We start from the raw sequence: 55,166 nt of genomic DNA on the forward strand, positions 1-55,166 counted from the left end.
CGGGTGATTGCACACCGAAGCCGAGGAAGCTCAGGGAGGTCTCGAGCAGGATCGCACCAGCCATCAGCAGTGTCGCGTTGACGATGATGACTCCCACCGCGTTCGGGAGGATGTGGCGGAAGATGATCCGGCTGTCCTTCGCCCCCGATACGCGAGCTGCGTCGACGAACTCCCGCTCACGCAGTGTGAGGAACTCACCGCGAACGAGCCGCGCGAGACCGGTCCACGCGAAGGCACCGATAACGACACCGAGAACACCCACGCCGAGGCTGCCGTAGGTACGACCGAGCACGGCGCCGATGACGATCAGCGGGATCGTGATGATGACATCCGTGAAGCGCATGAGCACCGAGTCGACCCACTTGCGGTAGTACCCGGAGACCGCACCGACGACGACACCGATGATGGTGGCGACGAGTCCGGCGATCACCATGATGGTCAGCGACTGCTGCGCACCGCGCATGACGACCGCGAAGATGTCGCGGCCGACCTCATCCTGGCCGAACGGGTGATTGCCGAGCTGGAAGCCGTTTCCGCCGAGGAACTCCGGCAGGATGCTCAGCGTCGGCACTCCGCGGTTCTCCATGTCGGGCAGCTGGGTCCAGCTGTACGGCCACCATCCGGGGATTCGGATGCCGAACAGGCTGATGCCGACCGAGGTAAAGGACAGCAGCACGATGAACGCGAGCACGATAATGGCGACCATCGCAGCCCGGTGACGGAAGAACCGCCTGCGAACGATCTGCCCCTGGCTGAGACCCTCGGTCTCCTTCTGCTCGATCGAGGCTTCGCTCTGGACGACACCCGGGTCGTGCTGACCCGGCTCTTGCATTGTGATGTTGCTCATTAGGAAACCTTGATCCTCGGGTCGAGGGCAGCGTAGAGGAGGTCGGCGATCAGGTTGAAGACCACCGCGAACGTTCCGGTGACAAGGAAGAACGCCATGACCGGGTTCGGGTCGACTCTGTTGAGCCCCTCCACGAACAATCGGCCCATCCCTGTCCAGCCGAACACTGTCTCGGTGATGACGGCTCCACCGACGATCGCGCCGACATCGAATGCGATGATCGTCGTGATCGGGATGAGCGCGTTACGGAAGGCATGCCGCACGATGACGGTGCGCTCGGTGAGGCCCTTGGCGCGAGCCGTTCGGATGTAGTCCTGGTTCATGACCTCGAGCAGGCTCGCACGCGAGTACCTCGTGTAGCCGGCGAAGGAGATCAGCACGATCGCGATCGTCGGCAGCAGCAGGTGCGTGAACGTGTCGATGCCCTGGATCCAGAAGTTGCCGCCCAGGTTCGGTGTCGCGGCGCCCACTGTTGCGATCGGTCGCCCGTTGATGCGCGACGAGTTCGAGTACGCCGCCCAGTACGACATGTACTTGTCGAGCGCCACGACGCTGGCGACCATGAAGCCCACGATGGCCGCAGTGCGCACCGACTGCCAACGGTCCGGTCCACCCATGAGCCAGCCGACCGCGCCACTCAGGAAGATCGTGGCGACGATCAGCGTGAGGAAGAGCGGCATGGTCATGAAATTGAAGACGCCGTTCATCATCGGGAAGTACAGCGCGACGCCGATGCCCACCACGATGAGCGACGAGTACAGGGCCTTCTTGTTCCTGAGCCCGGTCGAGATGGCGGTGACGCCGAACGCGACCGCGACCCCAGTGATGGCAACACCGACGATGCCGATGCTCGGGGTGTTGAACCAGCCGGTGAGGCTGAAGTAGAGCAGCAGCCCGGCTGTCGCCAGAGCGGACACACCGAAGGTGATGAGCTTCTTGAGCGCTCTGCCCCCGACTATGGACATCCAGAGCAAACCTGCGATGAGGGCGACGATGATGATCGTCGCTGTCGCGATCACCGGATCACGTAGCCAGTTGTTGATCTGGATTGCCATGTACTGCTTGAGCAACACCGCGACCCAGAAGATCGGCAGCGAGAAGAAGAGGAACGAGATGAACGTCACGCTGTAGTCGAATCCGCTGTACTGACGGAGGGCGGATGCGATGCCGACGATGATGCCCAGGACGATTGCGACAACCGTCGCGATGGTGACCAGCTGCAGGGTTGCGCCGATCGCGTTGCCGAGCATTACGTTCACGGACTGGTTCTGCACGCTGATGCCGAAGTCGCCCCGGAAGATACCGCCAAGCCAGAGGAAGTAGCGGAAGAACGGCGGAACGTCGAGGTTCAGAAGCTTGGTGCGAGCTTCCATGAGCTCGGCCTTGTTGGGTGCATTGCTTTCGCGCAGTTCCTGTAGTGGGTCGCCCGACAGCGCTGTCAGGAGGTACATGAGGAACGTGGCGGCGAAGAGCACGAAGATCGATGCGATCAATCGCCTGATGATGAATGAAGCCATTGTGCGGCTGCCTACCTGTTCAATCCAGCCGCCTAACGATAGACGCGTGCGCTGAGAACGCACACAGTTCACACGGCAGACGGCGAGTTTTAGGCGGGGCACAGGCTGTGTGGCCTGTGCCCCGCCTCCGTGTCAGATGCCCTTATTGGGGCGCTCCGACTCGATTGTTACTCGGAGACCTTCCAGTCCCACACGTTCCAGAAGATGGTCGGTGCGAGGATCGAGGCGTCAACGCCCTCGATGCGGTCACTGTAGGCCGTGACCTCAGGGAACTGGAAGACGGTGACTCCGTAGCCGTCCTCCCAGAGGAGCTTGTCGATCTCCTGCTGGATCTCGATCTGGCGGTCGGCGTCGAACTCGGTGTTGAGCTCCACGATCAGCTTGTCAACCTCAGGGTTGCTGTAGAAGTTGAGGTTGTTGATGCCACCGGTCTGGAAGGTCGGGCCGGAGCTCGTGACACCGAGGCTCGTCGACTGCCATCCGAAGAGGGATGCGTCGTACGCGCCCGGCGTACCGAGGAGGCCACCCCACTGCTCGCTACCACAGTCGGTCACATTGAAGCCGGCCTCGGCCGCGGAGGCCTGGATCAGCTGGAACTCGTTGACACGACGGGGGTTGTTCGATGCGTAGAGGATGCAGACCTCGGGGTTGGTGACGCCAGCCTCGGCGAGCAGCGCCTTCGCGCCCTCGATGTCGGTCTCTTCGTAAGCGGCCGAACCGTTGTTCGCGATCGAGTCATCGTAGCCAGCTGCGCCAGGCACAAAGAGCTGCGAGTTACGCACGAGCGCGTCGTCACCGATGATCGGCTTGATCAGCTTGTCGACGATCTCCGCACGCGGGATCACCTTCATGAAGGCCTCACGAACCAGCGGGTTCTCGAACGTGCCGCTCTTCGAGTTGGTGAACTGAAGGTCGACGTGCTCGTAGGTGCCACCGAGGCCGGTCGAGACCGTGATGCCATCGATCGCGTCGAGCGCGGTCTTGATGTCAGCGGTTGCCTGCGGCTGGATCACGTCGACCTCGCCGTTCTCGAGCGCCTGCACTGCTGCCAGCGGGTCCGGGATGAAGCGGACGGTGACCTCTTCGATGGCCGGCTTGTTGTCGCCGACGTACTCCGGGTTCGCCTTCAGCGTGATGAACTGGTCCGCCTGGAAGTCAGTGATGACGTACGGGCCACTGGAGAGGTAGACCTCCGGGTCGTCGGGCAGCGACGTGAAGTTGAAGCCCGAGTTCCAGAAAGCGGACAGGCCGGCAAGCGCCGCGTCGTCCTCGCTCTGGATGGCCTCGATGGCTGCCTGCTTCGCCTCTTCGTTGTCCTCGATGCCGAGAGCGTTCTTTGCCATGACGTGAGCCGGCAGCGGCGCCGAGAAAGCAAGCTCCCAGTCGACGTACGGTGCCTCGTAGACCATGGTGATCGAACGGCCGTCGTCACCGATCTCCGGGGTCTCCTGGACGAGGCCAAGGCCAGCGTCCGGGGTCGCGCCGGAGTCGAAGTACACGACGTCGGTCGGGAAGGCGTCGGTGAACTCACCGGTGTCAGGGTCGGTGAACTCGGCCGGGTCGAAGTCCGGGGTGTCGAGCGCACGCGAGAGCGCGGCCCAGTGCACCAGAAGGTCGGCTGCGTCGATCGGCGTGCCGTCGGACCACTTCACGTCCTCGTTGACCGTGTACTTCACTGTGAGCGGGTCCTCGGAGAGCATCTCGTAGGTTCCGAACGACTCGTCCTGCACGAGCTCAGGCACGTTGTTGTAGTAGTTGAACCCGCTGAGTGCCATGTAGTTGATGTTGTTGTTCGCTGTGGCGTTGCCGAACGAGGTGTTGCCGTTGTACGAGTAGAACGCCTGGTTCCACGCGATCGTGACCTTCGTTCCCTCGTCGAGGCCGGATTCCGCCTGCGGGGTGCAGCCTGCTACCGCAAGAGCGGCAACGGCAGCGACCGCAATCGGCGCTCCTATGCGACTGATTTTCAATTTTCCTCCTGTGCAAGATGGATCGCAGGCAGGCCTTCCTAGCACCAACCCACGCTTGTTATAGAGAACCCTAGGTGGGGTCGACTCCGCTGGCAAAACTGTATGGCCAAACGTTACCCACTGGTAACGGTTGCGCCGGATACCTGCGTTAATACGAACTGTGTTGCGTGAAAACCGCTCCGTCCGCAGCATCCCGACGCTAATGTGCGAAAAATTGAGCGGAAACGACGCGCCGTGAGGCCGCGTACCATCATGGGAATGTCCGTCTCATCAGCACAGCCCGCGACCGGCGAATATGGTCAAGCCAACCGTGCCAGGCTGCGCGCGGAAGTGCTCATCGTCCTCGGGTTGTCGCTTGGCGCATCCGCCGTCTACTCGGTGGTCGCGATCGCGAATCGCCTGACGCGCGAGGAGGCGCTGCGCGACCAGACGGCAACACTGAATGCGCCGCTCAGCGAGCGCGAGGTGTTCGACCTCATCTACCAGCTGCTCGGCATTTTCTTCGACCTGGTGCCCGTCGCGCTCGTCGCGTTCCTGCTCTGGCGCTCCAGCCGGCCGCACCTCGGCAGGCTCGGCATCGACTTCACCCGTCCGGGGCGCGACTCGCTCGCCGGACTCGGCCTGGCCCTGGTGATCGGCATCCCGGGAATCCTGCTCTACCTCGCGGGCCGCGAACTGGGGGTCACGGTGCAGGTTGTCCCGACGGCGCTCGACGAGTACTGGTGGACGGTGCCGGTGCTGCTGCTGTCGGCCGCACGCGCGGGCATCACCGAGGAAGTGATCGCTGTCGGCTACCTGTTCGCGCGGCTGCGTGACCTGGGTTGGAGCACCTGGTCGATCATCATCGGCAGCGCACTGCTGCGCGGGACGTACCACGTGTACCAGGGCTTCGGCGCGTTCATCGGGAACATCGCCATGGGCATCCTGTTCGGCTGGCTGTTTTCGCGGTTCGGGCGGGTGCTGCCGCTCGTGATCGCGCACGTCGTCATCGACGCGGCCATCTTCGTCGGCTACCCGTGGGCGGCCGCGACCTTCGCCTGGCTCTAGTCCCTCCCCTGAGACGACTTAACCCGTCTCAAGGAGACTTGCTGATCCAGGCATCCGGATGCCTATCAGCAGCTTCCGGATGCCCGGATTTCCTTGAGACGGGTTAAGAAAACGAGCTAGGACAGTTCGGCGAACGCCTCGGGCGGCGGGCACGCGCAGAACAGGTTGCGGTCACCGTAGGCCTGGTCGACGCGACGCACCGGGGGCCAGTACTTGTTCCGCAGCAGCGACCGCACCGGGTAGGCGGCGGTCTCGCGCGAGTACGCGTGATCCCACTCCCCCTCGATGAGGGCGCGTGCGGTGTGTGGCGCGTGCTTCAGCGGGTTGTCGTCGGCGGGCCACTCGCCCGCTCCGACCGCGTCCGCTTCGGCCTTGATCGCGACCATCGCCTCGATGAAGCGTTCGATCTCGCCGAGGTCCTCGCTCTCGGTCGGCTCGACCATGAGGGTGCCCGGCACCGGGAATGACATGGTAGGCGCGTGGAATCCGTAGTCCACCAGTCGCTTCGCCACGTCGTCGACGGTCACGCCGGTGCGATCGGTGAGCGGACGGAGGTCCAGGATGCACTCGTGAGCGACCAGCCCGTTCTCGCCCGAGTAGAGCACCGGGAAGTGCTCCCGCAGCCGCACCGCGATGTAGTTGGCGGCGAGCACCGCCGCGCCGGTCGCATCGCGCAGGCCGTCTGCACCCATCATCCGGATGTACGCCCACGAGATGGGCAGGATGAGCGGGCTGCCGTACGGTGCGGCCGAGACCTGGGCTCCGGCGTGCTCCACAGTGCCGCCGGCGCGTGAGAAGTGCTCTGCACGCTGCGCGAACGGATGCGACGGCAGGAACGGCGCGAGGTGCGCCTTTGCGGCGACCGGGCCGACGCCGGGACCGCCGCCACCGTGCGGGATGCAGAAGGTTTTGTGCAGGTTCAGATGCGAGACGTCGCCACCGAACTCGCCGAACCGCGCGTAGCCGAGCAGTGCGTTGAGGTTCGCGCCGTCGATGTAGACCTGGCCGCCGGCATCGTGCACCGCGTCGCAGATCTCGCGCACATCATGCTCGTACACGCCATGCGTGGACGGGTAGGTGATCATCAGGGCACCGAGGGACTCGCCGTGCTCGGCGATCTTCGCGCGCAGGTCGCCCAGGTCGACGTTGCCGAGCTCGTCACACGCGACAACCACGACGCGCATGCCCGCGAGCACAGCGCTGGCGGCGTTGGTGCCGTGCGCGCTCTCCGGGATGAGGCAGATGGTGCGCTCGTTGTCGCCGCGTGAGCGGTGGTATCCCCGGATGGCGAGCAGTCCGGCCAGTTCGCCCTGGCTGCCCGCGTTCGGCTGCAGCGAGACGGTGTCGTACCCGGTGACGGCGGCGAGCCAACGCTCGAGCTGGTCGATCAGCGAGAGCGAGCCGGTGACATCCGATTCCGGAGCGAAGGGGTGGAGGTCGCCGAACTCGGGCCAGCTGATGGCCTCCATCTCGGTCGCCGCGTTGAGCTTCATGGTGCACGAGCCGAGCGGGATCATGCCGCGGTCGAGCGCGTAGTCCTTGTCGGCGAGGTACTTGAGGTACCGCATCATGCTCGTCTCGGAGCGGTGGGTGTTGAAGACCGCGTGGGTGAGGTATTCACTCGTCCGCCACAGGTCACGTGGGATCCAGCCGTCGATGTCGTTGCGCGTCGGCGCGTCGCCGTCGGCCAGCCTGCCGCCGAGCACCGCCGCGAGACCGGTGAGGTCCAGGGCCGTGGTGGTCTCGTCGACCGAGATGCTCACGTGGTCGTCGTCCACCTTGTGCAGCAGGAAGCCTGCCTCGTGGGCGTCGCGCACCAGCGCGTCCGCGCCGCGCGCTGTTGTCAGCGTGATCGTGTCGAAGTAGTTGCCGTGCACAACCGTGTGGCCCCCGTCGGCCGCCGCGTCGGCGAGCATCCGGGTCTTCAGGGTGACCTGCTGGGCGATCGTCTTGAGCCCACCCGGGCCGTGGTAGACCGCGTACATCGACGCCATGACGGCGAGAAGCACCTGCGCGGTGCAGATGTTGCTGGTGGCCTTCTCACGACGGATGTGCTGCTCGCGCGCCTGCAGGGTGAGGCGGTAGGCGGGCCGTCCGTCGGCATCCTTGGACACCCCGACGAGCCGGCCGGGCAGCTGGCGCTCCAGCCCGGCGCGCACCGCGAGGTAGCCGGCGTGCGGGCCGCCGAAGCCCATCGGCACGCCGAAGCGCTGGGTGGTGCCAACCGCGACGTCCGCGCCCAGATCGCCGGGGCTCGCGATGAGCGTCATGGCGAGCAGGTCGGCGGCGACGACGGTGAGTGCACCGGCAGCCTTCGCGGTGGCGATGACCGCTGACGGGTCCCAGATCCGGCCGGATGCGCCGGGGTACTGGACGAAGATGCCGAAGTAGTCATCGGGCAGCTCGCCCGCACCGTCGGCGAAGGCAACCTCGACGAGTTCGATGCCGACCGCATCCGCACGCCCCGCGAGCAGTGACTTGGTCTGCGGGAGCGTGTCGGCGTCGACTAGGAACACGTTGGAGGTGGACTTCGAGCCGCGACGGGCGAGGAGCATCCCCTCGACGACCGCGGTGCCCTCGTCGAGCATCGAGGCGTTCGCGGTGGCCATGCCGGTGAGCTCGGAGGCCATGGTCTGGAAGTTGATGAGCGCCTCGAGCCGGCCCTGCGAGATCTCCGGCTGGTACGGCGTGTAGGCGGTGTACCAGCTCGGGTTCTCGAGCACGTTGCGCTTGATCACCGCGGGAGTGATGGTGCCGTAGTAGCCCAACCCGAGAAACGAGCGGTTGACTCGGTTGCGTGCGGCCAGGGCGCGCAGTTCCGCGAGCGCCTCACGCTCGGTGGCGGGGGCAGGCAGCGCCGTGTCGGTGTGGTCGGTGCGGATCGAGCCGGGGACCGCCGCGTCGACCAGCTCCTCGACCGAGCCGTAGCCGATGGCCTCGAGCATCGTGGCCTGGGCGTCCTCGCCGGTGCCGATGTGCCGTGAGGCGAAAGCGTCGAAGTCTGTGCGCATTACTCTGCGACCAGCGCGCGGTACTCGTCCTCGGTGAGTGTGCCGCTGAGCGTGCTCGGGTCGATGGTGACCTTGATCATCCAGCCCTCGCCGAACGGGTCGTCGTTGACGAGCTGCGGGTTGTCGATGACGGCCTGGTTGGACTCCACGACCGTGCCATCGACCGGCGCGAACAGTTCACCCACCGACTTGGTCGACTCGATCTCGCCGACGACCTTGCCGCCCTCGATGGCGCTGCCAGCTGCGGGCAGGTCGACGTAGACGACATCGCCGAGCTGGTCGGCGGCGTAATCGGTGATGCCGATGGTGACGGTCTCGCCGTCAAGCGCGATCCACTCGTGGTCGCGCGTGTACTTGAGGTCGGCGGTGTTGGCCATCAGTTCTTCTCTCTCTTATAGAACGGCAGTGCGGTGACGGTCGCGGGAATCCTGGTTCCGCGCACGTCGATGGTCAGTTCGGTTCCGATTTCGGTGAGTGCTGGGTCGACCATTGCCATGGCGATCGGATGCCCGAGCGTCGGCGACAGGGCGCCGCTCGTGATCACGCCCACGTCGGTGTCGCCGTCGAACACGGCGTAGCCCGCTCGACCCGCGCGGCGGCCCTCGGTGACGAGCCCGACGAGCACACGGGCGCCATCCGGAAGTCCCGCCTCGATCGCCCCCCGGCCAACGAAGTCGCCCTCTTTGGTGAGTGCCACGACACGCCCGAGGCCGGCCTGCGCGGGCCGGATGTCGCGGCCGAGCTCGTGCCCGTAGAGCGGCATGCCGGCTTCCAACCGAAGGGTGTCACGGCTGGCGAGTCCGGCGGGGGTGAGCCCGAGCGGCTCGCCCGCGACCAGCAGTGCTTGCCAGAGCCCTACGGCATCCGCCTCGTCGACGTAGAGCTCGAAGCCGTCCTCGCCGGTGTAGCCGGTGCGGGCGATGAGCACCGAACCGTCACCGAACCATCCGGCGGTGGACCAGTAGTTCTTGACGTCGCGCAGGGCGGGCTGCCCTTCCATGATGCGCAAGCCCTCTGTGGTCTCGAGCACCTCGAGCGCCCGCGGCCCCTGAATGGCGAGGATCGCGACGTCATCGCTGATGTCACGGACGGTGAGGTTCTTGAAACCCGCAGCGCGTTCGCTGAACGCGGCGAACGCAGCGTCACGGTTGCCGGCGTTCACGACTACCGCGTACTCGTTGGCGGCGTTGTGGTAGACGATGAGGTCGTCGATGATGCCGCCGTTGGAATCGAGCAGCAGGCTGTATTTGGCCTGCATGAGCCCCGTCGTCGACAGCTTGCCTGCCAGCGCGTAGTCAAGGAAGGCCGCGGCGTCCTCGCCCGTGACGCTGATGTTGCCCATGTGCGACACATCGAAGATGCCCGCGGCGTTGCGGACGGCGTGATGCTCGGTGAGATCTGAGCCGTAGCTGACCGGCATCTGCCAGCCGCCGAAATCGGTGAAGCTGGCGCCGGCAGCGACGTGCAGCTCGTGGAGCGGTGACTGCTTGCTGTCTACGGACGGGGTATCGGACACGAGTTCTCCTGGCACTTATTCGGCGACGAGCCTGTGCGGCTACAAGAACTCCCCCTCTGTCATGGGCCTGAGAGTTTCACCGGCTGTAGCCAGTTTTCACCGTGGGCGGGATGCGCATAGCGAATCCACTTTCCAGAGTGGCCGTGCCGATGCGGTACATGAGACCTGAGAGATTGGCGGGGAGGCTTGCTCCTTCGGTGTTCGTCGCCTGCGACGAACTCTCCCGCATCGATTGCTGGCCCGATATTCGATTGTCTTCGCACAGCCTAGCAACTGAACGCGGGCATCCCACGCACTCAGCGCGACGAGCACACCAGTCATCGGTACACTGGCGCTCGGCGCACGTTCGGTCGCGACCCGGCCAGCGTTGTGCCCGCGCATCGGCGACAAGGCCACCGGCGACAATGCAAAGGAGCAAGCGAGTGAGGATAATCGCGCTGATCAAGCAGGTTCCGGATACGGGCGGTGAGCGACGTCTCGACCTGACGACCGGCCTCCTGGACCGGGATGCAAGCGACAAGATCATCGACGAGATCAACGAGCGCGCGCTCGAGGTCGCACTCGCCTACAAGGACGCGAACAAAGGCACCGAGGTCGTCGTCATGACGATGGGCCCGGAGGATGCCACCGGCACCATCCGCAAGGCCCTCTCAATGGGCGCCGATTCTGGCATCCACATCGCGGATGCGTCGCTGGTCGGCTCGGATTCGGCGTGGAGCGCGGAGGTTCTGGCCGCAGCGCTGCAGCGCGAGCAGTTCGACCTTGTGGTCGCCGGCAACGAGTCGACCGACGGGCGCGGCGGGGTCGTGCCGATCATGATCGCCGAGCGCCTCGGGCTGCCGGCTATCGGCTCCCTGGATTCGGTCGAGTTGTCGGACGGGTCGGTGCGCGGTGAGCGTGCGACCGAGTCCGGTTCGATGACGGTCAGCTCCGCGCTTCCCGCGGTGATCTCGGTGACCGAGCGGGCGGCCGAGCCGCGCTTCCCCAACTTCAAGGGCATCATGACCGCCAAGAAGAAGCCGATCGGAGTGCTGTCGCTGTCCGAATTGGGCCTTTCTGAGGCATCCGGTGGCCGCTCGGTGGTCCTGTCCACCCAGGAGCGACCGGCACGTACCGCCGGCAAAAAGATCGTCGATGACGGAAGCGCCGCCGCACAGCTGGCCGACTTCCTCGCCGCAGAGCGACTGATCTAGAGAGGGACCGAACAATGTCGAACGTACTTGTACTCGCCGAGGTCACCCCGACGGGCGAGCTCAGCGCCACTGTTCCCTCCCTGCTCGCCGCTGCCGCGAAGCTCGGCACCCCGGTCGCAGTCGTCGCCACCGCGCCCGGTGTCGGCAGCGCGCTGACCGAGCAGCTCGGCTCGCTGGGAGCGCAGAAGGTCTACCTGGCAGAGACGGATGCCGCCGGGTCCGTGCTCTCCGGCGTCGCCGCCGACGCCCTAACCTCCGCGGTCGAGGCGCTGCAGCCATCCGCTGTGCTGCTGGCCGGCTCGATCGACGGTCGGGAGGCGGCTGCCCGGCTGGCCGTTCGCACCAACGGCGGACTGGTGCACGACGCGGTCGACGTGCGCGCCGACGGCGACAAGGTGGTTGCCACCCACTCGGTGTTCGGCGGGGCGTACACCGTCGAATCCACCGTCGAGGGCGGGCTCGCGATCGTCACGGTGCGGCACGGCGCGGTCGAAGGGACGGCGGATGCCGCCACCCCGGAGGTCGTGAACGCCGACGTGAGCGTCGACGCGAGCAAGTACGCCGCCATCGACTCGTTCAACAACGTCAAGGCCGAGACCACGCGGCCGGAACTGCTCGGCGCCTCCAAGGTGGTCTCCGGCGGTCGCGGGCTCGGCTCGAAGGAGGCCTTCGACCTGGTGGAGAAGCTGGCCGACTCGCTCGGCGCCGCCGTCGGCGCATCCCGCGCGGCAGTCGACGCGGGCTATGTGCCGCAGAGCTACCAGGTGGGCCAGACCGGCGTCTCGGTGTCGCCGCAGCTGTACATCGCGCTGGGCATCTCCGGCGCGATCCAGCACCGCGCAGGCATGCAGACCGCGAAGACCATCGTCGCGATCAACAAGGACGGGGACGCACCGATCTTCGAGATCGCCGACTTCGGGATCGTCGGCGACATCTTCACGATCGTCCCGCAACTCGTCGAAGCCATCGAGGCGCGCGCCAAGTAGGCGCGGAAAGGGTCTGACTGCATGTCGCCGAAGGTCAAGGACGCTCTTCGCCAGTACTGGCCGCTGGTCTGGCTGGCCCCGTTCGGCATCATCATGGTCGCAGCGGTCGTGCTGATCGCCATCACCATCCGCGAGACGCCGCTGGTGCAGGACTTCATGACCACCTACCCCGGCCACACCGAGCTGCCGGAGTCGGCGCCGGTCGGGTTCCCTGCCTGGCTGGGCTGGGCCCACTTCCTGAACGCGCTCATGCTGCTGCTGATCATCCGTTCCGGATGGATGGTTCGCACCGTGCAGCGGCCGGATGCGTACTGGACTCGCAACCCGGCGATCCCATTCCGCACCAGGAACTCGCCGAAGAAGATCAGCCTTGACCTGTGGTTCCACCTCTCGATCGACGTGCTGTGGGTGATCAATGGCGTGGTGTTCTTCGTGCTGCTGTTCCTCACCGGCCAGTGGATGCGGATCGTGCCCACGAGCTGGGAGGTGTTTCCGAATGCGCTGTCGACGGCGATTCAGTACGCCTCACTGTCGTGGCCGACGGACAACGGCTGGGTGAACTACAACAGCCTGCAGGTGCTGGCCTATTTCGTGACGGTGTTCATCGCGACGCCGCTCGCGGTCATTACCGGGCTGCGGATGTCGCCGCTGTGGCCGCGTGACGCCGACCGGTTGAACAAGGCGTACCCGATCGAGTGGGCGCGAGCCATCCACTTCCCGGTGATGCTCTACTTCGTGCTGTTCATCATCGTGCACGTCGCGCTGGTGTTCGCGACCGGCATCCTGCGGAACCTGAACCACATGTACGCCATGCGCGACGACGAGTCGTGGTGGGGGCTGTGGATCTTCGCCGCGAGCGTCGTGGTGATGATCGGTGCGTGGCTCGCCGCGAGGCCCATCATCCTGCGGCCGATCGCGCAGCTCACCGGCAAGGTGACGAAGAACTAGCCGCTGGTCGGGGGTACGCCCCCATTCGGTGCTCGAGCTTGTCGAGACCCTCGCGCGCGGGTGTCTTGTGCTCGCGCGGGTGCATCTTCCTCACGCGGGTCGAATTCGACCCGCGTGAGGAAGTTTGACCCGCGCGAGCGACCCCGCGGTGCGTCAGTTGGCTTCGGAGCGTTCCTTCTCTGCGCGCACCCGCCACTCGTCCAGGGTGCCGTCCTCGATGGCGGCTCGCGCGGCATCCACCTCGGCCGGGGTCACCAGACCCTCGGCCACTGCCGCAGTGATGTCCGCCGTCGACAGCAGCACCGCCGCGAGGACTACACCTTCGGCGGTGAGCGCATCCGGAGCTTTGACGACTGCCTCCGACTCCGGTTCAGCGGGCGCGGTCGTGCAGCCGGCAAGCAGACCGGCAACGACGAAACCGGTCAGGACGGCGCTGAACAGTCCTGACCGGTTGCGCCGACGGGTCACTTGTTGGGGCCGCCCTTGCCGTTGTTGCCCTTGTTGCCGTTGTTGCCCTTGCCGTTATTGCCGTTGTTGCCCTTGGCGGGCTTGTCCGACTTGGCAGGCTTGCCGGGCTTGTCCGACTTGTCGTTGCCCTTGCCGTTGTTGCCGCGCGGCTCCACCGACGAGGTCTCCTGGATGGTGACGAGCGCCTCTTCGGTGGCTCCCTCGACGTCACCCTCGACGACGTCGTCCTCGATCACGATGCCGGTCTTCTTCTCGAGATGAGCCTTGGCGCGGTCGAGGCGCGCCTTGGCGACCGACTCGTGGTGCGCGAGCTTGGCCTGAGCCTTCGCCAGCTCCTCCTCAGTCATGTTCTCGGCGTCGGCAAGGAGTCGCGCCTCGTGTCGGGCCTGGAACGCGGCGATGTTGTTGACCTGCATCGCGTAACGGAACTCGTGGGCGCACAGGTTCGCGCCACCCTCGGTTGCGTCACGGCACTCGGTGAATGCAGCGTGAGCTTCGTCGTGGCCGGTGCGCCACGCTTCCTTGATCTCGTCCCAGACGTTCTTCTGCTCTTCGAGCTCTTCATCGAGCACGCCGTCAACTTCGTCTTCGGGAAGCGTTCCCGGCTCATCGACTTCCCCCTCGGCGATGTCCTCGACCGCGACAGAGATGAGGCCGGCATCCAATGCCTGCTGGACTGCCGCGGCGATCGCGGCCGCGAACGACGGGTCCTCGATGGTGAGGCCGAGGTTCTCCAATGCTGCCTCGGCGATCCAGCTGGAGACCTCTTCAGGAGTCGCCGCCTGTGCTGTGGATGCGATGCCGAACGAGCTAGCGACGAGCGAGCCGATTGCGGCAAGGCCGATGAGTTTGCGCTTCAAGTTTTCCCCCCAGAGTTGAACGCTTCAGGTGGACTGTAGCACCTGAGAATCGCCTGTGTACACCATGTTGGTCTACCCCCGGGTTGGGGCCCCGACCGCCGCATCCGCCCCTCGCGCTGGTGCACCTTCCACGCGCTGGTCGAATTCGACCCGCGCGCGGAGGTTCGACCCGCGCGCGCGGTCAGTGCTCGTATTCAGCCAGCCACTTGATGAGGAGCGTCTGCAGTTGCTCACGCTCTGCCGCACTGAGTGGTTCAATCAGCCTCTGCTCGTTGTCCACGTGTGCGGTGAAGGCGCGATCGATCAGCTCGCGCCCGGCATCCGTCAGCGCCACAACCCGCGCGCGCCCGTCGGCCTCACTGCGCCGCCGAGTGACCAGCCCGGCTTCGACGAGCCGGTCGATGCGCTTCGTCATCGCGCCGGTCGTCACCATGGTGTGGTCAGCGAGCTCCCCCGGCGCCAGCTCGAACGGCGGGCCCGAGCGCCGCAGCGTTGCCAGCACATCGAAATCGCCTTCGCCGAGCCCGAAATCCCGATACAACGCAACAAGCTCCTCGGTGAGGAAGTTGCCGAGCCGGTGCAACCGCCCGATGACGCCTTGCGGACTCACGTCCAGGTCGGGCCGCTCCACCGCCCAGGCCTGTTGAATCCGGGCGACGTGATCGGTCATTTCAGCCATGACTGGATTATATCTTCCAAGGAAGTTATTATATCTTCCATGGAAGGTAATGCGCGCTGGCTCCTCATCACCGCGATCGCTCCCATCGCGTGGGGCGCAAGCTACTGGGTGACGGCGGCGTTCCTCCCGCCCGACTACCCGCTGTGGGCCGCGGTCATCCGGGCGCTTCCCGGCGGGATCGTCGTCTGGCTGCTCTCGCGGAAGCTGCCGACCGGGTCCTGGTGGTGGAAGTCGGCGGTGCTCGGCATCCTCAACGTCGGCGCGTTCTTCGTGCTCGTCTACGTCGCGGCGCAACTGCTGCCGTCCAGTATCGCCACCACGCTGATGGCGACCTCCCCGGCCGTGATGATGTTCCTCGCCTGGCCGCTGCTCGCCGAACGCCCCAAGCTGCTGCCCCTCGTCGGCGCAATCCTCGGCTTCGTCGGCGTCTGCGCCACGCTGCTCACCGGCACCGAGCAGGTGAACCTTCTCGGCGCGGCGGCAGCACTGACCGCAATGCTGATGTCGTCTGTCGGCTACATCCTCACCAAGAAGTGGGGAACGGATGTTGACGTGTACTCCCAGTCGTCGTGGCAGTTGATCGCGGGTGGGCTCTTCGTGATTCCCTTCGCGTTCGCGCTCGAGGGCGCCCCGCCTGCCCTCGGCGGCACCGAGTTGCTCGCGTTCGGCTTCCTGTCATTCATTGCGACCGGGCTGGCTTACGTGGCGTGGTTCACCGGACTGAAGCACCTCAGCGCCGGCGCGGTCGGACTGGTCGGACTGCTCAACCCGGTCGCGGGAGTCCTCCTGGGCGTCCTCGTCGCGTCGGAGTCGCTCAGCCTGCTGCAGGGTGCCGGGATCGCGATCGTGCTCGCCGGGATTCTCATCGGGCAGCCGATCGTCACCCGGGCGCTGCAGCGTCGGAGGACGGCGTCCCGCGAGCTCGAATTGACGACGTCGAACGCAGGTTAGGCGACCGCCGACGACGAGTCAGCGGAGCGCCCGGACGACCGTTCTCCCGAGCGCAAACACGAGCCCGCCGGCCATCAGCCAGGGCCCGACGACCAGAACCGGATCCAGCCACACGTGCTTCACGTCCGCCCGCCCCCGCCCGAAGCGCGACCGAAGCCCGTCGTGCGAGAGCTCGCTGACCACCCCCGACTGTGTGATCGGCTCATCCGGTCGGCGGGTTGCCAGCGACGCCACGTGACTCTCCACGGCATCCACTCGGTCTCCGAGAATCAGCAGCAGCCAATGCGCGGCGCGACCCTCGCTGTAGCGCGCATAGGCCAGCCTCCGGATGCCTCCCGACAGGCCCTTGAGCGGGACGGTGGTGCCGAACACCGGAGTTAGGAAGCGGTGCTCGACCGAGCGCTCCCGCCTGCCCTTCTCCGGTTGCCGGTCGGGGAACTCCCAGTGCGCGCCGGTGGTCAGCGACTGCTCCCTCGGCACGGCCGGGCGGTCTTTCCGGTCGAGGTCGGCGCCCCATCCGGGGATGCGCGCACGCAGCTCCTCCTCCGACGCGATCTGCTGCGGTGCTTCTTTCGTGTACGGAATCATGGGAGCTCCTAGGCGGCTTCCGGGACGATGACCGGCTTGATGCAGTCATCGAGTTTCGACGAGAAGATGTGGTAACCCTCCGAGATGTGCTCGAGCGGGATGCGATGGGTGACGAGGTCGCTCGGCTTCAGGTGCCCGTTCTGGACGTGCTCGAGCAGCCGCGGCCACTGACGTTTGACCGGGGTCTGGTTCATCCGGAGCGTCAACCCCTTGTTCATCGCGTCGCCGAACTTCACCGCGCTGAACATGGGTCCGTACGCGCCGACGACCGACACCGTCCCGCCCTTCCGCACGGAGTCGATGGCCCAGTTGAGAGCGACCGGAGAGCCGCCCTGCAGCTTGAGCTTGGCCGACGTGATGTGCTGCAGCAGGTTGCCGTCAGCCTCGGCGCCCACCGCGTCGATCGCGACGTCGGCCCCGAGGTAGTCGGTGATCTTCTTGAGGTGCACGACCACGTCGTCGTGCTCATTGAAGTTGTAGGTCTCGGCGAAGGCGAAGTCGCGCGCCTTCTGCAGCCGGTAGTCGAGGTGGTCGATGACGATCACCCGGCCGGCGCCCATGAACCAGGCGCTGCGAGCCGCGAACAGCCCGACGGGACCGGCTCCGAAGACGACCACGGTGTCGCCCTGTTCGATGTCCCCGAGCTGGGCGCCGAAGTATCCGGTGGGCAGCGCGTCGGTCATCATCAGCGCGTCTTCGTCGCTCAGCCACTCCGGGATGACCATCGGCCCGACATCCGCGAACGGGACCCGGACGAACTGAGACTGCCCGCCGTCATATCCGCCACAGGTGTGCGAGTAGCCGTAGATGCCCCCGACGGCGGTCGCGTTCGGGTTCACGTTGTGGCAGTTGGAGTACAGGCCGCGGGAGCAGAAGTAGCACGAGCCGCAGTAGACATTGAACGGCACCATCACCCGGTCGCCGACCTTGAGATTCTGCACCGAGCCGCCGACCTCCTCGACGACGCCGATGAACTCGTGCCCGAACGTGGAGCCGACCCGCGTATCCGGCATCATGCCGTGGTACAGGTGAAGGTCAGAGCCGCAGATCGCCGCGAGGGCGACCCTCACGATCGCGTCGTTCGGATGCTCGATCGCCGGTACCTCTTTGTCTTCGACTCGCACCTTGTACGGTCCGCGGTACACCATTGCGCGCATGAGAGCCTCCGGGTTGGCCGATCCCGGCCAGCGTCACACGGCGCCCACGCGCACGGTCGGAATCTCGTGAAGCTCCCCCGTACTTCTCAGCCTGCGCTCACGGCCGGTTGCCCACGGGATGACCGAGAATGCGCGGACCTGATGCCCAGCACTCACGCGAAGGGACAACACCATGACCATCACGCACATCAACCCCGCGGCACTGCACTCCAACCCGGCGTTCTCGAACGGCATCCTCGTCAGCGGCGGCGGCAACCTCCTCTTCGTCGGCGGCCAAAATGGAACGGATGCGTCCGGCGCGATCACCGGGGACGTCGCCGAGCAATCGGCTCAAGCGACCCGAAATGTGCTCCAAGTGGTGAGCGAGGCAGGCGGCACGGTCGAGAACATCGTGAAGCTCACCATCTATCTCGTCACCGGGTCGGACCTGCAGGCGGCGTACACTGCGGCGATCGAGGTGTGGGGTTCCCACCCGACCACGTTGAGCATGCTGCAGGTCGCCGGCCTCGGGCGGCCGGAGGCCCTCATCGAACTCGACGCGGTGGCTGTGATCAGCTGACAAACAGACGGGTCAGCGCGCCTGTGCCCACTCCAGCAGGCGCTCGCGCGGCCAGGTGGTGATGATGCGCTCCGGCGGGATGCCCCGCGCCGCCGCGCGCTCCGCACCATAGTCGAGGAAGGCCAGCTGCCCGGGCGCGTGCGCATCGCTGTCGATGCTGAACAGGCATCCGGCTTCCAGCGCCAGGTCGATCAGCTCATCCGGCGGGTCCTGCCGCTCCGGCCGGGAGTTGATCTCGACCGCGACGTTGTTCTCCGCGCACGCCGCGAACACACGCTCGGCGTCGAACTCCGACTGCGGCCGGGTGCCGCGCGAACCCATCACCAGGCGCCCTGTGCAGTGCCCGAGTACGTTGGTGTGCGGATCCCGGATGCCGCCGAGCATGCGTTTCGTCATCGTCGCCTTGTCCGCACGCAGCTTGGAGTGCACGCTCGCCACGACGATGTCGAGCCGGTCGAGCATGTCCGGGGTCTGGTCGAGCTCTCCGCTCTCCAGGATGTCGACCTCTATCCCCTTCAGCAGCGTGAAGCCGTCATCGCCGGCGTTGATACCGTCGACGATGCCGAGCTGTTCAGTCAGTCGCTCCGCGCTCAGCCCGTTCGCGATAGTCAGGTTCGGGGAGTGGTCGGTGAGCGCGATGTACTCCCGGCCGAGCGCCTTCGCCGCGGCGACCATGAGCTCGATCGCGGCGTACCCGTCTGACCACTCGCTGTGCGTGTGCAGGTCCCCCCGAAGCGCTGCACGGAGCTCGCCGCCGCCCTCGGTGAGCGGCCGCGCTCGTTGACGCAGGTCCTCGAGATAATCCGGCACCTGCCCCTCGAGCGCCTGCCCGATCACCTCGAACGTGCGGTCGCCGATGCCCTTCATTCGCTTGAGCCGACCATCGTGCAGGCGGTCAGTGAGCTCGTCAGTGTCGAACTCGCCGATCGCCTTCGCCGCACGCCGAAACGCCTGGATCTTGAACGACGGCGCGAGGTCGCGCTCCAGCCAGAAGGCGATCTCATCGAGCGCGGCAACCGGATCCATGTGTCCATCATGCGACGGATGCCCGACGAGCGTACGAGAAATGCTCCCGTCAACCGGCGAAAGGCCTCCCGTATAGTTGCGAGGTCAGCACTAGAACGACGGTGTTCCTCAGCGGCGAGACAGCGAGAGGGGCACAGCGTGGAGAGCGGCAACCAGAGACTTTGGAGCGGCCGCTTCCTGCTCGCAATCGCAACCAACTTCTTCGTCGCGATGGTCTTCTACCTGCCGATGACGACCATGGCGCTCTATGCGGTCGAGCGTTTCAACGCATCCGACAGCCTCGCCGGCCTTGCCTCGAGCGCGTTCATCATCGGCGCTGTCATCGCTCGAGTCTTCGCAGGGAAGCTGCTCAATCTTGTCGGTCGGCGCCGGATGCTCCTGGCGGCGCTCCTCGTGTACTCGGTGGTGGCGCTCTTCTACGCGCCGACAGGCGATCTCACAGTGCTGATCGTCATTCGCGTCGTCCACGGCATTGCATTCGGCACCGCTGCGACTGTGCTCGCGGCATCCGTGATCAGCCTGATCCCGTTCACGCGCCGCGGAGAAGGCGTGGGCTACTTCGGCTTGTCGGCGACCCTGGGGACAGCGATCGGCCCGTTCGCCGCGGTGGTGCTCGTGAACGCGTTCGGCTACGAGTGGCTGTTCGCATTCACCACCGGATGCGCGGTCGTTGCGCTGCTGCTTGGGCTGTTCCTGCGTCTGCCGGAGCGCATCCCATCCGACGACGAGCGCGCCAACCGCTGGCGAATGCGCTGGAGCGACGTGCTCGACCCGTGGGCGTTGCCTATCTCCTTGGTGATGCTGCTCGGCGGAATCGCGATCTCGGGTGTTCTGGCGTTCCTGAACTCTTACGCGCACGCGAAGGACTTGGTCGAAGCGGCGAGCCTGTTCTTCCTGGTCTACGCGGGAGGCGTCGTCGTGTCCCGCCTCATTGTCGGGCGGATGCAGGACCGGTACGGCGACAACGTCGTGATCTACCCGACGCTCGCGCTGTTCGCCGCCGGGCTGGTAGTGATCGGGATGGCGCCGGACGGCATCGTGCTGATGCTCGGTGGCGTGCTGCTCGGACTCGGGTTCGGCGGGCTGCTGCCCTCCGGGCAGGTGATCGCAGTCAGTCTTGCCCCTGACCATCGGGTCGGCACCGCAACGGCGACCTATTTCCTGATGCTCGATCTAGGCAGCGGATTCGGCCCGATAGTTCTCGGTCTGCTCATTCCGCAGACCGGATATCACGGCATGTACGGACTGCTTGCCGGCGTCGTGGTCGTGGCGATGGCCCTGTATCACTTCGCGCATGGGCACAAGCGCCGCGGCGAAGCGCTCGCCTGAGCTTCAGCGTCGGCGTTCGATGATGCCGCGCACGAACGCGGCCTGCCCGGCGTGCTGGAGGTCGTCGGCGATCACGCTGACGAGTCGCACGGCGAGGGTGACTGGCGGGTCCCAGGAGGTGTCGACGATCCGGTCGAAGTCGGCGTCGTCGAGCGTGCCGATGTACTCGACGGTGCGCGCGTGGACGGCGTCGTGGTAGCCGAGCAGCTGCTCAGCGGTGACTCCGGCGAGCGCCGCGACGTCGGCCGAGCGGTGCCCGTAGCCGGTTGAGGCGACGTTGAAGGGCAGGCCGAATCGGTCCGCCCAGCCCGCGGACGTCCACAGCTGCTCGGTCCCGGCGACGCCAGCGACGTGGTCGTCTTGAATGCGGGTGAGGTGCCAGACCAGCCACCCGATCGAGTTGGCGTCAGGGTCGAGGCGGTGCGCAAGCTGGTCAGCACCAAGCCCGGACACCGCGTGATGGACGGAGTCGCGGACCCGGCCGAAAGCATCCGTCAACACGTTTGTTGCGATCGACATGGCTCAACTGTGGATCAGCCACCCGCGAGATTGCTGACGCGACTTGATGGGGACGCTCGCTGGGCGTTCGTGGCATCACACGCTTGTGACGCCGTGCCGTTCGAGTGCACGCCGAGCCGCATCCCGTACAGCGCTCGGGCGAGCGCGGGCGATGCTATTCAGCGCAGGGAGGAACTGGGGCAATGGTGTTGGCGAAGTTTCGATGAGGCTTATGGCCATGTGAACCGCTTCGTGCCTCGAAAATCCTCCACCGTGCGCTGCTATGGCCAAGACCCCATCCAGAGCGTCCGGATGCGCCTCGAGCATGGGCCACATGGCTTCGGCGCGGACCACGGCGAAGGGCTTGGATGAAAGGTCTCCGAAGGTAGCGAAAAGGACGGACCTTGCAACTTCGTCGGTTGTCAGCCCCAGGGCTGGCGCGAAGTTGACTATGTCGGCGGCCGTCACACTCTGCAGCGGACACAGCCTCCGGAGTGAATTCCACCGGATACCTTCCCGACTGGTCACGAGGCGGATGGTCTGGGCGACCGTCAGCTCCGTCAAACGACCGATCAGGGTGTCATCCAGGACCATGCTCATCGGTGCCGGGACCGTGCTTCCGCCTTCTAGCGCGCGAAGCAGGCCAGGAAGGTCGGCGAGCAGATCGTCACAATGCGACGCGATGAGTTCTTCACGCGCAACCATTCGCGGGGTCCACCCGTATTGTTCGGGCGCGGTCCTCTTCTTCCGAGCTGTGCCCAGCGCACGAGCGCGACGATTCTCGAGCGCGAGACGAAGAGCGTCTGCCATAGTCGCGGAGACTGGCCCGTCCAGGATCGGTCTTGCTGGCTCTGGTTCTCGGTGTACCGCTGCGAGCGGCGCGAAACTGACAGCAGCCATACGAGCGATGGCGGCGTCGAGAACCCGGATTCGAGCGCTCCCGCGGGTGGCCGCCCGAACGGCCGCAAGCGCTTGGGCGGCAGCAATGCTGTCAGGTAATTGCTCGACGATAGCGATGACCCGAGGCAGGTGGCGGGTGTTGCAGGTGCGGAGCACTTCCCGCACCGTGTCGGAATACGCCTCGAAGGGGGTGGCGTGCAGCACCGCCATGACGCGTTGGCGCAGCCACGACGATTCAGTGTCGACTGTTGTGTGCACCAGGAATGGTGCCGCCACTCGCGCGAACTGCGTGCTTCGCTCTGCCCACTCAACGACATGGTCAGCATGCCATGGCGGCAGGATATCGAGCAGCCCACGCACTAGTTCCTGGTGCTCACGGAGCATTGCGGCCGCGCCCTCTAGGTTGACCGCTTCCCTGCTGTTGAACAGTTGGAAGTTGCCAAAATCGAGAAGCAACATCAGAGTCATGTCGCGGGCGTCATCGCCACTCAGCCCTTCCTCCTCGAGTAACCAATGGAGTTGGGCGACGGACATATGGAGGCGTTCTTTGGGCCCACGGTTCACCTGACCGGCGTCGTCGAGCAGCGCGCGGACGCTCCTCGGCAATTCAGGAACCCGGTCTGCACAAGGATTGTCCGATCGCACCTCCGCAAGGACTCGCGAATAGCGAAGGAGGTAGTGCTGGTCTCGTTGCTCGAGAGTCGCGAGCGCCGCGTGCAGGTTCCGGCGCGCCAGAAACAATTCGATCGTTCCCCAGCCAGCGCGCACAGCCGCTATCGACTGTTCAACGGCGTTATCCGAGGTTCCCCAGCCGTGCTCCGGCAACAGTTTCTGAAGCGCTGCTCGATCGCGCGCGCCAATGACAGGTACCCAATCGATCGGCTCCCGGCCAGACAGGTAACGGAGGACAGCGTGCTCGATCTTGGGTGAGCGAACGCGAAAGATGCCAAAGACATCCGCGAACAGTTGCTGCAGGGTCCTGGTCACTCGTTTCCCCAAGAGCTACGCCATCGTGTCCGTATGAATTTGAACACTGTATCGGCCATGAAGAGTTGTGCTCGACTATTCGGTGTCTGAGCCTATGCTCGTCGCATGCAGCCTCTCGCGTCCATCGCGGACGGACCTCGCGGCCGCCGGTTCCTCATGTCACTGCTCGCGGAGCGAGACGAGCAACTCGCGAGCGAAGTCATGCGGGAGGCAATTGCCGCAGACAGTTCAACCGGCTCGGCTCACGTCGTCTTTTCCAAGGTCGATGAAAGTGATCCAGGAATCGACCGTTCTCCGGTGACGCCGGTGTCACCGGCGCAGCGCATCCGCGACCAGGATGCCGACATTGCAGGGGCCGACTTGCTGGCGGCATTGGCCGAAGCAACCCGGACGGCCATGTATTGGCAAGAGGAGGATGGAGAGGATCAGGTTCTCGCCCGGCCAGATATCGCTGATGCCTTGGCCGGTTTCGCGCGTGCGCTCGAGCCGGCACTGAGCGCGACCTGGCTCGTCGAACCACTCGACGCTCCGGCTCAGTTCTTCGTGCAGTGGCTTGGCAAGCACCCGACATCCGAACTTGAAATGTCGGGGGCAGATGCGAAACTCCGCGCATGGAAGAGCGGAACCGTGGCCGGCGAGAGGCGCGCGGATGCTGAGTGGCCGAAGTCCCCCGGAGCACCGTGGACCGGCGAGTGGTGGTCGACACCCGCCTTGACCGAGCTTCCCATCACCACTCGCGCCCTCCCGCAGACGGGACCCGTGAGACTGCAGCTGATCGAGGACACGCTGGGATGGACGGAGGCGCTGGCAGCGCCGGTTCGGGCAGGCGAGGGCATCCGGGTCTACGAGCTGTCGGCACCGGATGCGTGGATTCGCCTCGTCGAGCGGTATGCGCTGCGCGTCACCAACTCGCGCCGGCACGACTGGTGGCGTGTGACCGGGATCGAGTCGGAGTGGTTCATCCCCGATTGGGAGGCGGTCGCGGCGGACTTCGACGCGGTGCACCTCTCGGCTACCGGATACTTGGCGACTGCCGGGCGAGCGCTGCCGGTTAACGGCGGGCATACTGTGCTTGCAGGCTGGGGCCCGGACGAGGCCTACTGGCTCACCGACGCGCTCGTGGAAGCGGGACAGCCCGTCGAATGGCACGCGAGCCTGGACGGCGCCTTGTGGTGGCCGCGCGAAGCGGAGAAGAAGCCGTGGACCTGAGATTCACCGGCGAGATCTGGTACTGGCGCGGGCCGGCCCCGTTCTACTTCGTGACGGTCCCGGACGATGCCGCTGAGGACATCCACGAGGTCGCGGGCCTGGTCACGTACGGCTGGGGCATGATCCCGGCCATCGTCACTATCGGCGCAACCAGTTGGTACACGGCGCTGTGGCCGAAAGACGGCGGCTACATCGTGCCGCTCAAGGCCGGCGTGCGTCGCGCTGAGGACATCGACGTCGACGACATTGTCGAGGTCGGGCTGTCGATCGACGACCAGGGGTAACCTCACCACATGAGCGCCCGAACGGTGCTGCGCAACGTGCCGATTCCGAAGCCGTACCTGGCCGCGCTCGCTTGCGGCGAACTCTTGCACCGGATGCGACCTCTTCCATTCGGCGGAGCACGTAGCCCGCGGCTCCCCTTCGGCGGTGTGCTCGTGTCGTGCTCGGTGGCTTTGACCGGCTGGGCGCTGCGGGCGACGCGTGACGTTGATTTGGAGCATCCGGACCATCTCGTCACCACCGGACCATACGCGCGAGGCCGCAACCCGATGTACGTGGCATGGGTGCTGCTCGCGACGGGTGTGGCCCTTTTGCGCAACTCGGGATGGCTGCTCGTGAGCGTGCCTGTGGCGGCAGCGTTGGTCCACCGGGACGTCCTGCGCGAGGAACGGGAGCTGGCGGGGCAGGACCCGGAGGCGTTCCGGCGTTACACCGCCGCTGTGCCGCGCTACCTGCCGAGACTGAAGGAGCTCAGATGACGAAATACGTGATCGACGCCGGTGTCGCGATCAAGCTTGCTGCCGACAGGCACGTCGTGCCCGACGAGCACGAGTTGCTTGCGCCGACGCTTCTGCGTTCGCAAGTGTTGTCGATCCTGCACGCGGCTGTCGGCGAGGGAGAGCTGACGTCGGCCGAGGCGAAGGAACGGCTCGACTACGTCACCGGGATGCGCCTGCGGCTGCTCGGCGACCGGGTGTTGCGCGACGTCGCCTGGAAGGTCGCCGACAGGCTCGGCTGGTCCGAGACCTACGACGCCGAGTACGTTGCGCTCACCCAGCTGCAGGCGGATGCCCTGATCACGCTCGAACCCAAGCTGGGCAAGGCGGTCGAAGGCGTCGTGCAGATCGCCCCGATCGAAGTCCTGTACCCGGGGCGCTAGCGACCGTCAGCGCTGGTGATAGCGCCGATGGAGTGCGTGGACCTCGTCGGCCAGATCCTCAACAGGGCCCTCGACAGCCACATCCGGGGCCACCTCGGTTATCGGCATGGACTTCACCGGAGAGGGCGGGACGTCCATCGCTTGCAGCCAGTCGCTCAGCTGGGCCGACGAGCTCGCGTACACGATCCGGCCGAGCCCAACCCAAGCATGCGCGGCGGCGCACATCGGGCAATGCTCGCCCGAGGTGTAGACCGTCGCGGCCGCACGCTGCCCCGGGGTGAGATTCGCCGCCGCCCAGCGGGCAATCGCGAACTCGGGATGCTGGGTCCGGTCCCCAGTCGACTCGTGGTTGTGGTCTTCGAAGAGCACCTCACCGTCGGCGCTCGCCAGGACTGACCCGAAGGGTTTGTCTCCCGTGTCCAGCGCCATCCGGGCGAGCTCTATACAACGGCGCAGGTGTGCGCGATCCGAATCGTCAATCATCTACTCAGCCTCCCGCGACCTCCGCGGCCACGAGGAGATGAGCTGGCGAGAGGCCAGGCCGATGCCGGCAACCACGATCGCGATGACCAATGGTGGAATCGAGTTCTGTGCCGTCATCAACACGCTGATGAACACCTCGCCGCCGTAGTCGAGCATCTGGTCGGGCTGCGATGCGATCGCCCGGCTTCCCACCGCAACCGACACCGACACGAGGGCGACCGGCGCGATCCACAGGATGAGCAGGCTGCCGACAGCGGCAATGACGCCCCCGATGGAGCGGATCCCACACCAAGCGATCGCAACTCCGACAATGATGGCCGGAAGGTAGCGGGCCAGGTCGAGCCACCACATCGATGCCTCGGTCACAAAAGTGCCAGGCGGCACGACGAGCGCGCTCAGCCATGCTTCGACCGAGACAGCCGCCATGGCGAATCCCAGCGTTGCGCCGGGGCGAGCGGCCCTGCCGATCAGAACCATCACGAGTGCGCCGACGCCGATCGACACCACAGCGACCGCGATCAGCCCGGTGAGATAGATGGCCGCCAGGCTATCGCCCGGCAATCCACTCGCTACCACCAACGTGCTTTGAGTGGCCGCCCCGATCTGCACGAGGAACGCCCCCAGTGCGATCCCAAGGAACCCGCGCCGGGAGAGCCGCTCACGAAATGTGCGGCCGAGGAGACCGGCGACAGCAGAGCCGAACACGATCAGTCCCACGATGAGCGTGATCGAATACTGGCTGAACGGCACGAGCGCGATGGGCATCGCCTCTGGGTCGACGGTTGTCTCCCACAGGTTCTGCAACGGCAGGCGCATCCCCGTGATGAGCCAGGGCAGCAAGCCCACGAGAGCTGAGCCCGCTCCGATGGCCAGGCCCCATGCAAAAGTCAGCCACCTCGTGGCCGCAGCTGATGGTGCCGGTGTGTCGACTTGATCGGTGGTGCTGGTCATTTTGTCCCTCCACATTCGCTGTCTGCTCCGGATGTCGACGGCCGCCGATCAATCACCGTCGACCCCCTCACCGAAGTCGCCGGCCTCTGCGGCGGACGGCTCCCAGTCGGTGGTGGTGGATGCGACGGATTCCCCGGGCGAGTCGGCGGCGCGAAGCTGCGCGGCCTGAAGCGCACGCTCGATCGCCGCGATGGTTTCCGGATCCGCGTCCCGCCCGTCGTTCGTCATCACGCCTCTATTCCCGTCCCCGAGGGTCATCCGAGTCGTCGGATTCGTCACGAATCGCCCCGCCTTCCCCCTCCCACCGGTCAAGCTGACGCTTGTCCGCCTTGGATTGGTCGCGCTTCGGCCAGCGGGTTTGGCGCAGCTTCGCTGCAGCCTTCCTGACGCTTTCTCTGAACTTGGCCATGCCCTGACCATACGCCCGGGTCGCGCATCCGGGAAGGGTCGTCGAGCGGGGATTGCCGAGTCCTCCAGCGTGCGGCGGAGACATGCGGCAGGCACAAGGCAGACCGTCAGGCGAACTCCGGACTTGCTTGCTAGACCGGCGAAATCACCCACCCCTAGGAAGGCACTCTCATGAAGGCATGGCAATTCACCGGCACGGATAAGCCGCTCGAGCTGAACGAGGTTCCTGAGCCCAGCGCCGGTCCCGGTCAGGTCGTGATCGAGGTCAAAGCAGCGGGGGTGTGCCACTCGGACGTTTCGACCCTTGACGACCCCGGCTGGATGGCCCTCTTCCCGACCCTCCCGCGCACCATGGGCCACGAGAACGCGGGCATCATCACCGAGGTCGGCGAAGGCATGGATCAGTGGAAGGTCGGCGACCGGGTCGGTCTCGCCCCGGTGATGAGCGACGGCGACGCCCTCGGCTACGGCAAGTGGGACGGCGGCTTCGGCCCCAGGATGGTCGCCACCGCCGACAACCTGGTGAAGCTCCCCGATGAGGTTCCGTTCGACCTCGGCGCGATGGCGACGGATGCCGGACTGACCGCTTATCACGCCATCATGGCGGTCGGCGGCGCGAAAGCGGGCATGAAGGTCGGCGTGATCGGACTCGGCGGTCTCGGTTACATCGGCGCCCGGGTCGCAGCGCTGTCCGGCGCCGAGGTTTACGGTGCCGAAGTCAATCCGGAGACGCGCAAGCTCAAGGACGAGATCGGCCTGAAGGACGTGGCCGACTCGATCGACGCGTTCAAGGACAAGGGTCTCGAACTTATTGTCGACTACGCGGGTTTCGGCACCACCACCGCGGCCGCGGTCGAGACGCTCGCAGAATTCGGCACCTTCGTGCAAGTGGGCATGGGCCGGCTGGAAGCGACCATCAACACGTACCCGCTGATCATAAACCAGCTGACGCTGAAGGGCTCGAAGTCGGGCACCAAGGAAGACCTCGAGAACCTCTACGCATTGATGAGGTCGGGCGAGCTGAACCCGCCGATGAATCTCATCACGCACGCCGACATCCCGGATGCGATCGACAAGTTGCGTGCAGGAGGCGTCGTCGGGCGCTTCATCGCGATGTACGACAACGCCTGACGCTGTCTGCCGGTGCGCCGCAGCCACGGCGCACCGGCCTCGCGCATCCACGCCGTCCGTTGTTGACCGCGCGCCACCTTGAACCGCGGCGCGGTCAACAAACCGCCGCGCGGATTACGCGGGGGGTTCGACGGAGGCCGACGGCGGCTGCCACACCTGCACGCTGAGCGCCTGCTTGCGCAGCACTGCGGAGGGCGTCGCGCGCAACGCCAGATCACGCAGCCCGACCGCGAGCCCGCCCCGCACGTGCGCGAGAGCGCCGACCCTGCGCGAGGCCAGGGCGATCGGCTGCGTCCTCTTCCGCCGAAGCTGGTCGTACGCGTTGAGTGCGCGGTCCATCACCGCCGCATCCGGCACCGCGCTCGCCGCGACTGCACCGAGCAGGACCGCGAGCGTGGCCGCATCCTCCAGCGCTTGCCCGCCGCCCTGACCAAGGTCCGGGGTCATCGCGTGCGCGGCATCCCCCAAGAGCACGGTGCGGCCGCGCCGAAACTGGGAATCGGCCATGAGCACGATACGGACGACGTAGCCAACCGCGCTTCATGGCCGATCCCTGCCATTCGCTCACTTCTAATCAAAGTTACACCGGCCCGGACTCACAGGTCGGGCCGGTAGCCACGTTGGCTTCTTTCAGTCACTTTCCGTGGTCTCGGCAGCAGCACGCGGCGGCTTGGTCCGGAGCGGCGGATACTGCACAAGGGCGATCAGGCAACCGAACATGATCACGGTTGAGACGACCAACAACAAGACCACGGGTACGAAGTAGGTCCAGGCCACATCGACGTAAATCTCGAGCTTTCGCGAGACGACAAGCGGACCAGCCCAGTCGCCGGTGTAATTGGCGAGGCCTGCGAGACTGGCAATCAAGGAGAAGTAGGCGAGGACCGCGGCGAGCAACGCGAGGAACGACACCACCGGTCGGTACACGGGCCCATAGTCCTTAGGGTCATAGCCGCCCCCGCTAGCCCACTTTTCCATTCGACTCCAGCCTCCCAAGACGCCTGACGCGTGTACTGGGTCACGAGCATCACCGATCTTGAGTTGGACGGTAGCGCAACTCGAACGGTGATCGCCACGACTCGCGATCACCGCCCGGGACCGAAAGCGCAGCATCCCGGTGCCAGTTTGTTGACCGCGCGCCACTTTGAACCCGCGCGCGGTCAACAAACCGGCGCGCGGATCGCGGCCTACGCCGCGAACCCCCGCCTGAGAGGGAGGTGCGAACCCTAACCATGCGCGGGAACGCAGTCGTAGCATGGCCCGCATGTCCGGTCGCATCGTCGCACGTACATTGTTCGCCGCCACACTGAGCGCGCTCCTCGCCCTTTCGGGAACGCAGATGGCCCTCGCCGCTCAGCAGTCGCCGCCCGGCCACTTCCCGGACGTGATCGCGCTGCCCAACGGCTTCCAGCCAGAGGGAATCGACATCGGGCCCGGCGGCACCGGGTACGTGGGCTCACTAGTGGACGGTGACATTTACGTCTTCAGCGTGCGCACCGGCGAGGAGATCACAACGCTCGAGGGTCCCGGCACACCGTCGGTCGGACTGAAAATCGACAAGCACGATCGGCTGTTCATCGCCGGCGGGCCCACAGGCGAAGCTCGAGTAGTGGATGCCGCCACCGGCGACCTGATCCAGAGCTACCAGCTCACTACCGAGCCGTCCTTCATCAACGACGTCGTCCTCACGCGCGACGCCGCCTGGTTCACCGACAGCCAGCAGGCGCAGCTGTACAAGCTCCCGCTCGGTCCCGGCGGCGCGCTACCGGACCCGGATGCCGTAGAAACGCTTCCGCTGACCGGGGACTGGGTGCAGCAGGCGGGCTTCAATGCCAACGGCATCGAGGAGACACCCAACCACCAGGCATTTCTCGTGATCCAGTCGGCCACCGGCATCCTGTTCCGCGTGGACCCGGACACCGGTGTCGCCACCGCAGTTGACCTCGGCGGTGTGACACTCACCGACGGCGATGGACTGCTGGTCGTGGGACGTACTCTGTACGTGGTGCAGAACTTCCAGAACACGGTCGCCGTAGTCAAGCTCAACGCCTCCGGGACCAGCGGCGAACTCGTTGACCAGCTCACCGACCCCGATTTCCAGGTGCCGACCACAATCGCCCGGTTCGGCAACGGGCTCTACCTGCCGAACGCGCGCTTCGACACTCCCCCGACCCCCGACACCGAGTACTCGGTCGTGCGCATCGACCGCTAACGCAGCGCGTTACTGAACGGCGGCGGGGGCGGCGAGGCGTCCCGAATCGATTGCCGCGATGAACGCGCGGTAGTCGCTCTCGTTCTGGTCGGCGTACGACTCGGCGAAGTCCCCAATCGCCTCGTCGAAGGCATCCGATTTTCCGAGGTAGGCCGCGATCTCGACCCGATCACCGGTGCGCGAGTGCGCGCGCGCCAGGGTCTCGCCGCACACACGCGCGTATAGCATCCCGCCCCGGTGCATCATCAGCTCGGGATCCAACGAACCCTTCCAGTCGTGCAGCTGGCGGACGTAGAAGTCCCGCTCGATGCCACCCTCGCCGCGAACCCGCTGCCAGCCCAAGAAGATGTCGCTGGCGGCTTGCATGGCCCGCTGTCCCCTGACCACGCGCTCACCATGGTGGGAGAACTCGCTCGGCCCCAGATAGCCCTCGAGCACCGAAGCGCCCGCCTCCTTCGCCTGGAGGAACAGCGGGTCGGAGTTGTCCTTGCCGGTCAGCAGGATGATCCACGAGCGCGTGCCGACACTGCCCACCCCGACGACCTTTCTGGCCATGTGCACGTACGTGTATTCGGCCAGCGGATGGCGCCCCGTGAGCAGTGTCTGGCGGTAGGACGTCAGCATCTCGTGCATCCGGTCCTCGATGTCGTCCGCTGCCTGGTGCTGCGCCACGACATCTTCCACCGGCACGACCAGCGGCGGGTCGGCCTTGATTCGCAGCCGTCCATCCTCGACCGTCACGAGCTTGGAGAACGCCCGCAGGCGCTCCTTGGTCCGAGCCTTCGTGACGATGTCGCCCCAGCCCTTGAGCTGTCGACTGCCGGCGCGCTTGGCGTCGCGTTCGCCGAGCAGCCACGACTGTATTTGCGGGGCGTCGAGCCTGTCGTACCACGCGTCGAGCACCGAGGCATCGGCAGCGCGGAGCATCTGCTCCCGGTAGGCGCGAACGGATGCGAGCACGAGCATCCGGCGTTCGGCATCCGAGAAAGCACGGTGTCGTCCGGCGATCTCGAAACTGGCGGCGAGCCGCTTGACGTCCCATTCGAATGGTCCGGGGAGGGTCTCGTCGAAGTCGTTGATGTCGAAGACCAACTGTCGTTCCGGGGAGGCGAACAGGCCGAAGTTCGACAGGTGCGCGTCGCCGCACAGTTGGACGATGAGGCCGCTGTGGGCTGCGGTCGCGAGATCGGCGGCCATGAGCAGTGCCGCGCCCCGATAGAACGTGAACGGGGAGACCATCATTCGTGCGTGCCGCACGGGAAGAAGCTCCGGGACGCGCGTGGTCTCCTGCAACTCGAGCAGCGCTACCGGATCGGCCCGTGCTGCAGCGTCTCCCCAATCGCGTTGCGCTGATCGTGGTGTTCGGCTGCGGGCGGCCCGCCCCGCTTCGCGTCGCTGCCGGAATTCAGCCGGCTGAATTGCCGTGTGAACCGTTTCAGCCGTCACGTCGTTCCCTTGTCTGCGGGTGCTTAAGAAAGAACCTCGCTCGCGAACTTGGGACAGGCATCACCCAACGCGGGTGACCTGGCGACGGCGTGAGTCCTTTACCGTCTGGGACTAACGGCTGCCTGCTAGCACCTGGGCCAAATCCTGAACCAAGCGGATGATCGTCCGCGCGCATGCTCCGTCGGCATCCTGGGCAGGGTCGTAGATGACCAGGCTGATCCCGATGAGCCCCGGATGCCGCGCCGCTGATGCCATGACCGCGGACAGCTGGTCCGGGCTGAGCCCGCCAGGCTCGTCGGGAACGTCCGGCACTCCCTGGGCGGGGAAGTGCTCGGGGTCGAGCACGTCCAGGTCAACATGCATCCACCAGCGCTGGTTCGAGCGGGTAACGAACTCGGCGGCCTCGCGAGCAACCTGTCCGGGCTGGGAGGCGACCGCCGTCGCATCCCGAACGTAGGCACCCAGGCCGGCAGCCGAGGCCACGTTGAATCTCCGTCGCCAGGCGTCATCCCGGGGGCCCAGGATGGCGAGGCTGCCCGGGGCAACAGTGGGCACCAGAGCCGCAAGCGGACCGCGCAGCGTCTTGCCGGTCAACCCCAGGAGGAGGCCGATCTCGGTGTTCGCCGCTTCGCCGTCCTCCGACACGTCCAGCGGCATGGTGTCTTCGTGGCCGTCGAGCACCAGCAGACCGACCCGATCCGCAGTCTGCACCGCACCGGCCATGATGCCGAGAAGGGACGAGCAGTCGCCGCCGATGACGCAGGGAAAGGCTTCGGATGCGGCCGCCCCCGCGACCCTGACCGTGAGGTCCCGGGTCATGGCGATCAGAGCAGATTCGTTGACGAGCGTCGTGTCGGTCCCGCGCTCAGGACTCTGCGCTGGCAGCAGGATGTCTTCGTCAGTGACGACTTCCAGCGGTGCCCACGCGGCCGAGATTCCTGCGTCCCTGATGGCCTGGGCGGCCAGAGTCTGGTTCGCTGCACGGCCGTACCCGTCGAACGGGACCCCGATAATAGCGATTTGCAGCATGTCCACACCACGTCACGGCGCAGCTGCTCCGGGCGGGGCGGCCAGCACGGTGGGCACGTATTCGAGGAGCTGCAGCCGGCCGTCGAACGTTCGGCTCTCCACGAGTTCGAGAGCGACATCCGGATACTGGTCGTAGATGCGCTCGCTCCCCGTCTTGCCTGTGATAACAGGGAAAAGGACCACCCGGAATCGGTCCACCAGGCCGGCTGCCAGGAGCGCCCGGCACACACTGAGGCTACCGACGGTGCGCATCGGTGAGGCGCCGCTTCGCTTCAGCTCCGCCACGGCCTCGACTGCATCTCCGTTGATCACCTCGGTGTTCGGCAGTGCCAGCGGCTGCTTCAAGGACGAAGAGAAGACCACCTTGCGAGCCTCGGCGACCTCCTCGATGGATGCCTCTTCCTCCGCCGAGAAGCCTGCCTCCGGATCGTCTCGTAGAGCGACAAACCCCGCCATCTGACGGTAGGTCTTGGCTCCCATCAGCAGCGTCCAGTCCCTCTCGGGCTGCTCGGCGAGCCAGCGCAGATACTCCGGGCCCTGCAGCCCCCACCATCCTGGCCAGCCCTCCGCCGATGCATAACCGTCCAGCGAGATGATGAAATCCACCAGCAGTTCCTGGGCGTCAGCTTTCTCAATCATTCTCGATCCCTCCGCTCCTGGAACCTCATCGCCGAGGTTACTCACGGGCCAGCGAGTCAAGTACGGGATGCTGAGCGCGAACCCAGCGCCGCATGTCCGCATCCCACTTGCTCAGGGCAGATAGTCAATGGCTTCGCAGGGGTTGGAGTTGGGCTGTGCGCGGTGCACGTCCATTGCGAGTCCACTGAGCAGTCTCGCCAAGGTTTCCGCGTCGTCTTCGTTGAGTCCGGCGAGCAGTTCGGCCTCGGCTGCCTCGACACGCCCTTCGTAGCGTTCCAGCAGCTTCCTTCCGTGGGAAGTGGCCACGATCTTGCGTGAACGGCGGTCAGCGGGGTCCGGGGTCCGCTCGACAACCTTGGCTTCGACCAGGGCGTCCAGCAGGTACGTCAAAACGGTGCGGTCGATGACCAGATGCGCGGCCAGCGCTTGCTGGTTCGGCGGGTCGCGGTGGACGACCGTCGATAGCACCTGGTACCCGCGAACTCCACCCGGCATCCCTTCGACTGCTTCTTCAAAGCGGGCGTGATAGTCGCGCAGGACCATGCCCAGATTCCAGCCCAGATCCCCGGGCGGCGCTGCCGCCAAGGGGTTGCGTGAGGAGAGCCGACTGGTCGTCATGTGCTCATGATACCGCACGATGTGCTGTTCAACAGATCATATTTTAGTGAGATAGTCTGTTCCACAACATATTTTGGTAAAAACGGAGTCGCGCCACTAGTCCGACGCCAGCATGTTTTGAAGGGTCTCCACATGAACACCGCCGCTACCGGCCCGCGAAGTATCGGCATCCTCGGTGCCGGGCGGGTCGGCACCGCCGTCGCCCGCCAGTCCCTAAGGGCCGGTTATCCGGTGAAGATCGCGACGACCAAACCCGTCGAGGAGATTGCGATGCTGGTTGACATCATCACCCCGGGCGCGCGCGCTGTCGAGGCCTCCGAGGCGGCAAACGCGGACCTGGTGGTCATTGCGGTCCCGTTGCATAAGTACCGCTCCCTGAACCCGCGACTGCTGGCTGGCAAGACGGTGATTGACGTGATGAACTACTGGGCCCCAGTCGATGGACTGATCGATGAATTCGAGAATGATCCGCGCACCAGCAGTGAAATCATCCAAGCGTTCCTGCCCGAGGCGCACTTGGTCAAGTCGCTGAACCACATCGGCTATCACGAGCTAGAGGAAGACGGCAAGAAGGCCGGGGCCGTCGACCGGCGCGCTCTTGCGTTGGCCGGTGACGACGACCACGCCAAGCGGATGGTGGCGGCGTACTTGGACCGGCTTGGTTACGACCCCGTCGATGCCGGACCGCTCTGCGCTGGGCGAGCCTTTCAGCCCGGAACGGAGATCTTCAACGGATCCCACACCGCCGACCAGCTCCACGCAGTGCTCGCCGCCGCCCTGGCCTCCTCCGCCTCCTGACATCCGTTCTGGCGACAAGCTCGCGCGGCACTATCAAAACCAGCAAGGAAAACCCCATGGAAATCGGCGCATACAGTTTCGGCGACACCCCACTGAACCCGGACGGCACGCCGCGGCCGACCGCCGAGGCGATCAGGAACCTGTTCGAGGCCATCGTCCACGCGGACAAGGTCGGCCTGGACTACTTTGGCGTCGGTGAGCACCACACCACGAGCATGCCGGCCTCCTCGCCCGGGACACTAATCGCCGCCGCGGCGGCGGCGACCACGCAGATCACCCTCGGCAGCGCGGCCAGCATCATCGGCACTGATGACCCGGTGCGTGTGTTCCAGCAGTTCGCCACCGCCGATGCCATCTCTGGCGGCGGACGGATCGAGATCACTGCCGGGCGCGGATCCTCGGTCGAGACCTTTCCGCTGTTCGGCTACGACCTGGCCGACTACGACGAGCTGTACGCCGACAAGCTCCAGCTCTTGATGACCATCAACGACAGCACAACCGAACACGTCAGCTGGGCGGGTACCGCTCGCCCGGCTCTGGCCAATCTCGCTGTCGTGCCCCGACCGGTCAACGGCCCGCTGCCGATCTGGCTGGCCACCGGCGGCAACGCCGCGTCCTCCGCCCGCGCCGGCAGCCTGGGACTGCCCATCTCCTACGGCATCATCGGCGGGGCCCCTCACCGTTTCGCCCCGCTGGCCCAGCTCTACCGGGCATCGGCCGCCCAAGCCGGCCATCCTGCCGAGAATGCCAAGGTCTCTGTGGCCGCCCTCGGCCTGGTCGCCCCAACCAAGGGCGAAGCGCTTGACCGGTTCTACCCCGGCTGGAACAACCTCAATGTCGAAATGGGTCGATTGCGAGGCTGGCCCGCACCCGACAAACGCGCCTACCTCGCTCAAGCGGAAGCCCCCGGCGCTTACTACGTCGGAGACCCGGACGATGTCGCCGAACGAATCGTTCACCTGCACGGCCACCTCGGGCAAATGCGCCACTTCCTGCAAACCGACATCGGTGGGCTGCCCCATGAACACTTCATCGAATCACTCACGCTGCTGGCAACCGAGGTCAAGCCGCGCGTTGAGCGACTCCTGAAAGCGCAATAGAGACCTTCACCGACCACCCAAAGACAAAAGGACGATCCATGGAACTCGGTATCTACACCTTCGGCGAGATCAACCAGCATCCGGATGGCAAGGCGACCACGGATGTGACGACGCGCCTCGACCAGCTCGTGGAGTTGGCGCAGAACGCCGACCGCGGCGGACTGGACGTGATCGCCCTGGGCGAGCACCACCGACCCGACTTCGTGCTGTCGGCCCCCGAGATGGTCCTCGCCGCCATGGCCACCGTGACCGAACGCATCCGCCTCACCAGCGGCGTCACGGTTCTCTCCAGCCAGGACCCCGTTCGCGTGTACCAGCAGTACGCCACCCTCGATCATCTCTCGCACGGCCGTGCCGAGATCATCGCCGGGCGCGGCGCCTTCACAGAGTCCTTCCCCCTCTTCGGCTATGACCTGGCCGACTACGACGAGCTCTTCGAGGAGAAGCTCTCGATGCTCTTGGAGATTCGCCAACACGACACTCTCACCTGGCAGGGAAAGCACCGGCCCTCTTTGAACCAGGCATCGATCGTCCCGCGCGCCAAGCAAGAACCGCTGCCGGTGTGGGTGGCGATCGGCGGCACCCCGGCATCCGCGATGCGCGCCGGCCTGCTTGGACTGCCCATGATGATGGGCTTCTTCACCGGACCCGAGCAATTCGTCCCGCGCGTCGAGCTCTACCGCCGCGCGGCCGAGCAGGCCGGACACGACCCTGCCCAGTTGCGACTGGGAGCCAGCGGGCACATGTTCATCGGGAAGACATCACAGGGCGCCCGCGACTCCTTCTATCCCTACTACGCCGAGTACATGCGGCAGATGGGCCTGACCGGAGGCACGGTATTTCCGCGTGATGCTTACGATCACTGGATCGAGCGCGGACTGCCCGTGGGCAGCCCGCAGCAGGTCACCGACGAGATCATGAAACGCGTGGAATTGCTCGGGATCGACCGATTCCTCGGCCAGATCGACGTGGGCAACCTCCCCTGGCCGATGATCAACGAGTCCCTCGAGCTCTTCATGACCGAGGTGCTCCCGGTCGTGAAGCGAGAGACCGGCGCCGTCATCGGCTGACGGCCGCCTCCACTTCGAGTCGGCCAAGCTTGTCGGGGTTCGCGATCGAGAAAATCCGCGTGACCTTCCCGTCTTCGATGGCGAGGCTGACGACGCCGAGCAGTTGCCCATCCAGCTCCATCCGAATGCCGGGCTCGCCGTTCACCCACGTCATGACCGCGGCGAGCGCGCCCTTGGCCTTCGCCATCCCGCCAATGACGTATCGGGCCACCCGATCGGCGCCGACGATCGGCCGCTGCGCGGCGCCGCGTGCCTTTCCTCCACCGTCGGCAACGGAAACCACGTCGGGGGCGAGCACATCCATGAGGCCCTGCAGATCGCCCGTGTTGAGGGCGGCGACCAGCCGGCCTACCACTTCCTCAAATTCGGACCGGACCACGCGCACGCGGGGGTGCCGCGCCGTAACGTGGCTCTTGGCCCGGTGTGCGATCTGCCGGACCGCCGCCGGCGACTTGTCGACGGCATCCGCGATCTCGTCGTACGGCATGTCGAAGACCTCACGCAGCACGAAGACCGCGCGCTCGGCCGGACCGAGCGTCTCGAGCACGGTGAGCATCGCGATGGAGAGGTTCTCGGCGAGTTCGACGTCGTCCGCGACATCCGGACTCGTCAGCAGCGGCTCCGGCAGCCACTCGCCCACGTACTCCTCGCGGCGCCGCGTCACCGTGCGCAGGTGGTTGAGCGCCTGGCGCGTCACGATCCGCACCAGGTAGGCGCGCGGTTCACGGATCTCGGATGCGTCCACCGCCGACCAGCGGATCCAGGACTCCTGCAGCACGTCTTCGGCATCCGCGGCCGACCCCAAGAGCTCGTACGCGACGGTGAACAGGAGCCTCCGGTGGACGACGAACGGATCGTCCCCGGCGTGCGCGATGCTGCCCATCCCGGGAGCCTACGCGGTGTCCGAGGCGGTTGACGGAACGGCAAGCGGCGGGAGACCGCACGCATCCGCGAACTGCTCGGAGTGGATGCCGAGCGCGACGTTCATCCGTGCGGACATGTTCATGAAGGCAACGCGCGCGGCGAGTTCGACAAGCGCGGCCGGACCGAGATCAGCGAGGAGGGCATCCGACAGCTCGTCGGTCACCGCCGGCGGCGTCTGGCTCTCGGCCTCCGCGTACTCCATCACCCTGCGCTCGGTGGCGGTGAAGACTGGGGCCTCCCGCCAGCGCGGCACCTCGCGTGCCTTCGCCTCGTTGAGTCCACGGTCGTGCGCCATGAAGTAGTTGAAGTCGAGGCAGAAACTGCAGCCGATCGTCGCGGCCGCAGCCATGGCGGCATACGATGCGAGGTTCTGATCGAGCTCGCCCCACTTTTCGACCTTGCCGCCGATGCCCATAGCGTCCTTCATGACGGACTTGTGGTGCCACAGCACGCCGACGGACTTGGGTACGAAGCCCATCTTCTTGCGGGCCGCGAACTTCACGAGCGCTCCGAACACGCCGTTGATCTCGGTCAGGGGGACGCGGGTGTCGCCGGTCATTTCTTTCTCCAATGTGTCGATGGATTGTGTCCTTCAACATGGAGACACCGGGCGGCGCCGGTCTGTGACACTCGCCCGCGAAATGTGGGGCGGGCGGCTCTACCGTGGCCGTGACACACCGAAGAGTTCCAGGGAGCCGTTGCACCCGGAGTCCCCGAAAACGCCCTCATCGAAATACGGCGCATAGCTACGCGCGAAGTGAATCGGCTCTCCAAAGCGATACTCCGGACCATCCTCGGCCGCCACCGATCCTGCCGTCACTTCCACGTCCCGGGGGACCACCACCCGATACAGATCGCCCGGTCCCTCCACCACCTCGACGTACAGGCACCCATCATCCCCGACGGTCAGTACACCCTCGTAGCGAACGTCGTCGATGACCGCCTCCGCGCCGCGGTCGCGGACAAAGGAGATTCCGGCACTCGTCGCAGCCACCAACGATGCGGCATCACGTAGCTCCCCACCGCACGACGCAAGCGTCGACGCGACGAGCAGGGAGGTCACTAAAACGGGAACGAGCCGAATGACTCGCCGACCCGGAGATTTGCCTCCCATGGTGGTGACCCTACTCCCCCAATGTCGCGCGAAGGCGACGCCTGCGCACCCCCCTTGCCGCTCAAGCTCGACAGGCCTACTCAGCGATGATCTGGTGCCCCCTCGCGGGCGGGCGCGACTCGGCGGCGGTAGATGTACATCGTGATGAGCAGCGCAATCGCCGTCAGCACCGCGGCGACGTTGGCGATGATCAGCGGGAGGGCTCCGTTGACGATGCCGTACGCCAACCAGAGCAGGAACCCGACCAGAAGGATGCACACCCAGGCAGGCGACGTGCCACCGGCATCCCGGTTACGGACGATGACGCGGATCTGGAGGATTGGCGCGAGGGCCATTACAAGACCCCACGACGTAGCGACTACATCAAGCGTTTCGGACAAGATGACCCCATGACTTCAGAACAGTGGATGGTGGACGCGAGCGCCCTCACCTATCTGAAGTCGCGACGGCTCATGTCATCCCCGTAGAGAGGGAGAGAACGGTTGAGCCGGGTCACGGTTCGAGGCTAGCAGGCGCCGGCAGAAGCATGGCAGGGCGAATCCCCGCTAGATTCGGCCCATGCGCCGTTCCCTCATGTTTGTGATGGCCATCAGTCTCACCGTCGGGTTGGCCGGTTGCGTCAATACTGCTGCTACACCGCCGGGCGGGACAATCGCATCAACCCCGCCGCCGACATCCTCTTCAACTCCGACGCCGGTTGAGCGGATGACCATCGGGCTCGATAGCGTCTCGTACGAACACGACGGCAGGGTGGACGTGATCGCGCTGGACGACGGCGCATCCGTCCTCGCCCTATTCGAATCGATTAATGGCTTCCTGCCGACGGGCACCGAAATTGAATACCCTCCCGGATATCCCACTGGTCTATTCACGTATAGATGGAGCGAGGTGATCGTCGCAGTGTCCGATCAGGGGCCGGCCGACTTCGTGATCCTTTCGCCGACCATCAACGGCGTGCCGATTCAAACGACAGAGGGCATCGCGGTCGGCTCCTCCCGCTCGGAGGTCGTGGCTGCCGGGGTTCGCGACTACATGGATGAGGACGACGACGGAGTTGCGGACCATCTGGCATTGGGCTCGCGCGAGGTGCCCGGCACTCGGTCACTTGACCGCGACGGCTTCGTGGGCGCGGAATTCCTTCTTCTCGTGATTTATGGCGACACCGTCGAGCGGATCATTGTGCCTGCAAACGACTTCAGCGACCTCTAACTCAAGCGGTAGCGCACGACAGCCACACGCAAAGCGGAGACTCGACCTCGTCACGTGCACATTAGGCATCACGATGCGCGCCGTGCACGCACGAGCCAACCCATCCCCCGGGCATAAGGCAAGTCGCCCACGCGGATATCGGTGAAGCCTGTGCGTTCCCAGCTCGACAGGATCTCCTCGCGATTGCGAAAACGCAGAGTCGAGGTGGAGAGCACGTCCTGCCCGTCGGGGAACTCGTTGTGCGCTGTAAAGTCACCAACAGAGGGTCCTCGCGGACCTCATTGACCTCGTACCATTCCGTGACGGGCCCCAGCCCCGGCATGTCGGTCGTGGTCGGGGAGTCGGGCACCCACGACTCCCAGACGCGGGCTTCTGGCACGCAAGTTTCGAAAGCAAGCTCTCCTCCAGGCCGCAGCGCGCGATACACCGCCCGAAGAGTTGCTTCCCAGTCCTCATCCGTCAGGAAGACCTGCGCAACGTTTTCCGTGACAGAACTCGACCACGTTCCGACAACGCAACGCTGATGTCGCTGCTGGACGCTTGAGGTTTTCGAAAGTCGCCCACCGGTGTGCCGTACACAGCATGAGCCAAGTCACCATTCAGGCTGTCGACGGGATGGCGGCCTTTATCGCTTGCGCATCGCTGTCGAGGAGCGACCTCTCCCGCTCCTCCCCCGACTCGGGATTGACGTTCCAGCCGTCTCCTGCGTAACGGGGGATGATGTGAAGGTGGAAGTGGAAGACCGTCTGAAAGGCGGCTTCGCCGTCACAGAGGAAGATGTTGATCCCCTCGCAGCGCAGGCTGGAGCGTCGCAAGGCTCGCGCCATGTCATGACCGACTGACCAGACGTGAGCACTAGTGGCTTCATCGAGATCTTCTAAGCCGATCGCGTGTCTGCGTGGCACGACGAGAAGATGGCCAGGCGTGACGGGGTACCGGTCCATGAAGACCACAACGGTCTCGTCCTCATACACCACACTTGCCTCGCCCTGTCGGGCGACGATGGCGCAGAAGGTGCACACCGGCGCCGCTGATGCCGCGTTCTGTGTCATACGCGCAATAGTTCCGGTACATCCAGACAGGCGCAACTCAGTTGCTCCCGGAGCCTAACCTCGGCCGACGGCTCGTTGGCAGGAGCGGACCACCAACCCTTATCCAGATGGCCGATAGAAACGCCGCGTTGCACGCTGAAGCGGCCCTGACTACTACACGTTGAAGCGGAACTCGACCGAATGCCATTCCAACCTGCGTGCTCGAAACGGTCGCCTTGTCCTTTGACTTGTTGGCCATGCCCGGGGGCTATGCAGGTGGGGTTGAGGCGCCAGAACTGGGGCCATTCCGTTGGGCGTGAGGATTCGCGGGTTGAACTACCCTTACCAGAAGAGCCAATATACCGCAGATCGCACTGGGCTACGCGTGGTGTCTGCCAGAACCCGACATCAAGGACACCGATGCACCCGAGCACACGCCCTCAGCGTCGATTCTCCATCCCGCGCCTCCTCAAGCAAGCGGCAGTTGCTACCCTGACCGGCGTGCTCATGTTCGCCGGTGTCGCACCAGCCGCGGCCGCACCGGAAGATGACCTCGCAGCCCTGGTCGCCCACGCGGAGACACTCACCGGCGGTGAGTACACAGCAATGGCTGGAACGGAGTTCTTCGCGGCGCTCTCACATGCGAAGGATGTCCTGGCTGAAGACCCCGTGGACGAACCACGGGTCTCCGACGCTTTCGATCAGCTCAGCCAAGCCATCAGCCTGCTCGTTGACCTGTCCACCCTCCGGTCAACGTTCAATGCAGCAGTGAAAACTGGTGACTTCACAGCGCACAGCTGGACCGCCCATGAGGCAAGCCTCAACCATGCGGCCATGATTCTGAGCTGGACGACACCCGGTGAAAAAGTCATCGCATCCAAGGTGTTCGTGGACAACGCCACAGCAGCGCTGATCGCAACGGAGGGTTTTCTCGTTGACCTCAGCGGTGTCCGGGTCGCGTACAGGGATGCACCGAAAAGCGGTGACTACACCTTCTCGAGCTGGACCCCCCATCAGGCAACCCTGACCGCAGCGGCCCGCCTCCTGGACGATGCGACATCACCCAGCTTCGTGACCACGCAGTGGTACGCGGACGCGGTCGTCACAGCGTTGACCGACTCGGAGGCTGTGCTCGTTGACCTCAGCAGGCTCCGGGCTCAGACACTCGCACCGTGGAACGGTGAGTACACCGACTTCAGCCACAGGGCTTACAGCGACGTGCTGAACGTCGCGCTCGAAGCCCTAGACAAAGCGGCTCGCCCCGGGTTCCATATCAGCCAAGCTAATGTGGACACACTCACCGCTGACCTCGTCAACGCATACAACGCACTGGCTGACCTGTCCGGGCTGCGCCACGCCTACAGCAACGCGATGCTCCACACCCGGTCGAACTACCTCACACACGGGTGGGTTCGGTTCGAGGCCGCTCTCAGTGCCGCGGCTGATGTCCTTGCGCAACCCAGCCCGACCACTGCGGAGGTCGCTGCAGTCACGCAGAACCTCATCGACACTCAGTCTGCGCTGGTGCACAGCGGCTGGCTCCACGAGGTCCTCCAGACCGTGAGGTGGAAGGATGAGGCCGACTACGGGGCTGCGACCTGGGCACGGTTCATGGACACTGTCGCTGTGCTCGAGGCGCTCGCGGTCCGTGATCTCGCCGGTGACCTTATCCCTGAGGGTGACGTGTTCGACGCGTTGAACGACTACTACACCGCGGAAGCCGGCCTGCTGGAGACCGTGCCGCTGCACGCAGCCGCCGACGACTTCGCCAGCCTGGACGCAAACCATTACGCCACCGTCGCGTTCGCCGAGCTCGCAGCTATCGCCGCTGGGATCGACCGAGTGATCGCCGACTCCGGAGACCCGGCGAAGATGGGTGTGCCCGGTGACGAGTTCCTGCTGCCGCGGTACTGGGCGAAGAAGGATGAGCTGGCAGACATCCGGGCGCTCACCGCCCTGTTCGACCGGATCGATGTGGCCAGCCGCTCGCACACGGCTCACAGTGTCGCAGCGCTCCGCTCAGAGCGGTTCGCAGTAGAAGACGCGGTGGAGAACCACCGGGTGACCGACGCTGACGTTGAAGGCTTCGTCCTCCTGCTGGAAGCGCTGGAGAACGCACTGGTCAGCGTCACCCCGCTCGAGGACAGCCTGATTGCCGCTGCGGCGCTTGACGAGCGGCTATACGAGGTTGCCCTCTGGTCGGAACTGGCTACCGGTGTCGCCGCGGGGAAGCTGCTGCTCGCCGACACAGCCGATCCGAACGTACCGATCACAAGGGCGGAGATCGCATCCGCGGCGCAGGCGATCACCGACGCGATCCACAGGCTGGAGATCACACCACCGTTGATCACAGTAGGAGGTTTGCCAGCCAAGGACGGGCTGTCGGTTCAGGCTGGTGCCGAGCTGACAATTGCTGGTGAACGGGTCGAAGGCGGAAGCGTGTTCAGGGCGGAGCTCCACTCGACGCCGACTCTGCTCGGTTCTGTGACCGCGGGCATTGACGGGACCGCAGTCCTGAACGTGAGGATCCCGGCGAACACCCCTGCTGGGAAGCACACCCTCCATGTGTTCGGCACCGCAGTCGACGGAACACCGATCCACCTCACGGTCGCGGTCACCATTGTTGCTGGGCCGGGTGCCTCGTCGAACCTGCCGCGCACCGGAGCTGACCTGTCCCCGCTGCATGCAGGTGGTGGCCTCATCGCTGTCGGGGTCCTGCTGATTCTGAGCCGGCGCAGGTGGACAACCCGCTAGACGATGTCAGGAGCGGGCAGTTCGGTGCCTATTGCCGGGCAGCCCGTATCGCATCCCGACCACTCGATGGATGCCGCGAAGCGGCGCTCAGCGCTGGTTACACGTTGAGGCTGCTGGGGCATGTCTACTGATGATGAGAAGGCTCCAGCGTGCCTTTTTGTGGTCGGTGGACTTTACGTTCTGTTCAATTGATACCTGCAGCAACTCTCGCGAGGTGCTCTGATGGTTCTATTCCCAACTCGACGGCCAAGTTGGTCCTGAAAGCCTGGAATGTGCGTAAAGCACGGGCACGGTTTCCCGCCTTCAGCTCCGCGTTGATGAGCAGCGCGACGGCGCTTTCATGCAGCGGCTCCAGCTCGAGGGCGCTCTCGGCCGCTTCGACAGCTTTGTGAACGTCGCCCTCGTCGATCCAGCGGCGGGCCAGCATAAGGAATGCGCGCAGACGTACGTTCCGCAGCCGCTGCTGCTCCACGAACACCCAGTCGTCGTACCAGCCCGGCAGCAAATCTCCGCAGTGCAGGCACGAGAGGCAAGCATCGTCCGATAACTCCGAGCCAAATTCGCCAAGACGCTTGACCTTACTGACCACATCGTGCAGGTCAATAGTGACGCGGTCTGACAAAGACAGCACTTGGCCGTCGTTTACCAAAAGCCCCGGAACCTGGCTGGATGTCAAGTAGACGGATGTTCGCAGACTTTCCATTGCACGTGCTTCGGGTCTGTCCGGCCACAAAAGTCCGCTGTAATAACGACGGGGCCGGGGGCCATAGATGGCCAAGGCAGCTATCAACCGTTGCTGCCGTGACGCGACGCGGATTTCTGTCCCGTCCCGCCACAGCTGGAAGCACTGAAGAAGATTTAACTTGAACTGTCCGTCATTGTCCTGCGCCATACCGTTTCCCAACAAGGGCTGAATCACGTCCACGGGGTAAAAAGAAGTTCGCGTGAGTCCACATACCCTGCGGCTCCCCCTCAAGGGACGCCGGCGATGGTGAGCACTGCTTAGCTCATCAGCGCACTCGTTCTGCCGCCGTTGGCAGGCAAGCGTCGCTTCTAGTCCGTCTCTTCTACTTGTTTGAGACAAAGTACCGCATCAGCCAGCCAATGGAAATGGAGACGGCGGACATTTACGAAACTATGGAAAGGCTTACAAAAGGTGTTATATCGGTGTCGCGCAGGAGCCTGGTTCTTCAGGTTCCATGATAAGACTTGATGTTGGAATTAACCGACACGGTGACTGTCAAGCAGCTGCCTTGTATCGACGACTAGCAGGAGCAAATCTTTGACAGACGAATCAGCTTCGGAAGGGTCAGACGGCGGCATAGTTTCCAGTAACCTGGGCACTCTGGTGATCAACGTGTGGCGTGAAGCCGAGCACGCGAAGCCGCTCCGGGCCCGCTTTTCCTCCCGGACTGAGGATGACTCCGAGGCGACAACGAGCTATGCCGCTGACCTGGACACCGTCCTTGCGCACGTGACCGATTGGTACCAAGGACTGGCCGAGGCGCAGGAGTAGTAACACGTAGCCCTGAGCTTTCCCTGCAGACTGCCCTGCCTGTTTAGAACGCTCCAGCCGGCGATCACGCCTCAGTCACGCCTCAGTCACGCCTCAGTCACGCGTGTGTCACGGCTCCGGAACTAACCTCCACAATCCCAAGCCGTTTGTGATTTGGAGGCAGACCGTGTTCCTTTTTCTTCTTTGCCGAGGGCCATCCGGGGCAGTCAGGCTCGCCATCCCCGCTCGAGAAGCAGTGGCGGAGCACCTCACATGCCGTACTTTGTCATGCCCATGAGCGTGTTCATGTGGGCGGAGGCCGCACAGTCGGCGCTCCACCTGGGGGGACGATTCCTGCTCATGGTCTCGATGACGTTGTTCCTGTCCTACGTGCTCTTCATGATCGGGGCCGTCGTGGTGTCAGGCTTTCTGAGCACGGCTCGCTCCGACCGCCGGCGCCTCGCGCACAACAGGCCGGCCGCGTCGGGCGCTCCGCGGCCGCGACGCCGATGTGGCAGGTCGACTCCAAGGCCGACCACCGTGGAGCACGGGCGTAGGGAACAAAGACCATGATGATCCTGTACGGTCAGCGCATCGACTTCGTCCTGATCCTGGCCGTGAGCCTGGTGCTCCTGTCGGTTCTGTACGGTGTGCTGATGCTCGTGCTGTCCCGGTTCGAACCGGCGTACGCGCGACGTCGAGCGGTGACCTTCCCAGGAACCGCGGCCGAGAAAGCCGTCATCTTCGTGGTGCCCTGTCTCAACGAGGAGCGGGTCCTCGCCGCAAGTCTCGATCGGCTCGTGGAGATGGACCACCCGCGGATGCAGGTCCTGGTGATCGATGACGGTTCGGACGACGGCACAGCGGCCATCGTGCGAGCCCACCCCGATCCCCGGGTCAGCCTGCTGCAACGACGGCTGCCGAGCGCCCGGCAGGGCAAGGGCGAAGCGCTGAACGCGGCGATCCGGCACATCCGCTCCGGGGCGCTCGGCGCTTACACCGACGCCTCGGACGTCGTCGTCTGCGTCGTGGACGCCGACGGGATGATGGAGCCGCAGGCCCTGGACGAGGTGATGCCGCTCTTCGCCGATCCCCGGCTGGGCGCCGTCCAGATCGGCGTCCGGATCAACAACCGCCACCAGAACCTGCTGGCCCGGATGCAGGACATCGAATTCGTGCTCTACACAGAGATCTTCCAACGCGGCCGCCGGCACCTGGGGAGCGTGGGGCTAGGTGGCAACGGGCAGTTCGTGCGGCTCTCGGCCCTCATCAGCCTCGGCCCCGCGCCCTGGTCCAGGAGCCTATCCGAGGACCTCGACCTCGGCGTGCGACTGCTGATCAGGGGGTGGAACATGGAATTCTGCTCCACCTCGGCCGTGCACCAGCAGGGTCTCGTGGACGCCCGGCGCTGGGTCAAACAACGGACCAGGTGGTTCCAGGGGCACCTGCAGTCCTGGACACTGGTCCCCTGGGTGCTGCGGGACCTGACCGGCGCGCGCCGCCTAGACCTGCTCTACCACCTGACCAGCCCTTACCTCCTCCTGCTCGCCTCCTTCCTCAGCGCCGCCTTCCTGCTGTGGATCGTCAGCATCGGCATCGGCGTTGTCACGGGGTCCGTGGACTTCTCGTGGTGGTGGGTCTCGGCCTACGCCTTGGCGTTCGGACCCGCGCTGATGTTCGGGGTCGTCTACTGGCACCACGAACGCGGTCACGGCTTCGGGCCGCTGAGCGCCCTCGTGGTCCTACACGTCTACGTCGGCTACGTCGTCCTCTGGTACGTCGCCGGGTGGAAAGCTGCCTTCCGCTCCCTCGCGGGCCGGAACTCCTGGGCGAAGACGGACCGGACCACGGACGACCAGGACTCGGCCGCGCAGAAGCTGGACCACCCGTTGACGGCACCGCCATGAGGACAGCACTGTTCCTCGGGGCCACGATCCTGCTCGTGGGTTCCATCGCCGCCGCCGTCGGGCTGGGCCAGCGCCACACCGGCCCCTGGTCGGACGGGCAGGTCATCGGACGGTGGACCGTGATGTACACCGGGTACGGTGAGGCCTCGGGCCACGACGACGAGGTCGTGCTCCATCCCCGGTCGGCCGTCTCCGCGGACATCAGCCACGGCGGTCTCGTGCACACCACCCGCTCCTACACCGACCCCACCTTCGAGGTGACGGTGCACACCGAGGCCCAAGTGCGGGACGGCCCGCCCAACGTCTGGGAGGTGGGCTGGGTGCTGTGGAACCTCCGCGACGACGAGCACTTCTACGCCGTGGCGCTCAAGCCCAACGGGTGGGAGATCTCCAAGCAGGATCCCGCCTACCCCGGCAACCAGCGGTTCATCGCCACCGGCTCCGAACCGCAGTTCCCCATCGGCGAGGACTATCGCGTGCGCGTGGAGCACGACTGGCCCCGCATGACGGTGAGCGTCGACGGGCGGGAACTCGCGACCATCACCGACGACGAACGACCGTACCGCGGCGGAACCATCGGCCTGTACACCGAGGACGCGAGAGTCCGCTTCACCGACCTGGACATCCTCGACGCCGCCCCCGACTGACCAAGGCCTTCGGGCTCCCACCGGACACCAATCGCACCAGAAGCAACCTATGTCTCACTCATCCTCCAGGACGCCCATCTCCGTCTGGCGATCTACGGCACACGGCCCGAGGCCATCAAGATGGCACCTCTCGTGATCGCGCTGCGCGACGATCCGCGCTTCGAGGTCCGCGTGGTCGTCACGGGCCAGCACCGCGAGATGCTGGACCAGGTCAACCAGTCCTTCGGCATCGTCCCGGACCGGGACAACATCACTCCCGGCTCGATCGTGGTGACGGGCAACTCGGTCATCGATGCCCTGTTCATCACCGTCGCCTCCCGGCCGAGGATCGAGAACCCCGCGCAGGGCGCGCGACTGGCGGCCGGACGTCCCGTGGTGCTCGTGACGGCACACCGCCGCGAGTCGTGGGGAGAAATCGTCGACGCGGTGTCCACCCTCATCGAGGACGAACGGACCTACCAGCGCATGGCGAGGGCGCTCAATCCATACGGCGACGGTCACGCCGCCGAGCGGACCGTCCGGGCCCTGGCCCGCCACTACGGACACGACGACACCGTGCAGGAGTTCCATGACTGGGCAGCAGCCGTCCCCGTCGCCTGAGAACCGCCGCACGCGGGCTTCACACCGGTCCACGGAGCCGTCGTCACCCACACCCCGAGGAAGAGCCATGGAGAAGCAGTACCAGTTGTCGAGGAGAGGACGCATGGGGTGGGTGACCGCCCTGATTTCCTTGCCCTTGGTCGCCGCCGGCGCCGTATTCGGCCTCACCGACGACAGCCTCGTCAACGGGGAGAACTCACCGCTGGCTCAGCGCTACACGACGGTGACGAAATCCGGAGCCGACGTGTCGGAGGGGAAGACCGCCACGTTCTCACCGCGCTTCGGCCGACCGGGCGGGGCGCGCACGCTGGTGCTCTACGACGGCACCGGTACCGCTCCGGAGGACGCGGAGCTCTACAGCATTGCCGCCGGGAACCTGGCCACGCACTTCGGCGAGGCCGAGGTCGCGGTCGTGGGCGACTACACCGCGGACACGATGGAGGACTTCGACGCCGTCGTCTACCTCGGAACGGACTACTCAGCCTCCCCGCCGGAGGCCTTCCTCACCGACGTCCGAGAGGGCACCGTGCCCGTGCTCTGGGTGGAGCAGAACATCGACGACCTCGTCGGCTACGAGCCGGACTCCACCGAGGATTTCGTGTCCCGGTACGGCTGGGACCCCACCGCCCCTCTGGAGGTGACCACCGAGCAGGTGGAAGCCGTCTCCTACGAGGACCGCTCCGTGCACCGTAACAAACTGAACTCCGACACCGTCTACAGTCCGCGCGTCGTGGACCCGGGCAAGGCCCAGGTCCTCGCGACTGTCGTATGCGGTGACCCGCAGCACCCTGTTCCGTGTGACGTCTCCGGCGAACCATCGACGACGGCACCGGCCTGGGCCGTCCGCTCAGGCCACCTCACCTACCTGGCCGAGGTGCCCCTCAACTACATCGACCAGAACGACCTCTATCTGATCTTCTCGGATCTGTACTACGACCTGCTCGCGCCGGGGACGGAACCGGTGCGGCAAGCTGCTTTGCGCTTGGAGGATGTAGGCCCCGAAGCCGATCCCAACGATCTGCGGAAGGTCGCCGACTACTTGCACGATGCAGGGGTGCCCTTCCAGGTAGCAGTCATGCCCGTGCACGTGGCCCGCACCCCGGACAAGGACGGATGGTACGGGCTCAGCCTGCTCGATACCCCGCAAGTGGTCGACGCACTGAAGTACATGCAGGCCCGGGGCGGAACCCTCATCCAGCACGGCACCAGCCACCAGTACGGCACCCTCGACAATCCGTACAGCGGCCGAACGGGCGAGGACTACGAGTTCTACCAGTACGGCTGCACGGAGACCGCCCGGCCGCCCCACGAGTTCAGGGAGTGCGAGGCCGAGTCCTACATCACCAAGATCGGCCCGGTCGCGGAGGACAGTGTCGAGCAGCACGTCGCCCGGATCGAGCACGGCCGGCAGGTGATGATCGACGCCGGCCTGGGCGCACCGACGATCTTCGAAACTCCCCACTACGCGGCGTCCGTCAACGCCTATGCCGCGATCGCTGAGGTGTACGACGCACGATACGAACAGTCCGACTACTACGCCGGCATGATCTCGGGTGAGGAGATCACCCCGGCGTCCTACTACAGCCAGCACTTCCCGTACACCGTCCACGACATCTACGGCACCACGGTGTACCCCGAGAACCTCGGCAACATCACCGAGACGGAGCAGAACAACCACGCCATCCGGGATCCGGAGTTCATCATTCAACGGGCCGAGGCGCACCTGGTCGTCAGAGAGTCCACGGCCAGCTTCTTCTTCCATCCCTACCTGAGCCTGGACTCGCTCGAGCAGACGGTCACCGGCATCAAGGACCTCGGCTACACGTTCGTCCCGGTCGGCGACCTGAGATGAGGAACGGGCGGCCGGGGTACTCGTTGAGCTGTTTCCGATAAAAAGGATCGTGCTGCTAAACGTTGAAGCGGAACTCCACACCGTCCCGTTCGGCCCTCTCCTCGGCACGACCGATGAGCGTGTCAGCGGCGATCCACGTTATTGGGGCCGCGACAGCCATGAAGATGCCTGTCACTCCGAACCAGGACCAGTCCGTCGGTGAGACGAGTGCGCTGACCAGGCCGACACAGAGCCAGAAAAGCGCCGCGCCCCCGGCCGCGCCGATGCTGCCGACAGCCTTGCGAGAGCCGGCAGATCGCAGAAGCTTGCGATCCCAAATCACGAGGGAGAGTGCGCCACCGACCACGCCCGCGAGTGCTGTGACCGCGCCGATCACGCATCCACCAGCGAGCGCGTGGAAGAACGCGCCCCACCCGCCATAGGTTCGGTAGGCGGAGTTCCCGGTTAGGTAAATCGCGAGGTAGATCGCGATACCGATTGCGGCACCGGTTGGGACGGCCCATGCAGCCGCCCGCCAGTACCTCCGCCACATGAACTCAACCTATCGTCTCGCTACTTCTCCTTCTCCACAGATGTGCTTGAGAACGGAGATCGACCAGGTCGCCACTCCGAAGTTGCGGGTTTGTACTCGACCCCGCGGCTATGTCGTGATCGGCGATGTGTGCCAGGCATCGACTGATTCCGGCGGAGCCACGAGTGTGGCGAGTCGTTGGCGTGCCCGTGAGTAGCGTGTGCGAGCGGTGGATTCGTTCATCCCGAGATGACGAGCAGCTTCGGCGATGCTGAACCCGTCCCAATGAAGCAAGACGACGAGTTCGCGGGAGCGGGCGTCCAGGGCACCAAGGGCGTCCCGGATCTCTCGCACTTTCATCGCTGACTCCGCGGCGTCATCGGCGGCGTTTCCTCGGGCCGCGATCTCGCTCATCCGATCACGCAGGGCGCTCGCTAACTCCGTGTGTTTGACACCGTGTCGGTAGTACTCGCGCACAACGTTGCGGGCGATGCCAAAGCACCACATCCGCGCCCCCTCATCCGTCGTCGGGACCTTTCCGCCGGCTTCCCACAGCGCCAACAGCACCTTCCCAAGAAGATCCGCGGCGTCCTCGGGATTGCCTGTACGTCGCCGCAAGTACCGCAGGACATCGCCCGCGTTGTCTTGCACGACAATTTCGACCCAGTCGCGAAGAGCCGCCGGTAGCTGACGAGGTCGTGTCATCGGAGCTGTCCCTTGCAGTCCGAGGCGCCCCCGGCCTCCCGCACTGCCCCATCTATGTCGTCGGGGATCTCCGTCCAAATGAGATGCATTGCTTGCTGGAACGAGAACATGTCGCGGATCTGCTGACTGTCTGTCTGGAAGTCGTCGTTCGGGCCCGGAACAAATGGGTTCGCGATTGCTTCGTCGTAGATGCGCTGCCCAATTCCAGTCCAGTCGTGGTTCTTCATGAACTGAGCTGCGCGTTCGTCGACTGCCGTCCTTTCCGCCGGATCACCGAAATGGATCCCATATGTGCAGTGGACGAAGACGCCGGTGTCGGTTGTGTAGATGATCGGGATCTCGCCATCAAGTTCCACCTCTTGACCGCCAACCCACAATCGGATTGGCATGGCAAGCGCAGCTGCCCCCGTCAGAGCAATCACCCCTGCAATCGACAGTGGGACGATCACCTTGGGGTTCTTCCACCACCGGATTGGGGCCTTTTGGAAAATCGCGCGCTCGGCCTCCACGGACATGCGCAAAATAAGCTCTCGCGCTTCGTCGTCCTGTTCCCCACGCGCCGGATCGGCCTCTTCAAGCGACTTGTGCAGCAGGTCCATTTCACACCTCGATTTCTGCTCTTACTCAGAACATGTCGAATCGGGCGGAAGCGTCCCAAAACAGTGAGGGCAACGTTCTGGATCCGTGCGCGAGGCGCACGAAACAGATCCTGAGTGGTCGCACATTGGGCCACCACCGTAACGGAACTCCACTACTGCTCGCCGCTGACTTCGAGCGGCCACGGCTCGTACTGTACGTCTGCGAAGGACGCGACCTCCTTCCGCAGCCGTGCCACGATCCCCCGGCCATCAAGACGCCAACGCTCGCGGCTCTCGTCCGAATCCCACCCCTCGAAAGGCTCGAAGTGGGACTCCCAAAATGCGTTCCACCGGGCTATGTCCTGAGACAGTTCGTCGGACAGCCCGTACATCTCGGGCGAGGTCGTGTAACCGAAGTCCCGCGTCGGTGTGGATTCCTCCCAGAGCGGCCAGTCGCGGGAATAGTCCGGGGAGAGACGGATTATCCGACGCTCGAGGGGTGTGCCGACCATGCTGACCGACGCTAGCCGCGGCGAATCACTTCTGTCTAGGAAAAGAACTCGTGCCCAAAATAAGTGGCGTCGCCCCGTCGCCAGGCTGCCGGGCGTCCTATTGTGCTAATCCGTCATGCACGTGAGAAGCGGAACTCCACCACGTCGCCGTCCTGCATGATGTAGTCCTTGCCCTCCATACGGGCCTTGCCCTTCGCGCGCGCCTCGGCGACCGAGCCGGTCTCGACCAGGTCACCGAACGAGATCACCTCGGCCTTGATGAAGCCCTTCTCGAAGTCTGTGTGGATCACGCCGGCCGCCTGCGGCGCCTTCCAGCCCTTGCCGATCGTCCACGCGCGAGCCTCCTTCGGCCCGGCGGTCAGGTAGGTCTGCAGCCCGAGAGTGTCGAAGCCGATGCGCGCAAGCTGGTCCAGCCCGCTCTCGCTCTGCCCGGTGCTCTCCAGGAGCTCCTTGGCATCATCCGCATCCAGGTCGATGAGCTCGCTCTCGAGCTTCGCATCCAGGAACACGGCCTTCACCGGCGCGACCAGGTCGGCGAGTTCCTTCTTCTTGTTTTCGTCCATCAGCACGTCCTCGTCGACGTTGAAGACGAAGATGAACGGCTTGGCGGTGAGCAGGCCGAGTTCGCGGATCGGCTCGATGTCCAGCCCGGATGCCGACAGCAACGTCCCCGCGTTGAGCACCTCGGCCGCCTTCTGCGCGGTCTCCAGCACGACCGGCTCGACCTTCTTGCCGCGCACATCCTTCTCGTACCGCGCGATCGCCTTCTCGAGGGTCTGCAGGTCGGCGAGGATCAGCTCGGTGTTGATCGTCTCCATGTCGCTGGCCGGGTCGACCTCGCCGTCGACGTGAACCACATCCGAATCGCTGAATCCGCGGATGACCTGCGCGATCGCATCCGCCTCCCGGATGTTCGCAAGGAACTTGTTGCCGAGCCCCTCCCCCTCGCTGGCGCCCTTCACGATGCCGGCGATGTCGACGAAGGAGACCGGGGCCGGCAGGATGCGCTCGGAGCCGAAGATTCCGGCGAGCGTGTCCAGACGCGGGTCGGGCAGGTTGACCACGCCGATGTTCGGCTCGATCGTCGCGAACGGGTAGTTCGCGGCGAGCACCGTGTTCTTCGTCAGTGCATTGAACAGGGTTGACTTGCCGACGTTCGGGAGACCGACGATCGCGATAGTGAGAGCCACGGGGGTCAATCGTACCGGTGCGGCGGGTCAGGGCTTTGCGAACGGGTCCTCAATGAACAGGTGGTCGCCCAGCAGGAACCATCCCGGGCGACTGATGTCCGGCGGAAAACCTGCCGGCGAGAACTCGAAGTTCGGTTCGCCCTGGCCGCCCTCGTAGCCGAGGATCCCGCCCCCGCACATCGACGAGATTTCCTGGCCGTCCACGTAGGCCAGGATCACGCAGAATTGCGCAGCCGAATGCGACGAGCGCGCGGCGAAGAAGCGGTATCCCATGAACTCGCCAAGCATGCGCGTCGATTCGGGCACCACATGGTCCAGTGAAGGTGAGTCGTCGGCGAGAAGATCCCAAACCCCCTGCTCCCTATCGAAGATCGCGGGCTGCGGCATTCCCAGGCGGTACTTCGGTCTGCTCACCTGGAAGTGGGGGTTCAGCTGCAACCAGCCCAGGCCGTTCGAAGCTGCCTGCGGCTCCACTGTGAACACGAAACCAGGACCCTGCTGCATCTCGGCGGCGACGGTATCGCTCCCACAGGCGAACGTCGTGAGTGCACCGGTTACGTCAGTCACGGCGACGCAGTACGGCTGGTCCAACGGCATGCTTTGCAGCACAAGGTAGTAGCTAGCGGTAGCCCTCAACCTCGCCCAGCATGCGCGATGTGCCCTGAAGCAGGCTCACCCAGGTAACAAGCGCATGAGGCAATCGGTCAACGGTGCGCTGCTCACCGCTGAAGAGGTCGAACACCGGCGGGCGTTCCATTGGCGCCACGCAGCCGGTCACCAGCAGCGCACCCACCGCAATGGTGACCGTCGCCAGCAGCCTGCGAGCGCGCATCCGGACCCCCCT

The 55,166-nt window shown here is 65.2% G+C and carries 60 protein-coding genes and 1 riboswitch (1 of these 61 only partly in view); of the genes, 23 read left to right on the plus strand and 37 right to left on the minus strand.

Annotation, left to right across the window (positions count from 1 at the left end):
- From HGK58_RS12885 to HGK58_RS12895, 3 genes are all read right to left on the minus strand, one after another.
- Positions 1-847 carry the 5' portion of an ABC transporter permease gene (locus tag HGK58_RS12885; RefSeq protein ID WP_227411684.1) on the minus strand. It extends 344 nt beyond the left edge of the window, so only the first 847 of its 1,191 coding nucleotides appear in the window; the start codon lies at positions 845-847; the stop codon falls past the left edge of the window.
- Positions 847-2,364 (minus strand): ABC transporter permease, encoded by a 1,518-nt coding sequence (locus tag HGK58_RS12890; RefSeq protein ID WP_168628014.1) that lies wholly within the window; start codon positions 2,362-2,364, stop codon positions 847-849. The genes HGK58_RS12885 and HGK58_RS12890 overlap by 1 nt, the downstream gene beginning before the upstream one ends.
- Before the next feature lie 167 nt (positions 2,365-2,531).
- Positions 2,532-4,334, minus strand: a complete 1,803-nt coding sequence (locus tag HGK58_RS12895; protein ID WP_227411685.1) for an ABC transporter family substrate-binding protein — start codon at positions 4,332-4,334, stop codon at positions 2,532-2,534.
- A 258-nt stretch (positions 4,335-4,592) separates the two neighbouring features.
- Here HGK58_RS12895 and HGK58_RS12900 point away from each other — a divergent pair, with 258 nt between their 5' ends.
- Positions 4,593-5,381, plus strand: a complete 789-nt coding sequence (locus tag HGK58_RS12900; RefSeq protein ID WP_168628015.1) for a CPBP family intramembrane glutamic endopeptidase — start codon at positions 4,593-4,595, stop codon at positions 5,379-5,381.
- A gap of 116 nt (positions 5,382-5,497) precedes the next feature.
- Here the strand turns inward: HGK58_RS12900 and gcvP are convergent, their stop codons facing one another.
- The 3 genes from gcvP to gcvT are packed head-to-tail and all read right to left on the minus strand — an operon-like array spanning position 5,498 to position 9,908.
- Positions 5,498-8,392: an aminomethyl-transferring glycine dehydrogenase gene (gene gcvP, locus HGK58_RS12905; RefSeq protein WP_168628016.1), complete on the minus strand. Its 2,895-nt coding sequence runs from the start codon at positions 8,390-8,392 to the stop codon at positions 5,498-5,500.
- A complete protein-coding gene (gcvH, locus tag HGK58_RS12910) occupies positions 8,392-8,769 on the minus strand; it encodes a glycine cleavage system protein GcvH (RefSeq protein ID WP_168628017.1) in 378 nt (125 codons plus the stop codon). The genes gcvP and gcvH overlap by 1 nt, the downstream gene beginning before the upstream one ends.
- On the minus strand, positions 8,769-9,908 hold the full coding sequence (gene gcvT / locus HGK58_RS12915) for a glycine cleavage system aminomethyltransferase GcvT (protein ID WP_168628018.1): 1,140 nt from the start codon (positions 9,906-9,908) through the stop codon (positions 8,769-8,771). Before gcvT ends, gcvH begins: the two co-directional genes overlap by 1 nt.
- Positions 9,909-10,050: 142 nt before the next feature.
- A riboswitch (glycine riboswitch) is annotated at positions 10,051-10,144 on the minus strand.
- A 186-nt stretch (positions 10,145-10,330) separates the two neighbouring features.
- On the opposite strand from gcvT, the gene HGK58_RS12920 reads away from it, so the two are divergent.
- Genes HGK58_RS12920 through HGK58_RS12930 form a run of 3 tightly spaced genes read left to right on the plus strand, consistent with a single transcriptional unit; the run spans position 10,331 to position 13,035 of the window.
- On the plus strand, positions 10,331-11,101 hold the full coding sequence (locus tag HGK58_RS12920) for an electron transfer flavoprotein subunit beta/FixA family protein (protein WP_168628019.1): 771 nt from the start codon (positions 10,331-10,333) through the stop codon (positions 11,099-11,101).
- A gap of 14 nt (positions 11,102-11,115) precedes the next feature.
- A complete protein-coding gene (locus HGK58_RS12925; protein WP_168628020.1) occupies positions 11,116-12,087 on the plus strand; it encodes an electron transfer flavoprotein subunit alpha/FixB family protein in 972 nt (323 codons plus the stop codon).
- A 21-nt stretch (positions 12,088-12,108) separates the two neighbouring features.
- Complete coding sequence (locus HGK58_RS12930) at positions 12,109-13,035, plus strand: cytochrome b/b6 domain-containing protein (protein ID WP_168628021.1); 927 nt, start codon at positions 12,109-12,111, stop codon at positions 13,033-13,035.
- Between the two features lie 153 nt (positions 13,036-13,188).
- Here HGK58_RS12930 and HGK58_RS12935 read toward each other — a convergent pair whose 3' ends face one another.
- The 3 genes from HGK58_RS12935 to HGK58_RS12945 form a co-directional block, all read right to left on the minus strand.
- Complete coding sequence (locus tag HGK58_RS12935) at positions 13,189-13,503, minus strand: hypothetical protein (protein WP_168628022.1); 315 nt, start codon at positions 13,501-13,503, stop codon at positions 13,189-13,191.
- A complete protein-coding gene (locus HGK58_RS12940; protein ID WP_168628023.1) occupies positions 13,500-14,363 on the minus strand; it encodes a hypothetical protein in 864 nt (287 codons plus the stop codon). Before HGK58_RS12940 ends, HGK58_RS12935 begins: the two co-directional genes overlap by 4 nt.
- A gap of 181 nt (positions 14,364-14,544) precedes the next feature.
- Positions 14,545-15,033 carry a MarR family transcriptional regulator gene (locus HGK58_RS12945; RefSeq protein ID WP_210422991.1) on the minus strand — a complete coding sequence of 163 codons (489 nt, stop codon included), beginning with the start codon at positions 15,031-15,033 and terminating at the stop codon, positions 14,545-14,547.
- A gap of 48 nt (positions 15,034-15,081) precedes the next feature.
- On the opposite strand from HGK58_RS12945, the gene HGK58_RS12950 reads away from it, so the two are divergent.
- Entirely contained in the window at positions 15,082-15,993 is a 912-nt protein-coding gene (locus tag HGK58_RS12950; protein ID WP_168628025.1) for an EamA family transporter, read from the plus strand.
- Positions 15,994-16,011: 18 nt separating this feature from the next.
- Here the strand turns inward: HGK58_RS12950 and HGK58_RS12955 are convergent, their stop codons facing one another.
- Positions 16,012-16,581: a hypothetical protein gene (locus tag HGK58_RS12955; RefSeq protein ID WP_168628026.1), complete on the minus strand. Its 570-nt coding sequence runs from the start codon at positions 16,579-16,581 to the stop codon at positions 16,012-16,014.
- Positions 16,582-16,589: 8 nt separating this feature from the next.
- Positions 16,590-17,738: a zinc-dependent alcohol dehydrogenase gene (locus HGK58_RS12960; RefSeq protein WP_168628027.1), complete on the minus strand. Its 1,149-nt coding sequence runs from the start codon at positions 17,736-17,738 to the stop codon at positions 16,590-16,592.
- A 172-nt stretch (positions 17,739-17,910) separates the two neighbouring features.
- Here HGK58_RS12960 and HGK58_RS12965 point away from each other — a divergent pair, with 172 nt between their 5' ends.
- Entirely contained in the window at positions 17,911-18,297 is a 387-nt protein-coding gene (locus HGK58_RS12965) for a RidA family protein (protein ID WP_168628028.1), read from the plus strand.
- 12 nt (positions 18,298-18,309) lie between these two features.
- Here the strand turns inward: HGK58_RS12965 and HGK58_RS12970 are convergent, their stop codons facing one another.
- Entirely contained in the window at positions 18,310-19,323 is a 1,014-nt protein-coding gene (locus HGK58_RS12970; protein WP_168628029.1) for a PHP domain-containing protein, read from the minus strand.
- Positions 19,324-19,461: 138 nt separating this feature from the next.
- Between HGK58_RS12970 and HGK58_RS12975 the strand changes: the two genes are divergently transcribed.
- The gene (locus tag HGK58_RS12975; protein WP_349236223.1) at positions 19,462-20,652 is read left to right on the plus strand and encodes an MFS transporter; all 1,191 of its coding nucleotides are present in this window, start codon (positions 19,462-19,464) and stop codon (positions 20,650-20,652) included.
- Between the two features lie 3 nt (positions 20,653-20,655).
- Here HGK58_RS12975 and HGK58_RS12980 read toward each other — a convergent pair whose 3' ends face one another.
- Both HGK58_RS12980 and HGK58_RS12985 read right to left on the minus strand, forming a co-directional pair.
- Positions 20,656-21,171 carry a DUF664 domain-containing protein gene (locus HGK58_RS12980; protein WP_168628031.1) on the minus strand — a complete coding sequence of 172 codons (516 nt, stop codon included), beginning with the start codon at positions 21,169-21,171 and terminating at the stop codon, positions 20,656-20,658.
- Positions 21,172-21,246: 75 nt separating this feature from the next.
- On the minus strand, positions 21,247-23,037 hold the full coding sequence (locus HGK58_RS12985) for a hypothetical protein (RefSeq protein ID WP_168628032.1): 1,791 nt from the start codon (positions 23,035-23,037) through the stop codon (positions 21,247-21,249).
- A gap of 105 nt (positions 23,038-23,142) precedes the next feature.
- On the opposite strand from HGK58_RS12985, the gene HGK58_RS12990 reads away from it, so the two are divergent.
- Genes HGK58_RS12990 through HGK58_RS13005 form a run of 4 tightly spaced genes read left to right on the plus strand, consistent with a single transcriptional unit; the run spans position 23,143 to position 25,408 of the window.
- On the plus strand, positions 23,143-24,246 hold the full coding sequence (locus HGK58_RS12990) for a hypothetical protein (RefSeq protein ID WP_168628033.1): 1,104 nt from the start codon (positions 23,143-23,145) through the stop codon (positions 24,244-24,246).
- Positions 24,237-24,530: a DUF1905 domain-containing protein gene (locus HGK58_RS12995; protein WP_168628034.1), complete on the plus strand. Its 294-nt coding sequence runs from the start codon at positions 24,237-24,239 to the stop codon at positions 24,528-24,530. The genes HGK58_RS12990 and HGK58_RS12995 overlap by 10 nt, the downstream gene beginning before the upstream one ends.
- Positions 24,531-24,539: 9 nt before the next feature.
- Positions 24,540-25,007 (plus strand): isoprenylcysteine carboxylmethyltransferase family protein, encoded by a 468-nt coding sequence (locus tag HGK58_RS13000; RefSeq protein ID WP_168628035.1) that lies wholly within the window; start codon positions 24,540-24,542, stop codon positions 25,005-25,007.
- Entirely contained in the window at positions 25,004-25,408 is a 405-nt protein-coding gene (locus HGK58_RS13005) for a type II toxin-antitoxin system VapC family toxin (protein WP_168628036.1), read from the plus strand. Before HGK58_RS13000 ends, HGK58_RS13005 begins: the two co-directional genes overlap by 4 nt.
- Before the next feature lie 6 nt (positions 25,409-25,414).
- Here the strand turns inward: HGK58_RS13005 and HGK58_RS13010 are convergent, their stop codons facing one another.
- Genes HGK58_RS13010 through HGK58_RS13025 form a run of 4 tightly spaced genes read right to left on the minus strand, consistent with a single transcriptional unit; the run spans position 25,415 to position 27,251 of the window.
- The gene (locus HGK58_RS13010) at positions 25,415-25,891 is read right to left on the minus strand and encodes a nucleoside deaminase (protein ID WP_168628037.1); all 477 of its coding nucleotides are present in this window, start codon (positions 25,889-25,891) and stop codon (positions 25,415-25,417) included.
- Positions 25,892-26,842 carry a hypothetical protein gene (locus HGK58_RS13015; protein ID WP_168628038.1) on the minus strand — a complete coding sequence of 317 codons (951 nt, stop codon included), beginning with the start codon at positions 26,840-26,842 and terminating at the stop codon, positions 25,892-25,894.
- 48 nt (positions 26,843-26,890) lie between these two features.
- Positions 26,891-27,073 (minus strand): hypothetical protein, encoded by a 183-nt coding sequence (locus tag HGK58_RS13020; protein ID WP_168628039.1) that lies wholly within the window; start codon positions 27,071-27,073, stop codon positions 26,891-26,893.
- Between the two features lie 4 nt (positions 27,074-27,077).
- Positions 27,078-27,251, minus strand: coding sequence for a hypothetical protein (locus tag HGK58_RS13025; protein ID WP_168628040.1), 174 nt, complete (start codon positions 27,249-27,251; stop codon positions 27,078-27,080).
- A 170-nt stretch (positions 27,252-27,421) separates the two neighbouring features.
- Here HGK58_RS13025 and HGK58_RS13030 point away from each other — a divergent pair, with 170 nt between their 5' ends.
- On the plus strand, positions 27,422-28,381 hold the full coding sequence (locus HGK58_RS13030; RefSeq protein ID WP_168628041.1) for a zinc-binding dehydrogenase: 960 nt from the start codon (positions 27,422-27,424) through the stop codon (positions 28,379-28,381).
- 114 nt (positions 28,382-28,495) lie between these two features.
- Here HGK58_RS13030 and HGK58_RS13035 read toward each other — a convergent pair whose 3' ends face one another.
- Both HGK58_RS13035 and HGK58_RS13040 read right to left on the minus strand, forming a co-directional pair.
- Positions 28,496-28,888, minus strand: coding sequence for an FAD-dependent monooxygenase (locus HGK58_RS13035; protein WP_168628042.1), 393 nt, complete (start codon positions 28,886-28,888; stop codon positions 28,496-28,498).
- A gap of 123 nt (positions 28,889-29,011) precedes the next feature.
- Positions 29,012-29,293: a hypothetical protein gene (locus tag HGK58_RS13040; protein WP_168628043.1), complete on the minus strand. Its 282-nt coding sequence runs from the start codon at positions 29,291-29,293 to the stop codon at positions 29,012-29,014.
- 352 nt (positions 29,294-29,645) lie between these two features.
- Between HGK58_RS13040 and HGK58_RS13045 the strand changes: the two genes are divergently transcribed.
- Positions 29,646-30,593 (plus strand): superoxide dismutase, encoded by a 948-nt coding sequence (locus HGK58_RS13045; protein WP_168628044.1) that lies wholly within the window; start codon positions 29,646-29,648, stop codon positions 30,591-30,593.
- A gap of 9 nt (positions 30,594-30,602) precedes the next feature.
- On the opposite strand, the gene HGK58_RS13050 is transcribed toward HGK58_RS13045, so the two are convergent.
- From HGK58_RS13050 to HGK58_RS13065, 4 genes are all read right to left on the minus strand, one after another.
- Positions 30,603-32,039, minus strand: a complete 1,437-nt coding sequence (locus tag HGK58_RS13050; RefSeq protein WP_168628045.1) for a DUF2252 domain-containing protein — start codon at positions 32,037-32,039, stop codon at positions 30,603-30,605.
- Positions 32,040-32,150: 111 nt separating this feature from the next.
- Positions 32,151-33,068: an arginase family protein gene (locus tag HGK58_RS13055; protein WP_168628046.1), complete on the minus strand. Its 918-nt coding sequence runs from the start codon at positions 33,066-33,068 to the stop codon at positions 32,151-32,153.
- 12 nt (positions 33,069-33,080) lie between these two features.
- Positions 33,081-33,707, minus strand: coding sequence for a dihydrofolate reductase family protein (locus tag HGK58_RS13060; protein ID WP_168628047.1), 627 nt, complete (start codon positions 33,705-33,707; stop codon positions 33,081-33,083).
- A gap of 111 nt (positions 33,708-33,818) precedes the next feature.
- Positions 33,819-34,325: a MarR family winged helix-turn-helix transcriptional regulator gene (locus HGK58_RS13065; RefSeq protein WP_168628048.1), complete on the minus strand. Its 507-nt coding sequence runs from the start codon at positions 34,323-34,325 to the stop codon at positions 33,819-33,821.
- Positions 34,326-34,457: 132 nt separating this feature from the next.
- Between HGK58_RS13065 and HGK58_RS13070 the strand changes: the two genes are divergently transcribed.
- The 3 genes from HGK58_RS13070 to HGK58_RS13080 are packed head-to-tail and all read left to right on the plus strand — an operon-like array spanning position 34,458 to position 37,293.
- A complete protein-coding gene (locus HGK58_RS13070) occupies positions 34,458-35,123 on the plus strand; it encodes an NADPH-dependent F420 reductase (RefSeq protein ID WP_168628049.1) in 666 nt (221 codons plus the stop codon).
- Between the two features lie 56 nt (positions 35,124-35,179).
- Positions 35,180-36,223 carry an LLM class flavin-dependent oxidoreductase gene (locus HGK58_RS13075; protein WP_168628050.1) on the plus strand — a complete coding sequence of 348 codons (1,044 nt, stop codon included), beginning with the start codon at positions 35,180-35,182 and terminating at the stop codon, positions 36,221-36,223.
- A gap of 38 nt (positions 36,224-36,261) precedes the next feature.
- Complete coding sequence (locus HGK58_RS13080) at positions 36,262-37,293, plus strand: LLM class flavin-dependent oxidoreductase (RefSeq protein WP_168628051.1); 1,032 nt, start codon at positions 36,262-36,264, stop codon at positions 37,291-37,293.
- Here the strand turns inward: HGK58_RS13080 and HGK58_RS13085 are convergent.
- The 4 genes from HGK58_RS13085 to HGK58_RS13100 form a co-directional block, all read right to left on the minus strand.
- Positions 37,283-38,176 (minus strand): RNA polymerase sigma-70 factor, encoded by an 894-nt coding sequence (locus HGK58_RS13085; protein WP_168628052.1) that lies wholly within the window; start codon positions 38,174-38,176, stop codon positions 37,283-37,285. The genes HGK58_RS13080 and HGK58_RS13085 overlap by 11 nt on opposite strands.
- Positions 38,177-38,185: 9 nt before the next feature.
- Positions 38,186-38,776, minus strand: coding sequence for a carboxymuconolactone decarboxylase family protein (locus tag HGK58_RS13090; RefSeq protein ID WP_168628053.1), 591 nt, complete (start codon positions 38,774-38,776; stop codon positions 38,186-38,188).
- Between the two features lie 99 nt (positions 38,777-38,875).
- Positions 38,876-39,280 carry a hypothetical protein gene (locus HGK58_RS13095; RefSeq protein ID WP_168628054.1) on the minus strand — a complete coding sequence of 135 codons (405 nt, stop codon included), beginning with the start codon at positions 39,278-39,280 and terminating at the stop codon, positions 38,876-38,878.
- 131 nt (positions 39,281-39,411) lie between these two features.
- A complete protein-coding gene (locus HGK58_RS13100) occupies positions 39,412-39,711 on the minus strand; it encodes a SemiSWEET family transporter (protein WP_227411687.1) in 300 nt (99 codons plus the stop codon).
- Between the two features lie 178 nt (positions 39,712-39,889).
- On the opposite strand from HGK58_RS13100, the gene HGK58_RS13105 reads away from it, so the two are divergent.
- Positions 39,890-40,540: a hypothetical protein gene (locus HGK58_RS13105; protein WP_168628056.1), complete on the plus strand. Its 651-nt coding sequence runs from the start codon at positions 39,890-39,892 to the stop codon at positions 40,538-40,540.
- A 599-nt stretch (positions 40,541-41,139) separates the two neighbouring features.
- On the opposite strand, the gene HGK58_RS13110 is transcribed toward HGK58_RS13105, so the two are convergent.
- Positions 41,140-41,592 carry an HIT family protein gene (locus tag HGK58_RS13110; protein WP_168628057.1) on the minus strand — a complete coding sequence of 151 codons (453 nt, stop codon included), beginning with the start codon at positions 41,590-41,592 and terminating at the stop codon, positions 41,140-41,142.
- A gap of 399 nt (positions 41,593-41,991) precedes the next feature.
- On the opposite strand from HGK58_RS13110, the gene HGK58_RS13115 reads away from it, so the two are divergent.
- Positions 41,992-44,325, plus strand: coding sequence for an FIVAR domain-containing protein (locus HGK58_RS13115; RefSeq protein ID WP_168628058.1), 2,334 nt, complete (start codon positions 41,992-41,994; stop codon positions 44,323-44,325).
- Positions 44,326-44,509: 184 nt separating this feature from the next.
- Here HGK58_RS13115 and HGK58_RS13120 read toward each other — a convergent pair whose 3' ends face one another.
- Positions 44,510-45,244 (minus strand): BTAD domain-containing putative transcriptional regulator, encoded by a 735-nt coding sequence (locus tag HGK58_RS13120; protein WP_168628059.1) that lies wholly within the window; start codon positions 45,242-45,244, stop codon positions 44,510-44,512.
- A gap of 363 nt (positions 45,245-45,607) precedes the next feature.
- Between HGK58_RS13120 and HGK58_RS13125 the strand changes: the two genes are divergently transcribed.
- The 5 genes from HGK58_RS13125 (at position 45,608) to HGK58_RS13145 (ending at position 50,826) form a co-directional block, all read left to right on the plus strand.
- Complete coding sequence (locus HGK58_RS13125) at positions 45,608-45,841, plus strand: hypothetical protein (RefSeq protein ID WP_168628060.1); 234 nt, start codon at positions 45,608-45,610, stop codon at positions 45,839-45,841.
- 548 nt (positions 45,842-46,389) lie between these two features.
- Entirely contained in the window at positions 46,390-47,727 is a 1,338-nt protein-coding gene (locus HGK58_RS13130) for a glycosyltransferase (RefSeq protein WP_210422943.1), read from the plus strand.
- On the plus strand, positions 47,724-48,374 hold the full coding sequence (locus tag HGK58_RS13135; protein ID WP_168628061.1) for a YfiR family protein: 651 nt from the start codon (positions 47,724-47,726) through the stop codon (positions 48,372-48,374). The genes HGK58_RS13130 and HGK58_RS13135 overlap by 4 nt, the downstream gene beginning before the upstream one ends.
- A gap of 120 nt (positions 48,375-48,494) precedes the next feature.
- On the plus strand, positions 48,495-48,974 hold the full coding sequence (locus HGK58_RS13140) for a hypothetical protein (RefSeq protein WP_210422944.1): 480 nt from the start codon (positions 48,495-48,497) through the stop codon (positions 48,972-48,974).
- Between the two features lie 103 nt (positions 48,975-49,077).
- Positions 49,078-50,826 (plus strand): DUF2334 domain-containing protein, encoded by a 1,749-nt coding sequence (locus HGK58_RS13145; protein WP_168628062.1) that lies wholly within the window; start codon positions 49,078-49,080, stop codon positions 50,824-50,826.
- Positions 50,827-50,881: 55 nt separating this feature from the next.
- Here the strand turns inward: HGK58_RS13145 and HGK58_RS13150 are convergent, their stop codons facing one another.
- The 7 genes from HGK58_RS13150 to HGK58_RS13180 form a co-directional block, all read right to left on the minus strand.
- Positions 50,882-51,358: a hypothetical protein gene (locus HGK58_RS13150; RefSeq protein ID WP_168628063.1), complete on the minus strand. Its 477-nt coding sequence runs from the start codon at positions 51,356-51,358 to the stop codon at positions 50,882-50,884.
- Between the two features lie 108 nt (positions 51,359-51,466).
- On the minus strand, positions 51,467-52,042 hold the full coding sequence (locus tag HGK58_RS13155) for a sigma-70 family RNA polymerase sigma factor (protein ID WP_168628064.1): 576 nt from the start codon (positions 52,040-52,042) through the stop codon (positions 51,467-51,469).
- On the minus strand, positions 52,039-52,641 hold the full coding sequence (locus tag HGK58_RS13160) for a hypothetical protein (RefSeq protein WP_168628065.1): 603 nt from the start codon (positions 52,639-52,641) through the stop codon (positions 52,039-52,041). The genes HGK58_RS13155 and HGK58_RS13160 overlap by 4 nt, the downstream gene beginning before the upstream one ends.
- A gap of 152 nt (positions 52,642-52,793) precedes the next feature.
- The gene (locus HGK58_RS13165; RefSeq protein WP_168628066.1) at positions 52,794-53,132 is read right to left on the minus strand and encodes a hypothetical protein; all 339 of its coding nucleotides are present in this window, start codon (positions 53,130-53,132) and stop codon (positions 52,794-52,796) included.
- Between the two features lie 113 nt (positions 53,133-53,245).
- On the minus strand, positions 53,246-54,322 hold the full coding sequence (gene ychF / locus HGK58_RS13170; protein WP_168628067.1) for a redox-regulated ATPase YchF: 1,077 nt from the start codon (positions 54,320-54,322) through the stop codon (positions 53,246-53,248).
- Positions 54,323-54,349: 27 nt separating this feature from the next.
- Entirely contained in the window at positions 54,350-54,889 is a 540-nt protein-coding gene (locus tag HGK58_RS13175; protein ID WP_168628068.1) for a hypothetical protein, read from the minus strand.
- A 52-nt stretch (positions 54,890-54,941) separates the two neighbouring features.
- On the minus strand, positions 54,942-55,154 hold the full coding sequence (locus tag HGK58_RS13180; protein WP_168628069.1) for a hypothetical protein: 213 nt from the start codon (positions 55,152-55,154) through the stop codon (positions 54,942-54,944).
- Between the last annotated feature and the right edge of the window lie 12 nt (positions 55,155-55,166).

This window comes from Cryobacterium sp. BB307 (genome assembly GCF_012274275.1).
Classification (GTDB): Bacteria; Actinomycetota; Actinomycetes; order Actinomycetales; family Microbacteriaceae; genus Terrimesophilobacter.

Bases quoted from the DNA above. Each gene is read 5' to 3' on its own strand.
- HGK58_RS12890 (WP_168628014.1), bottom strand. From the start codon at position 2,364: ATGGCTTCATTCATCATCAGGCGATTGATCGCATCGATCTTCGTGCTC.
- HGK58_RS12900 (WP_168628015.1), top strand. From the start codon at position 4,593: ATGTCCGTCTCATCAGCACAGCCCGCGACCGGCGAATATGGTCAAGCC.
- gcvP (WP_168628016.1), bottom strand. From the start codon at position 8,392: ATGCGCACAGACTTCGACGCTTTCGCCTCACGGCACATCGGCACCGGC.
- gcvH (WP_168628017.1), bottom strand. From the start codon at position 8,769: ATGGCCAACACCGCCGACCTCAAGTACACGCGCGACCACGAGTGGATC.
- HGK58_RS12925 (WP_168628020.1), top strand. From the start codon at position 11,116: ATGTCGAACGTACTTGTACTCGCCGAGGTCACCCCGACGGGCGAGCTC.
- HGK58_RS12930 (WP_168628021.1), top strand. From the start codon at position 12,109: ATGTCGCCGAAGGTCAAGGACGCTCTTCGCCAGTACTGGCCGCTGGTC.
- HGK58_RS12945 (WP_210422991.1), bottom strand. From the start codon at position 15,033: ATGACCGATCACGTCGCCCGGATTCAACAGGCCTGGGCGGTGGAGCGG.
- HGK58_RS12950 (WP_168628025.1), top strand. From the start codon at position 15,082: ATGGAAGGTAATGCGCGCTGGCTCCTCATCACCGCGATCGCTCCCATC.
- HGK58_RS12955 (WP_168628026.1), bottom strand. From the start codon at position 16,581: ATGATTCCGTACACGAAAGAAGCACCGCAGCAGATCGCGTCGGAGGAG.
- HGK58_RS12960 (WP_168628027.1), bottom strand. From the start codon at position 17,738: ATGCGCGCAATGGTGTACCGCGGACCGTACAAGGTGCGAGTCGAAGAC.
- HGK58_RS12965 (WP_168628028.1), top strand. From the start codon at position 17,911: ATGACCATCACGCACATCAACCCCGCGGCACTGCACTCCAACCCGGCG.
- HGK58_RS12970 (WP_168628029.1), bottom strand. From the start codon at position 19,323: ATGGATCCGGTTGCCGCGCTCGATGAGATCGCCTTCTGGCTGGAGCGC.
- HGK58_RS12980 (WP_168628031.1), bottom strand. From the start codon at position 21,171: ATGTCGATCGCAACAAACGTGTTGACGGATGCTTTCGGCCGGGTCCGC.
- HGK58_RS12990 (WP_168628033.1), top strand. From the start codon at position 23,143: ATGCAGCCTCTCGCGTCCATCGCGGACGGACCTCGCGGCCGCCGGTTC.
- HGK58_RS13000 (WP_168628035.1), top strand. From the start codon at position 24,540: ATGAGCGCCCGAACGGTGCTGCGCAACGTGCCGATTCCGAAGCCGTAC.
- HGK58_RS13005 (WP_168628036.1), top strand. From the start codon at position 25,004: ATGACGAAATACGTGATCGACGCCGGTGTCGCGATCAAGCTTGCTGCC.
- HGK58_RS13010 (WP_168628037.1), bottom strand. From the start codon at position 25,891: ATGATTGACGATTCGGATCGCGCACACCTGCGCCGTTGTATAGAGCTC.
- HGK58_RS13015 (WP_168628038.1), bottom strand. From the start codon at position 26,842: ATGACCAGCACCACCGATCAAGTCGACACACCGGCACCATCAGCTGCG.
- HGK58_RS13025 (WP_168628040.1), bottom strand. From the start codon at position 27,251: ATGGCCAAGTTCAGAGAAAGCGTCAGGAAGGCTGCAGCGAAGCTGCGC.
- HGK58_RS13030 (WP_168628041.1), top strand. From the start codon at position 27,422: ATGAAGGCATGGCAATTCACCGGCACGGATAAGCCGCTCGAGCTGAAC.
- HGK58_RS13035 (WP_168628042.1), bottom strand. From the start codon at position 28,888: ATGGCCGATTCCCAGTTTCGGCGCGGCCGCACCGTGCTCTTGGGGGAT.
- HGK58_RS13045 (WP_168628044.1), top strand. From the start codon at position 29,646: ATGTCCGGTCGCATCGTCGCACGTACATTGTTCGCCGCCACACTGAGC.
- HGK58_RS13055 (WP_168628046.1), bottom strand. From the start codon at position 33,068: ATGCTGCAAATCGCTATTATCGGGGTCCCGTTCGACGGGTACGGCCGT.
- HGK58_RS13060 (WP_168628047.1), bottom strand. From the start codon at position 33,707: ATGATTGAGAAAGCTGACGCCCAGGAACTGCTGGTGGATTTCATCATC.
- HGK58_RS13065 (WP_168628048.1), bottom strand. From the start codon at position 34,325: ATGACGACCAGTCGGCTCTCCTCACGCAACCCCTTGGCGGCAGCGCCG.
- HGK58_RS13070 (WP_168628049.1), top strand. From the start codon at position 34,458: ATGAACACCGCCGCTACCGGCCCGCGAAGTATCGGCATCCTCGGTGCC.
- HGK58_RS13075 (WP_168628050.1), top strand. From the start codon at position 35,180: ATGGAAATCGGCGCATACAGTTTCGGCGACACCCCACTGAACCCGGAC.
- HGK58_RS13080 (WP_168628051.1), top strand. From the start codon at position 36,262: ATGGAACTCGGTATCTACACCTTCGGCGAGATCAACCAGCATCCGGAT.
- HGK58_RS13085 (WP_168628052.1), bottom strand. From the start codon at position 38,176: ATGGGCAGCATCGCGCACGCCGGGGACGATCCGTTCGTCGTCCACCGG.
- HGK58_RS13090 (WP_168628053.1), bottom strand. From the start codon at position 38,776: ATGACCGGCGACACCCGCGTCCCCCTGACCGAGATCAACGGCGTGTTC.
- HGK58_RS13105 (WP_168628056.1), top strand. From the start codon at position 39,890: ATGCGCCGTTCCCTCATGTTTGTGATGGCCATCAGTCTCACCGTCGGG.
- HGK58_RS13110 (WP_168628057.1), bottom strand. From the start codon at position 41,592: ATGACACAGAACGCGGCATCAGCGGCGCCGGTGTGCACCTTCTGCGCC.
- HGK58_RS13115 (WP_168628058.1), top strand. From the start codon at position 41,992: ATGCACCCGAGCACACGCCCTCAGCGTCGATTCTCCATCCCGCGCCTC.
- HGK58_RS13130 (WP_210422943.1), top strand. From the start codon at position 46,390: ATGATGATCCTGTACGGTCAGCGCATCGACTTCGTCCTGATCCTGGCC.
- HGK58_RS13135 (WP_168628061.1), top strand. From the start codon at position 47,724: ATGAGGACAGCACTGTTCCTCGGGGCCACGATCCTGCTCGTGGGTTCC.
- HGK58_RS13140 (WP_210422944.1), top strand. From the start codon at position 48,495: ATGGCACCTCTCGTGATCGCGCTGCGCGACGATCCGCGCTTCGAGGTC.
- HGK58_RS13145 (WP_168628062.1), top strand. From the start codon at position 49,078: ATGGGGTGGGTGACCGCCCTGATTTCCTTGCCCTTGGTCGCCGCCGGC.
- HGK58_RS13150 (WP_168628063.1), bottom strand. From the start codon at position 51,358: ATGTGGCGGAGGTACTGGCGGGCGGCTGCATGGGCCGTCCCAACCGGT.
- HGK58_RS13155 (WP_168628064.1), bottom strand. From the start codon at position 52,042: ATGACACGACCTCGTCAGCTACCGGCGGCTCTTCGCGACTGGGTCGAA.
- HGK58_RS13160 (WP_168628065.1), bottom strand. From the start codon at position 52,641: ATGGACCTGCTGCACAAGTCGCTTGAAGAGGCCGATCCGGCGCGTGGG.
- HGK58_RS13165 (WP_168628066.1), bottom strand. From the start codon at position 53,132: ATGGTCGGCACACCCCTCGAGCGTCGGATAATCCGTCTCTCCCCGGAC.
- HGK58_RS13180 (WP_168628069.1), bottom strand. From the start codon at position 55,154: ATGCGCGCTCGCAGGCTGCTGGCGACGGTCACCATTGCGGTGGGTGCG.